The organism is Stenotrophomonas cyclobalanopsidis (assembly GCF_008710035.1).
Lineage (GTDB): Bacteria > Pseudomonadota > Gammaproteobacteria > Xanthomonadales > Xanthomonadaceae > Stenotrophomonas > Stenotrophomonas cyclobalanopsidis.
The window spans coordinates 13,330-70,219 of sequence record NZ_VYKI01000012.1 but is presented as its reverse complement, the minus strand read 5'-3'; the positions used below and the strand labels follow the sequence as shown (position 1 = coordinate 70,219).

The window sequence follows — 56,890 nt, the reverse complement described above, 5'->3', positions numbered from 1 at the left end:
TGCCCAGCAGGCTGCTGACACCGCCGCCACCGCTGCCGACGCTGCGACCGACGCTGCTGCCCAGACCGGCGCTGCTGCTACCGACGCTGCTGCTGAGCAGGCCAAGGACGCTGCCAAGGCTGCCGAAGGCACCGCCGAGCAGGCCAAGGACGCTGCTGAAGAAGCCAAGAAGTAATAACTTCTTTCTTCACGCTGTTCTGGAAAAGCCGCTGGTTCGCCAGCGGCTTTTTCTTTGCCTGGAGGGCGCCGCCGCACCACCACCGGGCCTTCACGACGGCATGAATAGGCTGGCGTCCCCATCCATTGCAGCACTGGAGACCGCCATGAAGACCCGTCCGCTGACCACCACCCTGCTGGCCGCCTCCCTGCTGCTGGCCCTGGCCGCCTGCAAGGGCCCGGAGGCCGAACAGGCCAAGCAGGACGCTGCACGGGCCGCCGACAGCGCTGGCGCCGCCGCCCGCGAAGCCGTGGACAAGGCCGCCGCCGCCACCCGCGAGGCTGCCGACAAGACTGCCGAAGCGTCCGAGCACGCCGCCGCCGACACCCAGCGGGCGCTGGACAATGCCGCCGACGCGACCGCCAATGCCGCCGACCAGGCCAAGGCCGCCGCCACCGATGCCGCCGCCCACGCCAGCGACGCCACCGCGACCGCGGCGCAGAAGGTCGCCGACAAGGCCCGCGACGTCGCCGCCGACGCCAAGGCCAATGCCGCCAAGGAAGAAGCCAAGCACTGACCCGCCGCTACCGGGCGTTACCGCCAGCCGAGCATCGGCTCGGCTCTACATGAAAAGCCGCGGCATGGCCGCGGCTTTTCTGCTTCTGGCCTTCCGTTGATTCCGTGGTGGACGCGCCCGGAAACCGTCCGGGGCCGCGCGGGTGGGTTGCGCAGGGGCGTAAGCGCCATGGATGGCGCGCTCGAGCCTACAAGGACGTATTCACGGCGTCCCCTGCGCAACCCACCCGCGAGGCCCGCCAACGATGCAGATGCCGCACGACCACCACGAGGGGCTTCGCCGTTGGCCGCCTACTGCGGCAGCGCCCGCGCCATCATCGCCCCCAGATCCACCCCCGCCGGCAGCGTCCCGAACACCAACCCATGCTCGCCCTGCAGCCGGCTGCGCACGAACACCCCGGCCATCGGGCTGCGCGCCCGCAACAGCAGCGACGCCTGCAGCAGCAGCACCGTACGCTCGCAGAACGAGCGCGCCTGCGATTCATCCGGCGCCGGTGCCGACGCCCAGCGCTGCAGTGCCGCCGCGTAACCGGCGTCGCGATCGGCCACTGCTTCCAGCTCCGCACGCAGCGCCTGCATCGCCTCGGGCTCGCGCCCCAGCGCGCGCAGCACGTCCAGGCACTGCACGTTGCCGCTGCCTTCCCAGATCGAATTCAACGGCGCCTGCCGGTATAGCCGCGGCAGCATCGACTCTTCCACGTAACCGGCACCGCCCAGGCATTCCTGCGCCTCGTTGACGAACGCGGCCGCGCGCTTGCACACCCAGTACTTGCCCAGCGCCGTACCCAGCCGCGCCAGCGCGGCCTCCTGCGGATCGCTGCCTGCGCAGTCGACCGCGCGCGCGATGCGCATGGCCAGCACCGTCGCCGCTTCCGATTCCAGCGCCAGGTCTGCCAGCACGTTGGCCATCAGCGCGTGTTCCACCAGCGGCTTGCCGAATGTGCGGCGGTGGCGCGCGTGGTGCAGGGCCTGCGCCAGGGCCATGCGCATTTCCGCGGCCGCACCGAGCATGCAGTCCAGGCGCGTCATCATCACCATGCCGATGATGGTGGCCACGCCCCTGCCCTCCTCGCCCACGCGCCACGCCTGCGCGCCGCAGAACTCCACTTCGCTGGACGCGTTGGACCAGTCACCCAGCTTGTCCTTCAGGCGCATGAGGTGGAAGGCATTGCGATCGCCATCGGCCAGCCGCCGCGGCATCAGCAGGCAGGTCAGCCCACCCGGTGCCTGCGCCAGCACCAGGAAACCATCGGACATCGGTGCCGAGAAGAACCACTTGTGTCCGACCAGGCGGTAGCGTTCGCCATCGATGGGCTCGGCCCGCGTGCTGTTGGCGCGCACGTCCGACCCGCCCTGCTTTTCGGTCATGCCCATGCCCAGGGTGAGGCCGGCCTTGTCGCCCACCGGCACGTCGCGCGCGTCGTACACGGGCGAGGCCGCCTTGCGCGCCCACTCGGCCAGGTGCGGCTGCGCCTGCAGCACCGCCACCGCGGCATGGGTCATGGTCAGCGGGCAGCTGGTGCCGGCTTCCGCCTGGTGGTGCAGGTAGCTCAACGCCGCCCGCGCGACGTGCACGCCGGGCTGTGGCTCATGCCACGACAGCCCGGACACGCCATGCTGTTTGGCCGCGTGCATCAACTGGTGGTACGCCGGGTGGAAGTCCACGGTATCGATGCGGTGGCCCTGCGCATCGTGCGTGCGCAGCCGTGGCCGGTCGCGGTTGGCATCGAAGCCCAACTGGTAAAGCTGGTTGCCGGCCAGACCCCCGTATATCGCCAGCCGCGGCGCGAATGCGGCCGCGCCTTCGCGCTGCACGGCCTCCATCAGGGCCACGTCGTCGGTCCACAGCTGGCGGCCCGCAAACGGCGGCGGCTGGTTCAGCACCACGTGGGTTTCAAAGGGCGCGGTGCTGCTGAAGCTCGGTCCGTTCATCGGTTCCATCCTGCCGGCGAGAAGGCTGCGCGCCGATTGTGCAGCATCGTCCGGCAACCCCGCGTTCAGGCCGGTTCTCGCCCCGTGCACGAGCACCGCGCGACAGTGCAGGCATGGCAGTCAATGACGATCTGGTGGTACTACGCCCCGAAGGGCTCTACTGCGCCGCGGGCGATTTCCACATCGACCCGTGGCGGCCGGTGCCGCGCGCGGTCATCACCCACGGCCATGGCGACCACGCCCGGCCCGGCATGGGCGAATACCACTGCAGCCCCGGCAGCGCGCCGATCCTGCGCTGGCGGCTGGGCGACGTACCGCTGCAGGTCCATGCCGAAGGCCAACCGTTCACCCTGGGCCAGGTGCAGGTGTCGCTGCATCCGGCAGGCCACGTACTGGGTTCCTCGCAGGTGCGCATCGATGATGGCCGCCAGGTCTGGGTCGCCTCGGGGGACTACAAGCGCCAGCCCGATCCCACCTGCGCGCCGTTCGAAGTGGTGCCCTGCGATACCTTCATCACCGAAGCGACCTTCGCCCTGCCGATCTACCGCTGGCCCGATACCGCCGCGGTGGCCGCCGAGATCGTGGCGTGGCGCAGGGAATGCGCGCAGCGCGGTGAAGCGGCGGTGCTGCTCTGTTATTCGCTGGGCAAGGCGCAACGCGTGCTCGGCGAACTGCTGCCGCTGGATGACACGCCTGCGTGGCTGCACGGTGCGGTGGCCAACGGCGTGGCGGTGTACCGCGAGGCGGGCATCCCGATGCTGGAAACGCTGACCGTGGCCGAACAGGGCCGCCAACCGGAGGCGGCCGGCAAGCTGATCATCGCCCCGCCGTCGGCCGCCGGCACGCCCTGGCTGCGTCGTTTCGGCCGCCACCAGCTCGGTTTCGCCTCGGGCTGGATGCAGCTGCGCGGCAACCGCCGCCGGCGCAACGTCGATCGCGGTTTCGTGGTGTCCGACCATGCCGACTGGCCTGCCCTGCTGCAGACTATCGAACAGACCGGCGCATCGCGGGTGATCGCCACCCATGGGAACACCGATGCGCTGATTCCGTTCCTGCGCGAACGCGGCGTGGCCGCCGAGGCCTTCCGCACCGATTTCGGGAGCGAGGAATGAAGGCTTTCGCCGCGCTCTACCAGCGGCTGGACCGCAGCACGGCCACGCTGGACAAGCGCGCGGCCCTGGTCGACTACTTCGCCCACGCGGGCGCGCACGACGCCGCCTGGGCGCTGTTCCTGCTCAGTGGCGGCAAGGTCGGCGGCGCACGCCGCAAGATCGCTGCCAGCGGCGAGCTGCGCGCGTGGGTGAGCGAGGAGTCGGGCCTGCCGGCGTGGCTGGTCGAGGACAGCTACGCGCAGGTCGGCGACCTGGCCGAAACATTGACCCTGCTGCTGGATGATCCGCCGCAGCGTGCACCGGATCGCCCGTTGGCCGACTGGATCGAACAGCATCTGCTGGCCGTCGCCAACCAGCCCGAGGACGTACGCCGCGCCGCCGTGGTGGCCGGCTGGCGGCAGCTGCCGGCGAGCGAGCGGCTGGTGTTCAACAAGCTGCTGACCGGAGCGCTGCGCGTCGGCGTCTCGCAGCGGCTGGTGCAGCAGGCACTGGCCGAATGGTCGGGCCTGGACATCGCCCGCATCGCCCAGCGCATGCTCGGCGAATGGGTGCCCACGCCGGGCCTGCTGGCACAACTGCTGTCACCGGAGGAGCTGCCGCTGGACCGCCAGCAGCCCTACCCGTTTTTCCTTGCCTCGCCGCTGGAAGGCGAGCCGCAGGAACGTCTGGGTGCGATCGACGACTGGCTGCTGGAATGGAAGTGGGATGGCATCCGCCTGCAGCTGCTGCGCCGCCAGGGCGAAGTGGCGCTGTGGTCGCGCGGCGAGGAGCGTCTGGACGGACGCTTCCCCGAGATCGAACAGGCGGCAGCCGCACTACCCGATGGCTGCGTGATCGATGGCGAGCTGCTGGCCTGGGATGAGGCCGAGAACGCGCCACGCGCGTTCACCGCGCTGCAGACGCGCATCCAGCGCCGCAAGCCCGGTGCAACGACGCTGCGCAACACGCCGGTGCGCGTGCTCGCCTACGACCTGCTGGAACGCGATGGCCAGGACCTGCGCGAACTGCCGCTGCAGCAGCGGCGCGCACAACTGGCCGAACTGGTCGGCGCGCTCGGCGATGCACGCATCCAGCTGTCGCCCGATGTGCACGCCGATGATTGGGCGCACGCTGCGGACCTGCGCGAAGCATCGCGCGAGCGTGGTGTCGAAGGGCTGATGCTCAAGCGCCGCGACTCGATCTACCAGGCCGGGCGCCGACGCGGCGACTGGTGGAAGTGGAAGGTCGACCCGCTGACCATCGACGCAGTGTTGTTGTATGCGCAGGCCGGCCACGGCAGGCGCAGCACGCTGTACACCGATTACACCTTCGGCGTCTGGGACGGCGACACCCTGGTACCGGTGGCCAAGGCCTATTCCGGGCTGGACGACAAGGAGATCCTGGCGCTGGACCGCTGGATCCGCGCCAATACCCGCGAACGCTTCGGGCCGGTGCGCAGCGTGCGCGGCGAACAGGTGTTCGAGCTCGGCTTCGAAGCGGTCAACCGCAGCGCGCGGCACAAGTCCGGCATCGCGGTGCGCTTCCCGCGCATCCTGCGCTGGCGCCAGGACAAGCCGGCCAGCGAAGCCGACCAGCTGGCGACCCTGCAGGCCCTGGCGCGATGAAGCGCAGCGATGCGCTGCAGCGGTTGCAGGCGTGGTTCGGCAGCCGTGGCTGGAAACCCCTACCGTTCCAGCGCGCGATGTGGCGCCATTACCTGGCGGGCAGCTCGGGCCTGCTGCACACCCCGACTGGCAGCGGCAAGACGCTGGCCATGTTCGGCGGACCGCTGCTGCAGGCGATGATCGACCCACTGCCGGCGCCGCCGCGGGCCAATGCGGTACGCCCGCTGCAGGTGCTGTGGGTAACGCCGCTGCGGGCGCTGGCCAGCGACACTGCACGCGCCCTGCAGGCGCCGATCGAAGGCCTGGGCCTGGGCTGGAAGGTCGGCCTGCGCAGTGGCGACGCCAGCAGCCGCGACCGTCGCCTCGCCCGCGAAGGCCGCATCGATGTGCTGGTGACCACGCCCGAGTCATTGGCCCTGCTGCTCAGCTACCCCGACACGCTGGAGCGCATGCGCCAGCTGCGCTGCGTGGTGGTGGATGAGTGGCACGAACTGATGGGCAACAAGCGCGGCGTGCTGCTGCAGCTCAACCTCGCGCTGCTGCGCGATGCGGCACCGGCGCTGCAGCTGTGGGGCCTGTCGGCCACGCTGGGCAACCTGACGCAGGCGCGCGACGTGCTGCTGCCCGGCAAGCCCGATGCGGTGCAGGTGGAAGGCGCACGACAGCGACCGGTGGCGATCAGCAGCCTGCTGCCCGCCAGCGGTGAGCGCTTCCCGTGGGCCGGGCATCTCGGCCTGGGCCAGTTGTCGCGCGTGCTCGATGCACTGATGTCCGCGCGCAGCAGCCTGCTGTTCACCAACACCCGCGCGCAGGCCGAACTGTGGCACCAGGCGCTGGCCGCGGTCTGGCCGGAAGATGCGCAGACGCTGGCCCTGCACCACGGCTCGCTCGACGCCGGCCTGCGCCAGCAGGTGGAAGACGGCCTGCGCGCGGGCACGCTGCGCTGCGTGGTGGCCACCTCCAGCCTCGACCTCGGCGTGGACTTTCCGGAAGTGGACCAGGTGCTGCAGCTGGGCAGCCCGAAGGGCGTGGCGCGCCTGCGCCAGCGCGCGGGACGCGCGCGGCATCGGCCCGGGGCCAGCGGCAGCGTGCTGTGCGTGCCCACCCACGCGCTGGAGCTGGCCGAGTACGCCGCCGTGCGGCGGGCCCTGCGCGAAGGCATCACCGAACCGCGCACGCCGCCCACGCTGTCACTGGACGTGCTGGCGCAGCACGCGGTCAACCGTGCGCTGGCCGGCGGCTTCAACGCCGATGCGCTGCTCGCGCAGGTACGGCGCACGCATGCGTTCGCCGCGCTGCAGGACACGCAGTGGCAGGACGTGCTCGCGTTCATCGTGCAGGGTGGCCGCGCTTTGGCGCAGTACCCCGAGTACCACAAGGTGGTGCTGGACGAGGATGGCCGCTACCGCATGCATGATCGCCGCCAGGCGCTGCGCCACCGGTTGTCGATCGGCACCATCAGCAGCGATGGCAGCGTGCGCGTGCAGTTCCTGCGCGGCGGTGGCCTCGGTGCGGTGGAGGAACAGTTCGCCAGCCGCCTGCGCCGCGGTGATCGTTTCCAGTTCGCCGGTCGCCTGCTGGAGCTGGTGCAGCTGCGCGACATGACCGCCTACGTGCGGCTGGCACGTGGCAGCGGCAGCGGCGTGGTGCCACGCTGGCAGGGCGGCCAGCTGCCGTTGTCGCTGGCCCTGGGGCGCGAGCTGGAAGCGGTGCTGTCCGGTGCCGACAACAGCGCCGAGGCGCGCTGGCTGGCGCCGCTGCTTGGCCTGCAGGATGCGCTGTCGGAACGACCCGCGCCTTCGCGGCTGCTGGTGGAAGATGTGCGCCGTCGCGAAGGCCAGTTCCTGTTCGTCTACCCCTTTGCGGGCCGCCACGTGCACGAGGCGCTGGCGGCATTGCTGTCGCTGCGCCTCACGCGCCTGCAGCGCAACAGCATCGGCTATGCGGTGAATGACCACGGCCTCGTGCTGGCTCCGGCAGAGCCCATCGAACGCGATGCAGCGGCATTTCAGGCGCTGTTCGATCCGGCCGACCTGCTTGACGACCTGCGCGCGGCGGTGAACCTCGGCGAGCTGGCACGCCGACAGTTCCGCGGCATCGCCCGCGTCGCCGGTTTGCTGGTGCCGAGCCTGCCCGGCGGCATGCCGCGCTCGCTGCGCCAGCTGCAGGCCTCGGCGGGCCTGCTGTACGACGTGCTGCGCGAACACGACCCCGGCCACCTGCTGCTGGCGCAGGCCGAACAGGAAGTCCTCACCGATGCACTCGATCTGCAAGGCCTGCAGCAGGCCTTGCAGCACATCGCCACGCAATCGGTATCACTGCAGCGGCCACCCACGCTGACACCGCTGGGTTTCCCGCTGTGGGCCGAGCGCCTGCGCGGGCAGTTCAGCAATGAAGACTGGCGCACCCGCGTGCAGCGCGCGGCACAGCAGCTGGAGCGTCGCCATGGCCACTGAATTGCCGGTGCAGCTGGGCGGCGAGCCGATGTGCCTGCTCGGCGCGCGTGCACTGTGGTGGCCGGCACGGCAGGCGCTGCTGATCGCCGACCTGCACCTGGGTAAGGCCGATGTATTCCGTCGCGCCGGCATCGCCCTGCCCCGCGGCGGCACCGACAGCGACCTGCAACGCCTGCAGGCGCTGGTGCAGCAGCATGCATGCCGCGAACTGTGGATCCTCGGCGACATCCTGCACGGGCCGGCGCATCGCGCGGCCTGGCATCGGCAATGGCTGGGCTGGCGCGAGCAGCATGCTGCGCTGGACGTGCATGTAGTGCGCGGCAACCATGACCAGCAGCTGCCGCATGCCGCGCTGCAGGTGCAGATCCACGATGACCTGCGGCTGGGGCCGTTCCTGCTCTGTCATGAGCCGCGACAGGCCGACGATGCCCATGTGATCGCTGGCCACGTGCATCCGCAGATCGCCCTGCCGGCATTGCGGCGCCGCTTCCCCGCGTTCTGGCTGCAGGAGGGACAGACGGTGTTGCCCGCGTTCTCGGCATTTACCGCCGGCGTTGTGCCACCGCGGCTAAGCGGCGAACAATGGATCGCCTGCGTGGACGGCGCACTGGTCGCCCTGCCCGTGCGCTGACGATGGGCAGACGAACCAGTGCCTGGCTCAGGACGGGCGCGCGAGCAGTTCGGGCATCAGCCGGAAATCAGCTTTGTTGTTATCGCTGTGGCGTGGCAGCGCCTGGATCGCGACCAGCATATCCCGCGCGCTGGTCCGGATGCGCGCATGGTGCGCCGGTGCCGAATGGCTGATCAGGCTGCCCACGTGGAACTCAAATACATCTTCCAGGACGTCGGGCTGGTCCTCGTGCAGCATCTGCAGCAGGCCCCTCAGCTTGCAGATTTCCGATTCCAGCTCATCGACCGCGAACAACATGGCATCCTCCTCGAATTCTGCGGCGCATCCGGGCCGCAACAGGCCGCGACGGCAGTGCCGCCCGGCCACGCGCGATGTCTGATCACGGAAAGGAAAACGGGCGACGCGCCGATGGCGTGCTCCCCTCTTCTCGCATATCCGGGGTGAGGTGTCCGTTAAGTGCCGTGAAGACGCGGTTCACGCACGCAGCGGAACCGGGCTGATCGACACCCCTGCCGGGGCGCGTGCAAGTGCGTCGATGAAAGCCGGATCCAGCGGCATCGCACCGAACCAGCCGTGCTGGGTGCCACTGAGCACGCGCAGCATGTGGCCGCGCCCGCCGGGCATGCGTCCCATCGGGCCGAGCAGCACGTCGCGCGCCTTGGCCCACGCATCGCGGTCGGACTGGAACAACGGCGTCAGCCAGCGGCTCCAGCGCTGGTAGACCGCCACGTGCGCACGGCGCTGCGCCTGGTAGGCCAGCAGCGCCGCCTCGCCGCCACCGTGCGTGCGCAGTGCATCGCGCAGCGCCAGCGCGTCAAGCAGGGCCATGTTGACGCCCTGCCCCAGCTGCGGGCTCATCGCATGCGCGGCATCGCCGGCCAGCACCAGGCGGCCCTGGTGCCAGCGCTTCATCACCGCGTCGCGGTAGACCGCGCGGGCCAGCTGGCCCGCCTCCTGCAGGTGGGCGAACCGTGCACTGGCCTGCGGCCACAACGCGTGCAGCTCTTCCAGCCACGGCGCCATGCCTTCGGCCTGCCAGCGCTCGAAATCGGCGCGCGGCAAGCTCCAGAAGAAACTCAGGCGCGGCGTACCGTCGCCCGGCCGGGTGCCGACCGGCAGCAGCCCGATCATCCTGCGCGCGGCCACGTAGCGCTGCCGCAGCTCGCTCATGTGCGGCCAGTCGTCGGCCGGCAGCAGGCACCACAACGCGCCCCACGGGTAGACCCGGTCCAGCGCGATGCCCTGCTCGATGCCCCCGCGCAGCGCGGACGCCGCACCATCGGCAGCCACCACCAGGTCGAACGGCCCGTGCTGGCGCCCCTCGCTGTCGCGCAGGCGCCCTTGTGCGGCATCGACCGACACGATGGTGGTGCCGGCATGCAGCTGGCCGGCGCCATCACGGGCCTGGTCCAGCAGCGAGAACAGCGCCCCGCGCTGCATGCCCAGCCCATGCAGGCGTGCATCCAGCCCGGCATAGCCCATGTCCATCACCGCGCGCTCGCACGGCGTATCGCCATACAGCCGGTGCACGGGTGCCGCATGCGCACGCACCTCGTCCAGCAGGCCCATCTGCCACAGCACCTGCAGGCCGCTGGGCTGCAGCAGGAATCCGGCACCCACCGGCCCCGGCGTCGGCACCCGTTCGAAGATCTCCACCTCGTGGCCATCGCGGGTGAGCAGGATGGCCAATGCCTGGCCGGCGGTGCCGTAGCCGATCACGGCGATGCGCAGTCGTTCCGTCATGCCTGCATTGTGCCCGACGCGGATTGCGAATGGAGGGGGCCGCCGCGAAGCTCATCCACGCATGGCGTGGCTCTGCTGCGATGCCCGCCAGCCGATGCCGTGCGCAAAAAAAAAACCCCGCCGTAGCGGGGTTTTCAACGCACTGTCGAGTGGATCACTCGGCCGGCGTGATGTTCGAAGCCTGGGCACCCTTCGGGCCCTGGGTCACGTCATAAGTGACACGCTGGCCTTCCTGCAGGCTGCGGAAGCCCTTGGAGTTGATGGCGGAGAAGTGCGCGAACACGTCGGCGCTGCCATCCTCCGGCGAGATGAAGCCAAATCCCTTGGCGTCGTTGAACCACTTGACGGTACCGTTCGGCATGTTAATGCGAGACCTTTGCAATGAATGGGTGGTGTACGCTGAACCCGCGTACCGGCTGAGTATGCAAAGCTTGCCCGAGGATGACAATCACCCCCGCGCCAATTCGCCGACCAGTTCCGGAAGTCCGTTGCTGGCGGCCTGCACGTTGGCCAGCACTTCGGCCATGGTGATCTCCTCGCCGTCACCGCAGCCTGCGGCCCAGTTCGCCACGATCGCCAGGCAGGCGTAATCCAGCCCCAGCTCCCGTGCCAGCGCGGCTTCCGGCATGCCGGTCATGCCCACCAGGTCGCAGCCGTCACGGCGCATGCGGGCGATTTCGGCGATGGTTTCCAGGCGCGGGCCCTGGGTGGCGCCATAGCAGCCGCCATCGTGCATCTTCACGCCGGTCACCTTTGCCGCGGCCAGGACTTTGCTGCGCAGCATCGGCGTGTAGGGGTGGCCGAAGTCCACGTGCACCACGTCGGTGCCCTCTTCCTCGCAGATCGTGCTGATCCGGCCCCAGGTGTAATCGATGATCTGGTCCGGGCAGGCCAGCACGCGCGGACCAAAGTCGTCACCGATGCCGCCCACCGTGTTCAGCGCCAGCACCCGCTGCGCACCGATCTGCTGCAGCGCAGCCAGGTTGGCGCGGTAGTTGATCTTGTGCGGCGGCAGCGAATGGCCCTCGCCATGGCGCGCCAGGAAGGCCACGCGGTTGCCGAGCAGCGTGCCCACGCGCACCGGGCCGGACGGACGGCCGAAACGGGTCTCGACCTCATGCGTCTGCACGTCGTCGAGCTTGGCCAGGTTGTAGACACCGGTGCCGCCAATGACGGCCAGGGCGATCTGTTGCATGCAATGCGCTCCAGGAGAGACAAACGCCGGCACCCGAAGATGCCGGCGCGGGACAGGACAGGACAAGGACAGGCCGCGAACGGCCCGCTGTTATTCCTTCATCGCATAGATGGCCGGCACGCAGCGCAGGGTTTCGTTGACGTCCATGCCGAAGCCGAAGACATAACGGTCAGGCAGTTCGATGCCGGCGTAGTCAGCGGTGACGTCCGGCAGGCCGCGGTCGTGCTTCTTCACGGTCATCGCCGCGATGCGCACGTCGGTGGCGCCCTGTTCCAGGCACCAGGTGCGCACGCCCTGCAGGGTGTAGCCCTCGTCGAGGATGTCGTCGACCAGCAGCACGCGGCGGCCGAACAGCGCGGTGGCCGGCTTGTGCTTCCACACCAGATCGCCGCCGGTGGTTTCACCGCGGTAACGGGTGGCGTGCAGGTAATCGAACTGCACATCCTGGCCGCGCGCGCCCAGCTCCAGCGCCAGCTGGCCGGCGAACGGCAGCGCACCGTGCATGATGGACAGGAACAGCGGGACCTCGCCCTCGTAGTCGCGTGCGATCGCGTCGGCGATGCTGGCGATGGCCTTGTCGATGGTGGGACGGTCGACCAGCAGGTCGGCCTGGGCCAGGGCCTGGGAAATGGTGAGGTTCGGCATCAGACGGTTCTTCCAAGGGTGTGGAGCAAACGGGATTGGGTGTCGCCATGGCGGGCATCGGCCAGCAGGCCATCCCAGCCAAGCGCGCCGCGGCCAAGGAGGCCCAGCAGCGCAGCAGTATTGAGGGAGCGCCCCTGCACGGCGTGCAGGGCTTCATCGACCAGTTCGGGGTGGCAGACCAGCACCACGTCGCAGCCGGCATCCAGGTGCGCGTGCACGCGGGCCGGTACGCCGCCGGCGCTGTGCGAGGCGGCCATGCCGATGTCATCGGAGAACACCACGCCACGGAAGCCGAGCTCGCCGCGCAGGATGTCCTGGATCCAGCGCGGCGAATAGCCGGCCGGTTCCGCCGCCACCTGCGGGTAGATCACGTGCGCCATCATCACCGCATCGGCACCGGCGGCGATGCCGGCACTGAACGGGACCAGGTCCTGCGCGCGCAGCTCATCCAGCCCGCGCGGGTCGATGGCGGTGTCGACGTGGGTGTCTTCCAGCACGGTGCCGTGGCCGGGGAAATGCTTGAGGGTGGCAGCCATGCCGGTGGCATGCATGCCACGCACGTAGGCCGCGGTGAACGCGGCCACCACCTGCGGGTCTTCGCTGAAGGCACGGTTGCCGATGGCGCGGTTGCCGCGGCCGAGGTCGACCACCGGGGCGAAGCTGAGGTCCAGGCCGCTGGCACGCACTTCGCTGGCCATCAGCCAGGCGTGCTGCTCGGCCATGGCCAGCGCCTGCTGCGGGTCGCTGGCGTACAGCACGCCGATGTCCTGCAGCGGCGGCAGATCGCTGTAGCCCTCGCGGAAACGCTGCACGCGGCCGCCTTCCTGGTCCACGCAGATCAGCTGCGGGCGCGGGGCGGCGGCGCGGATGGCCGCGCTCAGATCGGTCACCTGCTGGCGCGAGGCGAAGTTGCGCTTGAACAGCACCACCCCGGCCACGGCATCGTGCTGCAGCCAGTCGCGTTCCTGGGCGGTCAGTTCAGTGCCGGCAACGCCGATCAGCAGCATGGTCGATCTCCACTACGGGCGCCCGCATGGCGCAGTGCCGCATTGTCGCAGAACCGGCCGGCAGGCGCAGTGTTCGGGCGAAAGGATACGCGGGTCGGATCCGCGCGGGGGCTCCGACCCCAGCCCGCTCAGATGGCGCAGCCGTCCGGGCCGCAGGCCTCGTCACCGGCGGCGGCGGCGGGGGCGCCCTGCTCGGCAGCGATCTGGCGCAGGGCATTGGCGAAGGCTTCCGGCGGCTGCGCGCCGGAGATGGCCCAGCGGCCGTCGATGACGAAGGTCGGCACCGAGGAAATGCCCAGTGCGTGGGCCTGGGCCAGCTTGGCCTCGACCTCGGCCAGGCCACGGTCGGAGGCCAGCAGCTGCGCGATCTCGGCGCCGTCCAGGCCACCGGCCACGCCGGCCTTCACCAGCACGGCGGTGTCGGCCAGGTTCTGGCCTTGCTCGAAATGGGCGCGGAACAGGGCCTCGCCCACCGCGTCCTGCACGCCGTGTTCGCCGGCCAGCCACAGCACGCGGTGCGCCGGCAGCGTGGTCACCCGCACCTGGCCCTGGCTGAAGTCCATCGGCAGGCCTTCGGCACGCGCGGTGGTCTGGGTCTGGCCGAGAATCTGCTCGGTACGCTCGGCACCGCCGAACTTGGCCGCATAGGCCTGGCGCAGCGGCACCGGGGTGTCGCCGGCATCCGGGTCCAGCTGGAACGGCTGCCACTGGATGTCGAGTTCAGGCGCATCGGCGCCCAGCAACTGCACCCCCTGCTCGAATCGATGCTTGCCGATCCAGCACCAGGGGCAGACCACGTCGGAGTAGATATCGATCTTCATCCAGACCACATGGGGACCACTGCCAGCGAAAAAAGGGGTTTCACCACTGTGAATAGGGGTGACTGGCCAAGGCGACGTTGTAGTAGCGGGTGTCGTCGGTCACTTCGGCACCGGCCCAGTCCGGCAGGTCGATGGCCTGGTCGGCGCTGTCCAGCTCGACTTCGGCCACCACCAGGCCGGCGTTGTCGCCGAGGAATTCGTCCACTTCCCAGGTCAGGCCGGCGTGCTCGACCAGGTGCCGGCGCTTGTCGATCAGCCCGCCGACGCAGAGGGCGAGCAGGTTGCGCGCGTCCGCCACCGGAATCGGGTAATCGAACTCCTGGCGGGTGTGGCCGATGGTGCGCGACTTCAGGTTGAGTGCGGCGTGGTCGCCTTCGATGCGCACCCGCACCGAGGCATTCTGCGTGCCGCGATCAAGCGAGCCCATGTCGTTGATGTAGCCCTGCGCCATCGGGATCACCCGGTGCGCGGCGGCACGCCAGCCGTCGTGGGTGACGAGGAATTTGCGTTCGATTTCAATGCCCATGCGCACAGTATGGCGGTCGCACACGACAGTTCCTACCGCATCGTCGTCGTGCATGACTACACTGCCGGCCCCTTCAAGAACCGGATGCCTGATGCGTCGACGCACTTTGCCCCGTAACGCCATCGCCCTGCTGGCACTGCTGTCCTGCACAGCAGCCGCCGCAGATGCGCCCGCGCTTCCCTCGCTGCCGCAGGTGCAGGCACTGATGGACCGGATGTTCGACGAGGCGATTGCCGAGCGCCCCGCAAGCGACACCAGCCGCCTGCTCGCCGAGACGCTGCGGCCCCGGCTGGAAAGCCTGACCAGCTGCGCCCCGGCAGCGGACAGCGCTGCGGTGGACTGCATCGTCACCTCCAGCACGAGCATCCATCCGCGACCGCAACTGCTGCGCTTCGCGTGGGTGGGCGGCCAGTGGACCCTGCCCGACCAGCGTGACGTGCCGATGCCGGCACCGTCGGTGGAGCAGGCGCAGGCACTGCTGCGCGCACGTTTCGCCATGCTGGCCACGCAGCAGACCGATGCTGGCGAGCGCGCTGCCTATGAACAGGCCGCGCGCATCACCCAGGTCCATGCAGTGCGTAATTGCGACCTGGGCCGTGAGGCAGCCGTGTTCGAATGCACGGTGCGCGCCGGTGACGGCACCCACCGGGGCGAACAGACCGTGGCCTTCATCCGCATGGATGGGCGGTGGCAGGAGGCGCCGACGCGCTAGGCGCCGGCGACCGCCAAGGCACCGGACAGTTCCGGTGCCATGCGCGCTCAGCGCTTCTCGAACACCGCGATGCTTTCCACGTGCGCGGTGTGCGGGAACATGTCCATGGCACCGGCGCTGACCAGGGTGAAGCCCTGCTCGTTGACCAGGTAGCCGGCATCGCGGGCCAGCGAGCCCGGGTGGCAGCTGACATAGACGATGCGCTTGAACTGCTTCAGCGGCAGCTGCTGCAGCACTTCGATGGCGCCCGAACGCGGGGGGTCCAGCAGCAGCTTGTCGAAGCCCTGGCGCATCCACGGGGTGCTGCGCTGGTCCTGGGTCAGGTCGGCGCTGAAGAACTGCGCATTGGCCAAGCCGTTGCGCTCTGCGTTCTCGCGGGCACGCGCGACCAGGCCGGCATCGCCTTCCACGCCGACCACTTCGCGCACGCGACGGGCCAGCGGCAGGGTGAAGTTGCCCAGGCCGCAGAACAGGTCGAGCACGCGCTCGTCCTCACCCGGTTCCAGCAGGTCCAGGGCATGGGCGATCATCTTTTCATTGAGCTTGGCGTTGACCTGGATGAAGTCCAGCGGACGGAACGCCAACTCCACATCCCACGGCGCCAGCCGGAACGACAGCGGCACGCCCTGCCCGTCCAGCGGCTGCACGGTGTCCACGCCGCCGGACTGCAGGTAGATCACGAACCCATGCAGCTGGCCGAACGCGGCCCAGGCGGCACGGTCTGCATCGCTGAGCGGCTGCATGTGACGCACGGTCAGGACCACCGCCTGGTCGCCGGCGATGAATTCGATCTGCGGGATGTCGCGTTTTCCATCCAGCGACTCGATGAAGGTCGACAGCGCTTCGACCTTGGTGCCGATTTCCGGGATCACGGTCAGGCACTGGCGGAGGTCGGCCACGAAGCGCGGATCCTGCTCGCGGAAGCCGACCAGGGTCTTGTCCTTCTTCTCGACGCGGCGCACCGAGAAACGCCCCTTGCGGCGGTAGCCCCAGCTCTCGCCGACCAGCGGCGGCAGCACGGCGCCCGGCTTTACGTGGCCGATGCGCTCCAGGTTGTCCATCAGCACGCGCTGCTTGGCGACGATCTGCTGGTCTTCGTCCAGGTGCTGCAGCACGCAGCCGGCGCAGGTGCCGAAATGCGGGCACTTCGGCGTCACCCGCTGCGGCGAGGGCTGCAGCACTTCAACAGTGCGGGCCTCGTCGAAATGACGGTTGCGGGCGGTCGGTTCGGCCATCACCACTTCGCCCGGCAGGGCGCCACTGACGAAGGTGACCTTGCCGCCCTCGCCTTCACGGCGGGCGACGCCACGACCATCATGGCTGAGGTCGAGGATCTCGGTCTGGAACGGAGTACGGTCGATGCGGGAGCGGGATCGGGCCACGTGGCAACAGGCTGCGGGCAAAAATGGGTGCGTATTGTCGCAGATCCGGGCAAAGGGGGCTGATGGCCGCTTGCGCCCGCCGCCCTCGTGCTTGATGATGGACACAGCTGACATGGAGGCAGCCCTGATGCAGATGAACCCGCGGACCAGCCGGCCCCGCTTCCTGCTTGTCGAGGACGACATCATCAGCCGTGGTTTTTTCAAAGCGGCGTTGGAAACGTTACCAGCGGATGTGGACACCGCTGACTCACTTGCAAGTGCATTGGCCCGCGCCGAACCCGGCGCGCATGACCTGTGGCTGATCGACGTCAACCTGCCCGATGGCAATGGGGCGCAGCTGTTGCATCAACTGCGCCGCTCGCATCCGGACACGCCTGCCCTGGCCCACACCGCCGATGGCGACGTGAGCATCCACGAGCGCCTGCGCGAAGCGGGCTTCAGCGACACCCTCGTCAAGCCGCTGGGGCGCGACCAGCTGCTGAAGGCGGTGCGCCGCGCCCTGGTCAACAGTCCCGCAGGAGCGACCCCGCCGCCGGCAGCGATCGAGCTGGTGGTGGAGGACTGGGACGAGACGGCGGCGCTGGCGGCCCTGAACGGCCAGCGCAACCACCTGATCGCCCTGCGCGAGCTGTTCCTGGCCGAGCTGCCGGGGGTACGCGACGCGGTGGAACAGGCGGTGGACCAGCACGACGCGTCGAGTCTGCGCAACCAGCTGCATCGGCTGCAGGCCAGTTGCGGGTTCGTGGGGGCGGCGCGGTTGGCGCGTGCGGTGCGGCAGCTGCATCACGCGCCGGAGTCGGTGCCGGCGCAGGCCGGGTTCCGGGCGGCGGTGGCAGCGCTCCTGCACTGAGGGATGGGTCGGCAGGGCTTGCAGCCCTGCACCTGCCAAAGCTAGAGCCAGAGCAACGTCAAAAGCCTGCATTCCGTGGGATGGCGGGGCACTGTGGGTTTGCGGGGACGGCGCAAGTACGTCCATGTAGCCTTGGTCGCCGCATCCATGCGGCTCACACCCCGCAAACCCACAGTGCCCCGCCTTCGACAGTTCGCCGGTGGCTGTCGGTGGGTGCCGACCGTTGGTCGGCACATCTGTCAGATATCGAAATTCTTCTGGGGTCAGAGCCCGTTGCGAAGCAACGGGATCCGACCCCGTATCGACCAACGGTCGACACCCACCAGATCAGATTGCCGTTCCGACAGCTCGCGGAAACTGTCGAAGGCGGGGTGGGTCCGGTTGAGGGGGCGTGAGCCGCATGGATGCGGCGACCGAGCTTACAGGGACGTACTTGCAGCGTCCCCCTCAACCGGACCCACCCCGCCTCCCCTCAGGAAACCAGCTTCTGCTGTTGCTCTGGCTTGAAGCAGGTGCAGGGCTGCAAGCCCTGCCGGACACCCTCCCCCTTACCTCCGGGGAGTGAGCTGCTCGAGCAGTTCCCAGGATTTGAGGCCCTTGGCCCCCAGGTGATGGGACAGCACCCGCCGCATCGGCAGGCGCAGGCTGGCCAGGTCTGTCGCATCTGGCTCATCATCCGCCGCCAGTGCCAGCAGCGCCGAGCCCGTTGCCGCGGCCCGGCGTTCGCCGCCGCGCTCGCTCAGCAGGCGCTGCGGGCCCTCCTGCGGGTCCAGTTCGTAGCGTGCCGCCGGGTCCACCGGCTGGCCGTCGCTGGCTGTGTCCAGCTCGAAGCCCAGCCCCAGCGCCGCCAGCAACTCACGCTCGAAACGGCGCAGCGTCCACGCCAGACCGGCACCCACCGCCAGCCGCGCGCGCGCCTCGCCGTAGGCCAGGTACAACTCCGGCAGCGGGTCCTGGCGCGGGGCCAGGCGCAGGGTCAGTTCACTCAGGTAGAAACCGGCCAGCATCGCCTGACCGACCAGGCGCGGGGCCGCGTCCAGCGCCTCGGCGCCGCGCAGCTGGGCCAGTTCACCACGCTGCAGGGCACTGAAGCGTATCCACTGCAGTGGCTGCAGGGCCGCGCGCAGCACCTGGCCCTTTGCGGTGGACACACCACGCGCCAGCAGGCCGATGCGGCCGTGCTGCGCGCTCAGTACCTCGACCAGCAGGCTGGTCTCGCGGTAGGCCCGTGCATGCAGCACGAACCCGGTGTCGTCCTCGATCAGCATCGAAGCGACCGTCGCGGCTTATTCGTAGCCGAAGGCCTTCAGTGCGGCCTCGTCATCGGACCAGCCTTCACGCACGCGCACCCAGGTCTCCAGGAACACCTTGGCCCCGAACAGACGTTCCATCTGCATGCGGGACTTGGCACCGATGTCCTTCAGGCGGGCGCCGCCCTTGCCGATCACGATGGCCTTCTGGCCTTCGCGCTCGACCCAGATGACCGCACCGATGCGCAGCAGGTTGCCGTCCTCGGTGAAGCGCTCGATCTCCACGGTGGTGGCGTACGGCAGCTCTTCGCCGAGCTGGCGCATCAGCTGTTCACGCACCAGCTCGCCGGCCAGGAAGCGCTGGCTGCGGTCGGTGATCTCGTCCTCGCCGAACATCGGCGGGGCTTCCGGCAGCAGGGCCAGCACGTCGCGGACCAGGGCTTCCAGACCGTTGCGCTTCTGCGCGGAGATCGGGTGCACGGACGCGAAATCGCGGCCTTCGGTCACCTGCTGCAGGAACGGCAGCAGCGCGCCCTTGTCCTTCATGCGGTCGATCTTGTTGACCACCAGCACCACCGGGATGCCGGCATCGCGCAGCACGTTGAAGGCCAGGCTGTCTTCCTCGTCCCAGCGGCCGGCTTCGATCACCAGCAGGCCGGCGTCGACGCCTTCCAGCGAGCCGCGCGCGGCGCGGTTCATCACCCGGTTCATCGCCCGCTTCTGCACCTTGTGCAGGCCGGGGGTGTCGACCAGCACCAGCTGGCCGTCCGGGTAGGTGGCGATGCCCAGCAGGCGATGGCGCGTGGTCTGCGGGCGGTTGGAGACGATGCTGACCTTGGCGCCGACCAGGGCGTTGGTCAGGGTCGACTTGCCCACGTTCGGGCGGCCGATGACGGCCACGCTGCCACAATGATGGGGAGTTTGTTCGCTCACTTGGAATCCAGTTGTTCTAGGACGGCCGCAGCCGCTTGTTGTTCGGCAAGCCGGCGCGAGGGGCCTTCGCCCTCGGTACTGGCGGCAGGGTCCGCGACGTTGCAGCGTACCCGGAAGTGCTTGGCGTGGTCGTCACCGGATTCTGACACCAGTTCGTACTGCGGCAACGCCTTCTGTCGGGCCTGCAGCCATTCCTGCAGGCGGGTCTTGGGGTCCTTCTCCGGCCGGCCGGTGGCCGGCAGGGCCTCCATCGAGGCGGCGAACCAGGGCAGCACCACCGCCCGGCAGGCCTCGAAACCGGCATCCAGATAGATCGCGGCCACCACGGCCTCGAGGGCGTCGGCCAGGATCGAGTCGCGGCGGTGGCCGCCGGACTTCAGTTCGCCCGGGCCCAGGGTCAGCCGCTCACCCAGTTCCAGGGTGCGGGCAATCACCGCCAGCGCGCCTTCACGCACCAGCTCGGCGCGGGCGCGGGTCATCGCACCCTCGTCGGCCTTGGGCCAGCGCTGGTACAGCGCCTCGGCGACCATCATGTTGACGATGCTGTCGCCAAGGAATTCCAGGCGCTCGTTATGCGGCGCACCGGCACTGCGATGGGTCAGCGCCTGCTTGAGCAGGGCTGGATCGCTGAAAACGTGACCGATCAGGTCACCACGTTGGATGAATTTACTGGGCACCGCTACGAACGAGGTCCTGGGATGATTCGAACTTGCCAACCACGTCGAGGTTGCCCACCAGCGGGCGACGCACTTCGTAATTGACGTTGAGGGTCCAGCCGTTGTCACGACGGTTGAACTTGACGTTGGACGGCTTCACGTTGTCCGAGTAGTTGATGTACAGGCGCTTGAAGAACAGGTCCTGGATCTGCGCCGGCGCCATGGTGCCGACGCCAGGCTCGTTGGCCAGGCTCTTCATCGCCGAGCGCACGGCGTAGTACTCCTGGTACATCGGGAACAGCTTCATGCCGACGTACAGGAAGAAACCAACCACGATCAGGACCACCAGGAAGGAGGTCAGGGTCATGCCGCGCTGCGTGTTCATCGTCTTCATTGCGTTCTCCCCAGATACGCGTGGATGTGAAGTCAGTTGATGCCCGAGCCGATCCGCGACGGCTGGAAGCCATCCTTGCAGAACCAGCCCTGGCAGTTCAGCCAGATCAGGAACGCACGGCCGCGCAGGTTTTCTTCCGGCAGCAGGCCCCAGAAACGGCCGTCATCGCTGTTGTCGCGATTGTCGCCCATCACCAGGTATTTGCCAGCCGGCACGGTCCACTGGCCCTGGCCGCGAGGATAGTCGGTCTCCAGCACGGTGTGGGTGCGGCCCGGCAGGTGCTCGACCAGCAGGTTGGCGCCCTCGCCCTGGCCCTTGTCGCCGGCGTAGATGCCCTTGTTGTCGTACTTCAGCGGCTCGCCATTGAGGATGACGCCGTCGCCTTCGAAGACCACGGTGTCGCCCGGCACGCCGATGACGCGCTTGATGAAGTTCTCGCCCTTGGCCGGATCGTTGTCGCCGTGGCCCGGGAAGTGGAACACCACCACATCGCCGCGCGAGGGTTCGCCGAAAGGCACGAACTTGGTGTTGGTGATCGGCAGGCGCAGGCCGTAGGAGAACTTGTTGACCAGGATGAAATCGCCGATCAGCAGGTTCGGCATCATCGAGCTGGACGGGATCTTGTACGGCTCGGCAATGAAGCTGCGCACGATCAGCACCACCACCAGCACCGGGAAGAAGGCGCGTGAGTAGTCCACCAGCACCGGCTCGGTATCCAGCAGGCCGGCGCGCTGGGCGCGGCGCTTGGCCAGGTACAGCTTGTCGGCCAGCAGGATCAGGCCCGAGGCCAGGGTCAGTACGACCAGGAGGATCTCAAACAATTTCATTCAGGGTCCTTTGCAACGTCACCGGACGAACGGCCCCGAAGGGCCGCTGCGGGCTTACTTGTTGTCCATCTGCAGCACGGCCAGGAAGGCTTCCTGCGGGATTTCCACGCGGCCGACCTGCTTCATGCGCTTCTTGCCTTCCTTCTGCTTTTCCAGAAGCTTCTTCTTGCGCGAAACGTCGCCACCATAGCACTTGGCCAGCACGTTCTTGCGCATGGCCTTGACCGTGGTGCGGGCGATGATCTGCGAGCCGACGGCGGCCTGGATGGCCACGTCGAACTGCTGGCGCGGGATCAGGTCCTTCATCTTCTCGCACAGCTCGCGGCCGCGGCGGTCGGCATGGCTGCGGTGCACGATCAGCGACAGGGCGTCGACCTTGTCACCGTTGATCAGCACGTCCACGCGCACGAACGGGCCGGCGTCGAAGCGCACGAAGTGGTAGTCCAGCGAGGCATAGCCACGGCTGACCGACTTCAGCTTGTCGAAGAAGTCCAGCACCACTTCGGCCATCGGCAGCTCGTAGCTGATCTGCACCTGGCTGCCCAGGTAGTTGATGCCGAGCTGGCTGCCGCGCTTTTCCTCGCACAGCTTGATGATGTTGCCGATGTACTCCTCGGGGGTGAGCACGTTGGCGCGGATGATCGGCTCGCGGATCTCCTCGACATGGTTGACCGGCGGCAGCTTGGCCGGGTTGTCCATGTTGACGATGGTGCCGTCGGTCTTAAGGACTTCATAGATCACCGTCGGCGCGGTGCTGATCAGGTCCAGGTTGTATTCGCGTTCCAGGCGCTCCTGCACGATTTCCATGTGCAGCATGCCGAGGAAGCCGCAGCGGAAGCCGAAGCCCATCGCCTCGGAGCTTTCCGGCTCGAAGCGCAGCGCCGCGTCGTTGAGGCGCAGCTTGTCCAGCGCCTCGCGCAGGTCCGGGTAGTCCTCGGCGTCGACCGGGAACAGGCCGGCGAACACGCGCGGCTGCATTTCCTGGAAGCCCGGCAGCGGCTTCGGCGCCGGATCGGCGGCCAGGGTCAGCGTATCGCCGACCGGCGCACCATGGACATCCTTGATGCTGGCGGTGACCCAGCCCACTTCACCGGCACGCAGCGCCGGCAGCACCTTGCGCTTGGGCGTGAACACGCCGACGTTGTCGACCTGGTGGGTACGGCCGGTGGACATGACCTGCAGCTTGTCGCCGGCCTTGATCTGGCCCTGCATGACGCGCACCAGCGAGACCACGCCCAGGTAGTTGTCGAACCAGGAGTCGATGATCAGCGCCTGCAGCTTGTCGGTATCGCGCGGCACCGGGGCCGGAATGCGATGCACGATGGCTTCCAGCACGTCCTGCACGTTCAGGCCGGTCTTGGCGCTGACCGGCACGGCGTCGGCGGCGTCGATGCCGATGACGGCCTCGATCTCGGCCTTGGCGCGCTCGATGTCGGCGGTGGGCAGGTCGATCTTGTTGATCACCGGCACCACTTCCAGGCCCTGCTCGACGGCGGTGTAGCAGTTGGCCACCGACTGCGCTTCCACGCCCTGGGCGGCATCGACCACCAGCAGCGCGCCTTCGCAGGCGGCCAGCGAACGGCTGACTTCATAGGAGAAGTCGACGTGGCCGGGGGTGTCGATGAAGTTCAGGTGGTAGGTCTGGCCGTCCTTCGCGACATACGGCAGCGAGACCGACTGGGCCTTGATGGTGATGCCACGCTCGCGCTCGATCGGGTTCGAATCGAGCACCTGCGCTTCCATCTCGCGGGCCTGCAGGCCGCCGCAAAGCTGGATGATGCGGTCGGCCAGCGTGGACTTGCCGTGGTCGACGTGGGCAATGATGGAGAAGTTGCGGATGTTCCGCATCGAATCAGAAGACATAGGTGGCGGCGGCGCGCGGCGTCGTCAGGGTAACGGTCGATTATCGCATGCCCGGGGCCCCACCGCGAAAGCGGCCTGATCGCGCAGGGCCCGGAATGACCGAAGCCCCGCCGGGGCGGGGCTTCGGGGCATTGCAAACATCCTCATTCCCATGCACTGACTCAAGTGGCATCAATGCATCGCGGCCAACCCCGCAACCATCCAAACTGAACAAAGGAGTCGACCATGATGAACAAGGCCATTGCCGTGGCAGCGCTGAGTCTGTCGCTAGCATTGGCATCTGCAAAGGCCAGCAACCCTGCCCTGGACAGCGCCGAACTGATCAAGGTTTGCGATCTGTACCAATGTTGCTTTATCGACAGTAATGGTTATGGAAACTGCGTGGAGAGACACCTGGAAGTCTGAATGAACAATTAACGCATGGGTGCGGCGCCATTCCGCACCCATGCAATTTAAATCACATCACTTGGCAGTCAGGGCGACAAAGCGGCTTGCTCCATTCTGGGGGTTATAGACCAACAAGACGATCGCGTCCCCTGCCTTGGCGCTACTCACCAAACCCGTAAATTGAGAAGCGCTCCTGACCGGAGTTCTGCCTACCTGGGTGATGACCAAGCCCCTGACTAATCCCGCATCCCGAGCCACTTCTGCAGCTTGAGTGATGCGTACACCGCCGGACTTGAGGCCCAGTTGCTTCTGGGTTGGAGCGTCAATGTCTTCGACCGATAATCCCAGCCTATCTGCCACCCCAGGCTGCCGATCTGCATTACCATCACCCCGAGCATTGCCTCCTTCTGCCTGAGAAGACTCGGCACCGACCACCACCTTCAGGCTGCGCTGCTTTCCATCACGCAGGACATCCAGCACCACAGACGACCCGGGAGCCATGACGCCAATCATGGGCGGAACCTGCGAAGCATCCCGGATTTGAACATTGTTGACCGAGCGAATCACATCCATTGGCTGCAGACCAGCGTTGGCGCTGGGACTCCCGGGCACGACTTCATTGACCAGCGCGCCCTGGGTATCGGACATGCCCAAGCCCTTCGCCATGGTGGCGTCAATCGGACGAGGATCCAGCGCGACCCCGATCTGGCCACGGGTGACCTTGCCGCTCTTCTTGATCTGCTCGACCGCGCTCATCGCCAGGTCGATCGGGATCGCGAAGCTGATGCCCATGTAGCCGCCGGAGGCGGAGAATATCTGCGAGTTGATGCCGACCACTTCACCGCGGGTGTTCAGCAGCGGGCCACCGGAGTTGCCCTGGTTGATCGCCACGTCGGTCTGGATGAAGGGCACATAGCGCTGGTCCGGACCGCCGGTGCTGCGGCCGACGGCGCTGACCACGCCGGCGGTGACCGAATGGTCGAGGCCGAACGGCGAGCCGATCGCGACAACCCACTGGCCCGGCTTGAGGGTGTTGGAATCGCCCACGCGCACGGTCGGCAGGTTCCTGCCGTCGATCTTCAGCAGGGCCACGTCGTACTGCTGGTCGCTGCCGACCACCTTGGCGGTGAACTCGCGGCTGTCGCCCAGCTTCACCTTCACGTCGCTGGCGTCGGCCACCACGTGGTAGTTGGTCAGCACGTAGCCGTCGGGCGAGATGATGAAGCCCGAGCCCATGCCCCGGCCCTTGATGCTGGGGCCGCCGTCCTGGCCACCCTGGCCCTGCCCCGGCATCGGGAAATCAGGGCCGAAGAAGCGGCGGAAGAACTCCGGCATGTCGTCGTCGCCCATCGGGCCGCGCGAGGCCTGGCGGTTGTTGCGCACGATGGTGACGTCGACGTTGACCACGCCGGGGCCGACCTGTTCGACCAGGTTCGTGAAATCAGGCAGGCCGCTGACCAGCGGCTGTGCCGGGGCACGCGGCGCGGCGGCGACGGCCGGGGCCGCCTGCGGTGCGGCCGGCGCGGCGGGCTGGGCACAGGCCACCAGCGGCAGGGTCAGGGCGAGCAGGCCCATGGCCTGCGTGCGGAGTCGGTGAGTCATCGGACGGCAACCTCCGGATCGGATGGAGAGGGGGGAAGGAGGGCCCCGCCAGTGGCGGGGCATGGGCCCGCACGCGTCAGTCGCGCGGGCGCTGCGGCGCTGGCAGTTCTTCCTGCAGGCGCGGTTCGAACGGGTAGAACGCGGCGCCACCGGACGAGGTCGGGAAGCTGGCGTTGAGCGCGCCGCCCCCGGCCGGGGCCAGGCTGGACTTCGGCCACGGCCGGGCCTGCAGGCTGCCGACATCGCCGAAGGGCAGGTGGCGGGTGCTGCTGGCCGGCACGCTGGGGCTCAGCGCCGGCTGCGCGGCGGCCACCGCACGCTGCGGCGCGTCGTCCCGCTGGGCCACGCGCGCGGCCTGCTGGCTGCGGGTAGCGCTGGCGCGGCGAGCGTCCTGGCGGCGGCTGGCGGCCATCGCCACGGTGGGGGCAGCGACCACGGCCATCGCAGCGGAGTCGGCCGAGGCTTCGGTGACCGCGGCCTGGTCGGGCGCAGGAGCCAGTTCGGCCTCGCTGGCCACCACCTGCGGCGGCTGGGCTTCGGCAGGGCCGGCATCCCTCAGTTTCTCGCCGCCCATGAACAGGGCCACGGCAGCCACAGAGGCGGCCAGTGCGGCACCGCCACCCCATGCACGCCAACCGGTGCGGCGCACCTGGCGGCGCGGCTCGGCCTGCGGCGCCGGCTCGGCGGCGATGGCAGCAGCCACGGCGGCACTGAACCCCGGCGGGGCCAGCAGCGACGCCTGGCCACGCATGACGTCACCGATCAGCTGCCAGCGTTCCTGGCTGCCGGACAGTTCCGGGTCGTGCTCCATGCGGCGCAGCAGGAAGCGCGCCTCATCGGCACCAAGCTCGCCATCGACCAGGGCCGACAGCTGTTCGCGGTGGCGCTGGTCCAGGCGCTGCCCGGCGGGGGATTGGTGGTTCTGCGATTCGTTCAACGGACTGTGGGTCATACGCGGCTCTTCTCGCGGGTGGCGCTGCCGATGTCCAGCAGCGGCCGGAGTTCAGTGTCGATCGCCTCGCGCGCCCGGAAGATCCGGGACCGCACGGTGCCGATCGGGCACCCCATCTTCTGCGCGATTTCCTCGTAACTCAGGCCTTCCACCTCGCGCAGGGTGATCGCCGACCGGAGTTCTTCCGGCAGCGCGTTGACGGCCTTCATCACCGTCTGTTCCAGCTCCTGGCGCATCAACTCGCGTTCGGGCGTGTCGGTGTCGCGCAGGCGTGTCCCGGTATCGAACTGCTCGGCATCGCCGATGTCGATGTCATCGGTCGGCGGGCGGCGGTTGTGTGAAGCCAGGTAGTTTTTGGCAGTGTTCACGGCGATCCGATGCAACCAGGTGGAGAACTGGGCATCACCGCGGAAACTTCCGATCGCGCGGTAGGCGCGGATGAAAGTGTCCTGGGCGACGTCCTGACATTCGCTCCAGTCGGCGATGTAGCGACCGACCAGACCGACGACCCGGTGCTGGTACTTGCGTACCAGGACATCGAAGGCCGCGCTCTCGCCGCGCTGCACGCGCCGGACCAGTTCCAGATCCAGCTCCTGTGGTGTTTCAACATCGGCCATGAGGGGCCGCACTCCTGTCAGCCCAACCGACGTCGGGCAATGAGACTGCCAATCCCGGGAAAAGTTCAGCCGCCGATCACCTGGCGCCGCACCAGCTTTTAACCACCGTTCCGCTAACGTCCCGGTCCGGGGCCATGGATCCGGGGTCGCCACTCCCCAGCTATAGGGATTTGACGCGGGGGAAACAACCTCTGGATCATAGCCGCTTCTCCATACACAACCGGATGGAACGTTCATGCTCTCAGGCTTCGATGGTCTCCGCTTCAGCCACTGGCACCCCGAGATCCGCGATGACGGCGTGGTCGTGCTGTCCTTGGATCGCCAGGACAGCAGTGTCAACGCGATGTCGCAGGACGTGCTGCTGGAGCTGGGCGACCTGCTCGAGCGCATCGCCCTGGACCCGCCCAAGGGCGTGGTCATCCAGTCGCTGAAGAAAGCCGGCTTCATCGCCGGGGCGGACCTGAAGGAGTTCCAGGAGTTCGACCGCCGCGGCACCGTGAACGACGCGATCCGCCGCGGCCAGTCCACCTACCAGAAGCTGGCCGAGCTGCCCTGCCCCACCGTGGCGGCCATCCACGGCCACTGCCTGGGCGGCGGCACCGAGCTGGCCCTGGCCTGCCGCTACCGCGTGGCCTCCAATGACAGCAGCACCCGCATCGGCCTGCCGGAGACCCAGCTGGGCATTTTCCCGGGCTGGGGCGGCAGCGCGCGCCTGCCGCAGCTGGTGGGCGCGCCCGCGGCCATGGACATGATGCTGACCGGCCGCACCCTGTCAGCCTCGGCCGCCCGCGGCATCGGCCTGGTCGACAAGGTGGTGGCCCCGGCGGTGGTGCTCGATACCGCCGTGGCCCTGGCCTTGTCCGGCACCACCCGCCCGTTCAAGCAGCGCGCGACCGCCTGGGCGACCAACACCTGGCTGGCGCGCAAGCTGCTGGCCCCGCAGATGGTCAAGCAGGTCGCACGCAAGGCGAAGAAGGACCATTATCCGGCGCCGTACGCGCTGATCAGCACCTGGCAGCGTACCGCCGGCAAGCCGGTGCAGGCGCGCCTGGACGCCGAGCGCCGCGCGGTGGTGAAGCTGGCCAGCACGCCGACCGCGCGCAACCTGATCCGCATCTTTTTCCTGACCGAACGCCTGAAGGGCCTGGGCGGCGGCGATTCCGGCATCCGCCACGTGCACGTGGTCGGCGCCGGCGTGATGGGCGGCGACATTGCCGCCTGGGCTGCCTACAAGGGCTTCGAGGTGACGCTGCAGGACCGTGAGCAGCGCTTCATCGACCCGGCCATGGAACGCGCGCAGGCCCTGTTCGCCAAGAAGGTGCGCGAGGAGAGCAAGCGCCCGGCGGTGGCCGCGCGCCTGCGTGCGGACCTGGAAGGCAACGGCGTGGCCGAGGCCGACCTGGTCATCGAAGCCATCGTCGAGAACCCGGAGGCCAAGCGTGCGCTGTACCAGACGCTGGAACCGAAGATGAAGCTGGACGCGCTGCTGACCACCAACACCTCGTCGATTCCGCTGGTGGAACTGCGCGACCACATCCAGCGCCCGGCCCAGTTCGCCGGCCTGCACTACTTCAACCCGGTGGCACAGATGCCGCTGGTGGAAATCATCCACCACGACGGCATGGCGCCGGAGACCGAACGCCGCCTGGCCGCATTCTGCAAGGCGCTGGGCAAGTTCCCGGTGCCGGTGGCCGGCAGCCCGGGCTTCCTGGTCAACCGCGTGCTGTTCCCGTACATGCTGGAAGCGGCCACCGCGTATGCCGAAGGCATTCCGGGCCCGGTGATCGACAAGGCGGCGGTGAAGTTCGGCATGCCGATGGGCCCGATCGAACTGATCGACACGGTGGGCCTGGACGTGGCCGCCGGCGTGGGCAAGGAGCTGGCACCGTTCCTGGGCCTGCAGGTGCCCGAAGCGCTGGCAACGGTGGACCCTGCCAAGCGCGGCAAGAAGGATGGCCAGGGCATCTACACCTGGGAAAACGGCCGGGCGAAGAAGCCGGACGTGGCCGGCGGCTACCAGGCCCCGGCGGACCTGGAAGACCGCCTGATCCTGCCGCTGCTGAACGAAGCGGTGGCCTGCCTGCACGAAGGCGTGGTGGCCGATGCGGACCTGCTGGATGCGGGCGTGATCTTCGGTACGGGCTTTGCCCCGTTCCGTGGTGGTCCGATCCAGCACATCCGTGCGGTGGGCGCCGATGCGATCGTAGAGCGGCTGAAGGCGCTGCAGCAGCGCCACGGCGACCGTTTCGCCCCGCGACCGGGCTGGGACAACCCCGTCCTGCGCGAACCGGTGGTGTGAATGTGTCGGCCGGGCCTGCGGCCCGGCACCCGCCGCCCCGTAGAGTCGAGCTTGCTCGACTGCTCCTGAAGCCGGAGCAACAGCCGGCTCTGGCTTTTCTGTTTGTTGGGCGGGGCGGTGTGGGCGGGTAACCCCGCTGCGGTAGGTGTCGACCTTGGTCGACACGCTTGGTCCACGCCTGCGTGGATGCGAGCGAAGCGACCGGCGTTTGATGTTGATTTTCCTTTTTCTTTTCCGTGGCTGACGCGCCCGGAAACTGTCGGGGGCCGGGCGGGTGGGTTGCGCAGGGGCGTGAGCCGCATGGATGCGGCGACCGAGCTTACACGGACGTACTTGCAGCGTCCCCTGCGCAGCCCACCCGTCCGGCAAACCTCAGCGCCAGTCGACTAACAGTCGACTCTACCGATCGACCAGCCACGAGGGGCTGCGCCGTTGGCACGCCTGCGTGGATGCGAGCGAAGCCACCGGCGTTTGATGTTGATTTTCCTTTTTCTCTTCCGTGGCTGACGCGCCCGGCAAACCTCAGCGCCAGTCGACTAACAGTCGACTCTACCGATCGACCAGCCACGAGGGGCTGCGCCGTTGGCCGGAACCCAGTCGAGCAAGCTCGACGCTACGGAACAGCCTGTTACCCGCATGGGGCATGTGCCCGCCACGACCGCATGCCATGCTGGCGCCCTTGATCCCTGCCAGCGAGAACGCCCGCATGACCACCATCATCGCCCCGCGCGTCCACGACATCGGCGGCCTGGAAGTGCGCCGCGCGGTGCCCACCCTGCAGGCCCGCAGCATCGGCTCGTTCGTGTTCGTCGACCAGATGGGCCCGGCCATCATGCACCCCGGCACTGCCATCGACGTGCGCCCGCACCCGCATATCGGCCTGGCCACCGTCACCTACCTGTGGTCCGGCGCCATCGGCCACCGCGATACGCTGGGCTCGGACCAGGTCATCCGCCCCGGCGACGTGAACTGGATGACTGCCGGCCGCGGCATCGCCCATTCCGAGCGCACCCCGCCGCCGGACCGCAGCCACGACAACCCGATCCACGGCATGCAGACCTGGGTCGCGCTGCCGAAGTCGCACGAGGAGATCGAGCCGGCGTTCTACCACCATGCCGCCGCCACCCTGCCCGAGCAGCGCCGCAACGGCGCGTGGCTGCGTGTGATCGCCGGCCGCGCCTATGGCGAGGAATCGCCGGTGAAGGTGTTCGCCGATACGCTGAACGTGGCCATCGACCTCGACCCGGATGCGGAGATCGATATCGACAACGGCCATCGCGAACGCGCGTTGTACATCCTCGAGGGCCAGGCCCAGCTGGATGGCGTGGACATCCCGGCCCAGCACCTGGTCATTCCCGAAGCCGGCGCCGTTGGCCGCCTGCGCGCGAAGACGCCGGTGAAGGCGATGCTGTTCGGTGGCGAGCCGCTCGATGGCCCGCGTCACCTGTGGTGGAACTTCGTGTCCAGTTCCAAGGAGCGCATCGAACAGGCCAAGCACGATTGGGAGGCCGGCCGCTTCGGTACCATCCCCGGCGACGACAAGGAATTCATTCCGCTGCCGCAGTAGAACCGCAGTCGACCAACGGTCGACTCTACCCAACGTGATGGTTACGGTTGTAACCGGAATTTGTGCGGCCGCTCACATTCCGTTAAGGTCAGGATGACCGTCCGTACAGCTGCGGACGGCTTGGCATCCGGGGATGGGATGCCACCGCCACCGGCGCGCCGGTGGAGCCTTACGACACGCCACCTTGGGGGATGCATGAAGTTCGCGCCTGTTGTGTTGTCGAGCCTGTTGTTTGCCGCGGCCCAGGCCGCCGCACAGGCTCCGGTCGAGTGTCCGTCGCTGCCCGCCAGCAGCGGCCTGCAATGGCAGGAGCAGGCACAAGCTGATTTCGTGGTGTGCCGTGCGGCCACCGCCGATGGCCGCGAAGTGCTGAGCCTGATGCTCAGCCAGCGCGATCCGGGCATTCCGCTCAGTCGTTCGCTGCGCCAGGAAAAGGGCAGCTTCGGCGGTGAATCGATGTACTGGTACCAGCCCGATCTGGGCGGCCAGCAACCGCCGGGCTATGCCGAGCGGCGCATCAGCGTGATCAAGCTGGACAAGGGCCGCTATGCGCAGATCGCGCTGTACCCGGGCAGCACCCAGGAACTGGGCAGCCTGCAGCAGCTGGCGCAGGGCATGAGCCTGACCCCGTCGGCCGTGGCCGACGGACGCTGAGCGGGCACGGGGATGACTGCCTGGCAGCATTCCCGCACTTCAACATTGCTCGGTAGCGCCGGGCCATGCCCGGCGAACGGGCGCTTGCGCGCGGCGCTGGGAAAGCCGCCGGGCCTGGCCCGGCGCTACCCCTCAGAAGCGGCCTTCCTGGAAATCGACGAAGGCCTGCATCAGTTCCTGCCGGGTGTTCATCACGAACGGACCATGGCGCATGACCGGCTCGCGCAGCGGGCGACCCGCCACCAGGATCAACCGCGCGCCTTCGCGTCCGGCCGACAGGTGCAGCTGCTCGCCGCCGCCCAGCACCGCCAGCTCCTGGCGCGCCACGTCACGCGCGGCGTCCTGCTCACCCACCGTCACCCCGCCCTCGAACACGTAGGCGAAGGCGTTGTGCCCTTCCGGCAGCGTGTAGGTCCAGGCGCGGCCGGCGTCCAGGCTGATGTCCAGATACACCGGATCGGTTGCGGGCTGGGCGATCGGGCCGACCGTGCCATCGACGGTACCGGCGATCACCTTCACCTGCACACCCTCGGCCGGCTGCACCACCGGAATGCGCTCGGGCGCGAACTCCTGGTACTTCGGATCGGTCATCTTGTCGCGCGCCGGCAGGTTCACCCACAGCTGGAAACCGCGCATCTGCCCGCTTTCCTGTTCCGGCATCTCCGAATGGACCAGGCCGCGGCCAGCGGTCATCCACTGCACGCTGCCCGGGGTCAGCAGGCCTTCGTTGCCGTGGTTGTCGCGGTGGCGCATGCGCCCGTCCAGCATATAGGTGACGGTCTCGAAGCCCCGGTGCGGGTGCTCCGGGAAGCCGGCGATGTAGTCCTCGGCACGGTCGGTACCGAATTCGTCCAGCAGCAGGAACGGATCGAGGTCGGGCAGCGACGGGCCGCCGATGACACGGGTCAGCCGCACGCCGGCGCCGTCGGAGGTGGGCATGCCACGGATGGTGCGCTGCACGCGGACCGGTTCGGGAAGGCTCATGGCGACTCCTGTTGGATGGATGCCAGTGAAGATGGACGCCGCGGGCCGCAACGCCAATGGGCGGCGCCGCAACCGATTGTTCCATTGCTGGTGTTCGCCGTGCGTCATGTCCGCCCCGCGGCGGTGCCTGCGTTGTGTTCGACCAAAGTACTACCGCAGAAAGGTTCCGTAGCGATTGACCGTGCACAGGTCACGCGGGACCCTTTGAACATCTTTCCGGGAGAGAGCACCTCATGAAAGGGTTTTCCAAAATAGGCTGGGCGGCCCTCGCCCTGCTCGGCGCGTTCTGTCTGGGCACTGTGGCCCTGCGCCGCGGCGAACACATCAACGCATTGTGGATCGTGGTCGCTGCGGTATCGCTGTACCTGGTGGCCTACCGCTTCTACAGCCTGTTCATCGCCGACAAGGTGATGCAGCTCGATCCGACCCGGGCGACCCCCGCGGTGATCAACAACGATGGCCTGGACTACGTCCCGACCAACAAGCACGTGCTGTTCGGCCACCACTTCGCCGCCATCGCCGGCGCAGGCCCTCTGGTCGGCCCGGTGCTGGCCGCGCAGATGGGCTACCTGCCCGGCCTGCTGTGGCTGGTGGTGGGCGTGGTGCTCGCCGGCGCGGTGCAGGACTTCATGGTCCTGTTCCTGTCCAGCCGCCGCAACGGCCGTTCGCTGGGCGACCTGGTGCGAGAGGAAATGGGCCAGGTGCCCGGCACCATCGCCCTGTTCGGCGCCTTCCTGATCATGATCATCATCCTGGCGGTGCTGGCGATGGTGGTGGTCAAGGCGCTGGCCGAAAGTCCCTGGGGCATGTTCACGGTGATCGCGACGATGCCCATCGCGATCCTGATGGGCGTGTACATGCGCTACATCCGCCCCGGCAAGATCGGTGAGATCTCGGTGGTCGGGCTGATCCTGCTGCTGGCCGCGATCTGGTTCGGCGGCAAGGTGGCGGCGGACCCGACCTGGGGCCCGGCATTCACCTTCACCGGCACCCAGATCACCTGGATGCTGATCGGCTACGGTTTCGTCGCCTCGGTGCTGCCGGTGTGGCTGCTGCTGGCCCCGCGCGACTACCTGTCGACCTTCCTGAAGATCGGCACGATCATCGCCCTGGCCATCGGCATCCTGGTGGTCATGCCCGAACTGAAGATGCCGGCGCTGACCCAGTTCGCCGCCAGCGGCGACGGCCCGGTGTGGAAGGGCGGCATGTTCCCGTTCCTGTTCATCACCATCGCCTGCGGCGCGGTGTCCGGCTTCCATGCCCTGATCTCCTCGGGCACCACGCCCAAGCTGCTCGCCAATGAATCGCACATGCGCTACATCGGCTACGGCGGCATGCTGATGGAATCGTTCGTGGCAGTGATGGCGCTGGTGGCCGCCTCGATCATCGATCCGGGCATCTACTTCGCGATGAACAGCCCGGCGGCGGTGATCGGTGCCGATGCGGCCTCGGCGGCGCACTTCATCACCAACACCTGGGGCTTCACCATCAGTCCGGAACAGCTGACCGCCACGGCGGCGGCCATCGGTGAACCGACCATCCTGCACCGCGCCGGTGGCGCACCGACGCTGGCGGTGGGTATCGCGCAGATCCTGCACGAGGCGATCCCGAGCAGCAGCGACGCGATGATGGCCTTCTGGTACCACTTCGCGATCCTGTTCGAAGCGCTGTTCATCCTGACCGCGGTCGATGCCGGTACCCGTGCCGGTCGCTTCATGCTGCAGGACCTGCTGGGCAACTTCATCCCGGCGCTGAAGAAGACCGAGTCGTGGACGGCCAACATCATCGGCACCGCCGGCTGCGTGGCGCTGTGGGGCTACCTGCTCTACACCGGCGTGGTCGATCCCTTCGGCGGCATCCAGACACTGTGGCCGCTGTTCGGCATCTCCAACCAGATGCTGGCCGGTATCGCGCTGATGCTTGGCACGGTGGTGCTGTTCAAGATGAAGCGTGACCGCTACGCGTGGGTGACCGCGGTTCCGGCCGTGTGGCTGCTGATCTGCACCACCTATGCCGGCTTCATCAAGATCTTCGACAGCAACCCGGCGCAGGGCTTCCTGGCCCAGGCGCACAAGTATCAGGCGGCGATCGCCAGCGACACGATCACCGCGCCGGCCAAGTCGGTGGCGCAGATGCAGCAGATCGTGGTCAATGCCTACGTCAACACCAGCCTGACCGCGCTGTTCCTGCTGGTGGTGGGTGCGGTGCTGGTGTACTCGATCAAGACCATCCTGGCGGCCCGCCGCAATCCGCAGCGCAGTGACCGCGAGACCCCGTACGTGGCGCTGAAGCCGCACGAAATGGTGGATCTGTAATGAGCACGCAACTGGTTCCCGTCGGCCAGTACCAGACGCACCGCCGCATCTGGCGGCGCCTGGTGCAGACCGCACGGCTGTGCTGTGGGATTCCTGATTACGACAACTACGTCCGGCACATGCTGGAGAAGCATCCGGATCAGGAACCGATGGACTACAAGACGTTCTTCCGCGAGAGGCAGGAAGCGCGCTACGGCGGTCGCAACGGCGGTCGCTGCTGCTGAGGTGTTTGGATTCGATACCTTCAGTAGATCCACGCCATGCGTGGATTAGACCTTCCAGCTGTCGAATTTGAGTCCAGGGTCATATCCGTTTTCCAAAGGGAAGCGGATGTGACCCCGTTTTACTTATCGCTACCTGACAGATTTCATCCACGCATGGCGTGGATCTACTGGCCGCCAGCCAACTGTCGAAGACGGATGCGTCCGGTTCCGGGGACGTGAGCGCCATGGATGGCCGGCGAGCGGCCGGCACCACGGCGGATGCCAGGCGCCCCCGGCCGAATTACTCAGCCGTTGGCCATCCACTTCAGGATCAAGCCGGTGACATACGCCAGGCCGGTACCGGTGGCGTAGCCCACCGTGCCCAGCAGCACGCCCACCGGTGCCAGCGAAGGATGGAACGCCGCCGCCACCACCGGGGCCGATGCCGCCGCACCGATGTTGCCCTGCGAGCCGATGGCGAAGAAGAACAGCGGCGCACGCAGCAGCTTGGCCACCACCCACAGCACGAGCACGTGCGTTGCCATCCAGATCGCGCCCAGCAGGAACAGCCATGGCCGGTCCAGAAGCGACAGCAGATTCATCTGCATGCCGATGCAGGCGATCAGGAAATACAGGAACACCGTGCCCAGTCGCGAGGCGCCGGCGGCTTCCAGGCGGCGCGCGCGGGTGAAGCTCAGGCCCAGGCCCATCGCGGTGGACAGCAGGATGACCCACACGAACTGGCTGTCCAGGCTGAACTGGCTGGCCCAGCTGACGTTGGCCTTGAACCAGCCCGCCAGCGGCGCCGCGATCGCATGGGCCAGGCCGACGCCGCCCAGCGCCACTCCGACGATGATCATCAGGTCGGTCATGCTGGGAATACGGGCGTTCTGCGCGTCGTAGGCGCTGATGCGCGCCTTCATTTCATCGATGGCGCGGGTATCGGCGCCATTGCGGGTATCGATCTGCTGCGCACGGTTGGCCAGGAACAGCAGGATGGCCATCCACAGGCTGGCGCAGGCCACGTCGACCACCGCGAACTGGCCGAAGGTGGTGGCATCGACGCCGAACACTTCGCGCATGGCCACCATGTTGGCGCCCCCACCAATCCAGCTTCCAGCCAGTGCGGCCATGCCGGCCCAGGTATCACCGGCCACCGTTTCCGGATGGATCAGCTTCATGGTCTGGAAGGAGACGATGGCGCCGAGCACGATGCCGGCGGTACCGGCGCAGAACACCACGAGCAGCTTCGGGCCGAGCTTGGCGATGCCCTTCAGGTCGATCGACAGGGTCAGCAGGACCAGCGCGGCCGGCAGCAGCACGTCGCGGGCCACCGGGTTGTACAGCGCAGTGTTGTGGCCATCGATGACACCGGCGGTGTTGTAGATGGCGGGGATGAAGTAGCACAGCAGCAGGGCCGGCACCCAGGCGAAGATCTTCTTCAGCAGCGGGGTCGGGCCACTGGCCGCCCAGAAGATCAGGGCAAGGGTGGCGGCAATCAGGCCTAGGCCCACGATGTCGTTGCTGATCAGGGCAGTAGCGGGTTCGGTCGGCATGGGATCCTCTGTCGATCGAAAGAGCGGAAAAAAAACGCCGCAGGATGCGGCGCTGCCCCGAGGTTAACATCGCCTTCACGCCGGGTCATGCTGCGCTGCTTGCCGCGGCTCCACGACCTGCGCAGAATTGCCCATCGCCAACCGCGCATCGCCATCGGCACATCGCCATCGGAGCAGGTCATGCACAACTGGGTGCTTTCTCGGTCAGCCTGTCAGTGAAGGACCTGGCGGTCTCGCGCGGGTTCTACGAAGCGCTGGGCTTCGTGGTGACCGGCGGTGATGCCGCACGCAACTGGCTGGTGCTGCGCAATGGCGGCATCGTCATCGGCCTGTTCCAGGGCATGTTCGAAGGCAACCTGCTGACCTTCAATCCGGGCTGGGACCAGTTCCGGCAGGAGCTTGGCGAGTTCCAGGATGTGCGCGAACTGCAGGACGCGCTGGATGCACAGGGCATCGAGCTGACCGCGCGCACGGATCCGGACGGACAGGGCACGGGGTATCTGCAGCTGGCCGATCCCGACGGCAACGTGATCCTGATCGACCAGCATGTGGAGCGCCCGAAGGGACGGTGATTGATTTGGCTGGCGTCGATCGGAGCGCGCCGGCAATTGCTCTGGTAGGCGTCGACCTTGGTCGACGGCAAGCGTGCCAACCAAGGTTGGCATCTACCAGGGCTGCAGGGTGCCAACCAAGGTTGGCATCTACCAGGGCTGCAGGGTGCCAACCAAGGTTGGCATCTACCAGGGCTGCAGGGTGCCAACCAAGGTTGGCATCCACCAGGGCGGTCGGTCAGCTGGGACGCGACGCGCCGAAGTCAAGGGTGACCAGGGTGCCGCGCGGCTCGACGGGTTGCAGGTGCAGGGTCCAGCGCAGGTGCTCGCACAGGCGGGCGATCAGGTCCAGGCCGATGCCGCCGCGATCCGCACGTTCGCCACGGGCCATGCGCGCGTGGATGGCGGCGATCTCTTCCGGTGCCATGCCATGCCCCGGGTCCTGCAGGGTCAGCACCGCCTGCGGGCTCAGCCGCAGTTCGATGTGGCCCCGCCCGCTGTTCTCGATGGCATTGCGCAGCAGATTGCCGATCGCAGCCTGCACCACCGCCAGCGGCGCGACGATGTCCACCGGTGCGGCCTGGATGCCGATGCTCAGGTCCTTGTCACCCAGCAGGTGGCGATGGTCGTCGACGATCTCCGGCAGCAGCTGGTCCAGCGCGATGCGTTCGGCGCGCGCGGCCAGCCGGGCCGGATCGCGGGCCAGCACCAGCAGCAGCTCGATCAGCTGTTCCACGCCCTGCGCCGTACGCAGCACGCGCTGCATCTGCTGGCGCGCGCGCTCGGGCAGCCCCGGCTGTTCCAGCGCCAGCTCGGCCGCACCGGTCATTACCGCGATCGGCGTGCGCAGCTCATGGCTGGCCGTGCTGATGAACACCCGCTCGCGCTCGACGAACTGCTCGTTGCGGTCCAGGTAATCGTTCAGCGCGTCGGCAATCGTGTGCAGTTCCGAACTGCCACGCGGGTCGACGTCGATGCGCTGGCCCTGCTCGCCGGGCCGCAGTGCGCCGATATGCTGGGCCAGCAGGCTCAGCGGGCGCACCACGCGCTCCATGCCGAACGAGGCCATCAGCACGGTGACGAACACCATGATGATGCCGGCCAGCATCACCCAGCTAGTGGCGAACTGTTCGAGGTCGTGGAAGTCGGAGATGTCCAGGGCCAGGGCGACCCGCCCCATCGCGCCGGTGTCGCGCACCATCACCGCCGTCTCGCGCTCGCCGACCATCACCCCGTCATGCAGGCCCGGATGCAGGTCGCGCAGGGTTTCAGGCATGTTCGCTTCGTCGAAGCGGTACAGGCTGAGAGTGTCCGAATCCTGCCAGTGATACTGCGGCTCGTGCTCGGTGTGCTCGACGATGCTGTCCAGTTCGGAGTTGAGCAACGCGCGCCACGCCGCATGCTCGGCATGTTCGTGCACGTAGTTGCCCACGCTGAACACCGCCAGCGAGATCAGCGCCAGATAGCCCAGCAGCCAGCCCAGCACACGCCGGTACAGCGGCCCCGGCTTACGCGCTTTCTTCATTGCTTCCATTGCCTGCACTGCCACTGGCCGCCAACCGGTAGCCGACGCGCGGCAGGGTATGGATCAGCTTGTCATTGAAGGGGCCATCCACGCTGCGGCGCAGTTCGTAGACGTGCGAACGCAGCAGGTCGCCATCCGGCGGCTCGTCGCCCCACAGGGCGAACTCCAGCTGCTGGCGGGTGACCGCGCCGGGGCTGGCCCGCATCAGCACTTCCAGCAGCTTGCGGCAGGCCGGGTAGAGATGCAGCGCCCGGCCGCCACGCTGGGCTTCCAGGGTCGCCAGGTCCAGCACCAGGTCGGCCACCTGCAGCCGCCTGCGGGGGTTGCGCCCCTGCGCGCGGGTCAGCAGGGCCTCCAGCCGCACCTCCAGCTCGGGCAGGGCGAAGGGCTTGGTCAGGTAGTCGTCCGCACCGGCGCGGAAGCCGGCAATCTTGTCCGGCAGCTCGTCGCGGGCGGTCAGCATGATCACCGGCACTTCCGAGCCCTGGTCCGTACGCAGGCGGCGCAGCACTTCCGGCCCTTCCATGCGCGGCAGCATCCAGTCCAGGATGACCGCGTCGTAGGGGTGGCTGGCGGCCAGGTGCAGGCCGGTGATGCCGTCGGGGGCCACGTCGAGGACGTGCCCACGCGACTCGAAATAGTCGAACAGGTTGGCCACCAACTGGCGGCTGTCCTCGATCACTAACAGGCGCATGCGCAGAATGTCCACATAAGTTCGTACCATGGTAGCGCTGACCATGTCGGAATGCGGTCGCCCTGCGCACGTCTCCGACGCCTCTCCCACTTCCTGTTTCCGACAATGGCCGTTTCGCTCCCGGAGCCCGCTGTGCCCGTAGCCCTGCCCCGCCGCTGGTTTCTGCCCCTGCTTTGGGTGCTGATGATCGTCTCGTTGGGCGCCGGCATCGGCATGCGCCAGCCGCAGCCGCCGGACGAGCCGCGCTTCGTGCTGGCCGCGCGGGCCATGGTCGACAGCGGGGAATGGCTGCTGCCGCACCGCGGCAACGAGCTCTACGCGGAAAAGCCGCCGGTGTTCATGTGGCTGCAGGCCGTCGCCCACCAGGTGGTCGGCAGTTGGCAGTGGTCGTTCCTGCTGCCCTCGCTGCTGGCGGCCCTGCTCAGCCTGTGGCTGGTCTCGGACCTGGCGCGACGGCTGTGGTCGCCACGGCACTCCCTGTACGCGATGGCGGCGCTGTTCTGCACGCTGCAGTTCGGGCTGATGGCCAAGCGCGCACAGATCGACATGGTGCTGGTGGCGATGACCACTGTGGCCCTGTGGGGCCTGCTGCGCCACCTCGGTGAACGCCGCAACCTGCCGGCGCTGTGGCTGGCCGGCTTCGCCGCCGGGCTGGGCACGGTGACCAAGGGCGTGGGCTTCCTGCCACTGCTGATCGTGCTGCCCTGGTTCGGCTGGTGGCTGTACCAGCGCCGTCGCGGGCAGGCCGTGTCCGTCCCGCACCCGGCCACCCTGCTCTGGCTGCTGCCGGCCTTCCTGCTGGGTACGGCGGTGTGGCTGGCGCCGCTGGGCTGGGCGCTGCTGCACGAGCCCAGCGCATCACTGCAGTCGTATGCCCATGAGCTGCTGTTCAAGCAGACCGGTACCCGCTACACCAACGCCTGGCATCACCGCCAGCCGGCCGGGTACTACCTGCGGGTGATCCTGACGCTGTGGCTGCCCGGCAGCCTGCTTCTGCCGCTGCTCGCCAAGCCCTGGTGGCGCCGCCTGCGCCGCGGCGATCGCCGGCAATGGCTGCTGCTGGGCTGGGCGCTGCTGGTGCTGCTGTTCTTCACTGCCAGCCCTGGCAAGCGCGAGGTCTACGTGCTGCCGATGCTGCCGGCGATGGCGCTGGCCGTGGCCCCGCTGTTGCCGGGCCTGCTGCGCCGCCGGTGCGTGCGCGGCTACCTGTTCGGCTACAGCCTGCTGCTGATGCTCGCCACCGGCACGCTGGGCGTGATGATGATGACCGACAGCCACTGGGCGCAGGCACAGCTGGCACGGCGGGCAATGCCCGATTCGCTGCTGCCGGTGCTGGGCAACGGCCTGTTGGTCTTCGCCATTGCCGTGGCCACGCTGGCGGTGTGGCTGCGCGTGCGCCGTGCGGTCGTGCTGGTCCTGCTCACCCACGGCATGCTGTGGATGCTCTATGGGCTGGTGCTGATGCCGACGCTGGACCCCTACGCCTCCGCCTCGGCGCTGATGCAGCGGGTCGGCAAGCGGATCGGTCCGGATGCCGAGCTGGCCCTGGTGGCCTGGCGCGAACAGAACCTGCTGCAGGCCGACCGGCCGGTACGTGAGTTCGGCTTCAAACGCCCCTGGGCCGAGCAGTGGCACGATGCCGGGCCGTGGCTGGCCGAGGCCCCGGAAAACCGCTGGGTGCTGGTGCTGGACAAGGCCATGAGCCCCTGCGTGGATCCGGCCCAGGTGATCGACATCGGTATCGCCAACCGCAACCGCTGGCAGCTGCTGCCGGGCAGTGCCTGGGACGCCGGCTGCCATGCCGAACGTGCCGGCGCTTCAGAAGAAGAAGACTGAACGCTGGCTCGCGCCGGGGCTGCGTTAACCCGGGGCGAACGGGTGTACGACCCTTCTCCGACATGACGGCGACGAGCATGGCCGCGGATTCCTGCCACGGCCTTTTCCCGCATGCCCGCTCGTTCCCCTGTCCCCGCCTTTGCCTTCGCGCCTTCGTGGTTGGCATCGCGGTTCGTACTGACGCACCTGCTGCTGCCGTTGGCCGTCGGCGTTCCGCTGTTCGTGCTGTTGATGGGGTTTGGCGGTGACCAGTGGGTGGCCGACCACCTGTTCCGCCTGGAGGGCGGCCACTGGGCACTGCAGGATGCCTGGCTGACCCGCGCGGTCGTGCACAAGGGCGGCAAATGGCTGAGCACGGCGGCGGCCCTGGTGGCGACCCTGCTGTGCTTCCACCACTGGCGTCGTGGCCGCGACCGCACCCTGCGCTGGGCGCTGCTGTACGTGGTGGTTGCGATGGCACTGGGCACCGGCCTGGTCTCTCTGCTCAAGGCGCTGGTGCCGATGGAGTGCCCCTGGGACCTGCTGCGCTATGGCGGCCATGAGCCCTTCATCGGCCTGCTGGCCAGCCGCCCTGAGAGCATGCCTGCGCGTGCCTGTTTCCCGGCCGGCCATGCCAGCGCCGGCTACGCCTGGCTGTGCCTGTACTTCTTCGCCCTGCTCTGGCGCCCGGCGTGGCGCTGGGCGGGGCTGTGGATCGGCCTCGGCAGCGGCCTGGTGTTCGGCATCAGCCAGCAGCTGCGCGGCGCCCATTTTCTTTCGCATGACGTCGCCACGGCCCTACTATGTTGGCTGCTGTCGCTGGGCCTGTTCCTGATCACGCAGCGGCTGCTGGTCCGCCGCACGCTGCAACGTCCGACCCGCCAGGAGGCACGTGCATGAATGCATCGGTCCATCGTCCGCTGCGCCTGCCGGCACTTGCCAGCCTTCGCCGCTGGCGCCCGCAGCTGTCCACCGAAGCGCTGATCGCGCTGACCAGCCTGTTCTTCGCCGTCGCCGGCAACGGCCTTTTCTGGCACAGCGCCATGGCCAGCCATCCCGGCAGCCTGCGCTACGCGCTGTCGCTGTTCCTGCTGCTGCTCGGCGCGCACGGCGTGCTGTTGGGCATCCTCGTCTGGCGCTGGAATGCCAAGGTGGTGACCAGCGTGCTGCTGCTGGTGACCGCCTTCGCCGCGCACTACATGAGCCAGTTCCACATCTACCTGGATGCGGACATGCTGCGCAACGTGCTGGCCACCGACCCGAAGGAAAGCCGCGAGCTGATGACAGCCTCGCTGGTCTGGCCCGTGCTGCTGCTGGCGGTGCTGCCGATGGTGCTGCTGTGGCGGGTGGAACTGCGCCGCCGCAGCTGGGGCCGCAGCCTGCTGTGGCGCGTGGGCTTCCTGCTGGTGGCGGCGGTCACTGCCGTGGGTGGCGCGCTGATTTCGTACCAGGATGTCTCGGCGCTGATGCGCAACCAGCGCGAAGTGCGCTACCTGGCCACCCCGGCCAACGTGCTGCTGGGCCTGCCGCGTGCGCTGCGCAGCGACAACCCGGTGCAGCATGCTCCTAAGCTGCCGATCGGCACCGATGCCAAGGCCACCCCGCGCGCGGCGACCAGCAAGCCGCGGCTGCTGGTGATCGTGATGGGCGAGACCGTGCGTGCGCAGGACTGGGGCCTCAACGGTGGGCGCAACACCACCCCGGAACTGGCGCAGGCAGCGGTGATCAATTTCCCGGACATGCATTCATGCGGCACCAGCACCGAAGTCTCGCTGCCCTGCATGTACTCGCCCTGGGGCCGCCACGATTACGACGAGAAGAAAATCCGCGCGCACCAATCGCTGCTGCACGTCCTGAACCGCGCCGGCGTCACGCCGCTGTGGCGTGACAACCAGTCTGGCTGCAAGGGCGTCTGCGAAGGTCTTGATTTCCAGTCGCTGTCCGACGCGACCACGCCCGGCCTGTGTGCGGATGGCCGCTGCATGGATGAGATCCTGCTGCAGGACCTGGCCACGCAGGTGCGTGCCAAGCCGGGCGATCGGGTGGTGGTGCTGCACCAGCTGGGCAACCATGGCCCGGCTTACTTCGAGCGCTACCCAGCCGCCTTTGCGCGCTTCAAGCCGACCTGCGATACGCGTGACATCGGCCGCTGCTCGCGCGAGGAGATCGTCAACAGCTACGACAACGCGGTGCTCTACACCGACCACTTGCTGAGCAGGACGATCGGCACGCTGCAGGGCCTGCAGGACTACGACACGGCGATGATCTATCTCTCCGACCACGGCGAGTCGCTGGGTGAGAAGGGCCTGTTCCTGCACGGCGTACCGTACGCGATCGCTCCGGCCGAGCAGACCCGCGTGCCGATGACGATGTGGTTCTCGCCGGGTTTCGCCCGCAGCCGCGGGCTGGACCTGCAGTGCCTGCGCAAGCGTTCGGCGGCGCACACCGACCACGACAACCTTTTCCCGTCGGTGCTGGGGCTGATGCAGGTGAAGACGGCGCTGTACGAACGCGACCGCGACCTCTTCGCCGGCTGCGAGAGCTGAGGGGAGGTGTTCTGGCAGGGCTTGCAGCCCTGCACCTGCAGAATCAACGTCAACGTCAACGTCAAAAGCCGGTTTGCTGAGGGTTGGCGGGGTGGGTCCGGTTGAGGGGGACGCCGTAAGTCCTTCCATGGAGGCTTGGTCGCGCCATCCATGGCGCTCCCCCCCCTCAACCGGACCCACCCCGCCTTCGACAGTTTCCCGCGATCTGTCGGAACGGTGTTCTGCTCTGGTGGGTGCCGATTTCCGCTGCTGTTGGTGGGTGCCGACCGTTGGTCGGCACCTAACAACAGCCGCGTGAACCTGTCGAAGGTGGGGCGGTGACCCACGGACAGCCCACTTTTGACGTTGACGTTGCCTTCGCCTCTGCGGGTGCAGGGCGCAGCCCTGCCGCCCCCCACCAACTTTCCCCACTTGCGGTAGGCACGCGCGCCCACTAGCCTTCGGCCGTCGTTCACCACCCAAGGACCGCCCGTGACTCACCGCCATCTCCTGCTGGCCTCGGCTATCGCCGCCGCCACGCTGGCCCTGGTCGCCTGCAAGAAGGAAGCTTCGCCCGGCACCGAGGCCGCCACCGCCAGCGCGCCCGCCGTCGAGACCGCCGACCAGTTCGTCGCCCGCATCAACGCCGAATTCAAGGCCGCCTACCCGGAGATGACCTCGGCACAGTGGCTGTCCTCCACCTACATCAACAGCGATTCCGAACGCATCGCCGCCAAGGCCAACGAGCGCTCGCTGACCCAGCTCAACAGCTGGATCGAGCAGGCCGGCAAGTTCGAAGGCCAGCCGATGAGCGAGGACAGCAAGCGCGCCATTCACCTGCTCAAGCTGATGTCCTCGATGCCAGCGCCGCGTGATCCGGCCAAGCTGGCCCAGCTGACCCAGATTGCCACCCGCATGGAAGGCAGCTACGGCGCGGGCAAGTACTGCACCGATGCCAACGATCCCAACTCGTGCCGCCAGCTCGGCGAGCTGGAGCAGGTGCTGGCGCGCAGCCGCGACTACGACGCGCAGCTCGATGCGTGGCAGGGTTGGCACAGCACCACCAAGGGCATGCGCGGCGATTATCAGCAGTTCGTCAGCCTGGTCAATGAAGGCGCCAAGGGCATGGGCTTCACCGATGCCGGGCAGATGTGGCGCAGCGGCTACGACATGCCGCCGGAGCAGATCGGGCCGGAAACCGACCGCCTGTGGGAACAGGTCAAGCCGATGTACGAGCAGCTGCACTGCTACGCGCGCGGCAAGCTGGACAAGACCTACGGCAAGGACAAGGCCGAAGTGGGCAACGGCCTGATCGCCGCGCACCTGATGGGCAACATGTGGCAGCAGGACTGGTCCAACCTGTGGGACCAGCTGGAACCGTACCCGGGCGCCGGCAGCCTGGACATCACCGCGGCGCTGGAAAAGCAGTACCAGGCCAACCTGAGCGCGGCGCTGGCCAAGGCCGGCAAGGATGCCAACGTCGCCGCGCAGTACAAGGCGCAGCGCGAGGCCGAACTGCGCACCGCCAGGCAGATGACCGAACGCGCGCAGGACTTCTACGTGTCGCTGGGCATGCCCTCGCTACCGCAGTCGTACTGGGAACGCACCCAGTTCATCAAGCCCGATGACCGCGACGTGGTCTGCCACGCCAGTGCGTGGGACATGAACATGGAAGGCGACGTGCGCACCAAGATGTGCATCAAGCCGAACGAAGAGAACTTCACCACCATCTACCACGAGCTGGGCCACATCTATTACGACCTGGCCTACAACCCGCTGCCGCCCCTGTTCCAGGGCGGTGCCAACGATGGCTTCCACGAAGCGATCGGCGACACCATCGTGCTGGCGATGACGCCCAAGTACCTGAGCTCGATCGGCCTGGTGGACGCGCCGACCGAGAGCCGCGAGGCGGTCATCAACAACCAGATGCGCATGGCCCTGTCGGGCGTGTCGTTCCTGCCGTTCGGCCTGATGATCGACCGCTGGCGCTGGGGTGTGTTCGATGGTTCGATCACCCCGGACAACTACAACAAGGCGTGGTGGGACCTGAAGGCGAAGTACCAGGGCGTGGCGCCGGCCAGCACCCGCGGCGAGGAGTTCTTCGATCCGGGCGCGAAGTACCACGTGCCGGGCAACACCCCGTACACCCGCTACTTCCTGGCGCGCATCCTGCAGTTCCAGTTCTACAAGGGCCTGTGCGATGCGGCCGGCTTCAAGGGCCCGCTGCATGAGTGCACCTTCTACGGCAACAAGGAAGCCGGGCAGAAGTACTGGGCGATGCTGAGCAAGGGCGCCAGCCAGCCGTGGCAGGCCACGCTGAAGGAGCTGACCGGCAGTGACAAGCTCGATGCCGGCCCGATGATCGAGTACTTCAGCCCGGTCAACGACTGGCTGAAGCAGCAGAACCAGGGCCAGATGTGCGGCTGGCAGGCCAGCGCGGCACCGGCAGCGAAATGAAAGAAGGGGCGGGTCCGCGAGGATCCGCCCCTTTGATTTCGGTAGCGCCGGGCCAATGCCCGGCGGCTTTTCATTGCACCGCTGCGCTCGCCGGGCATGGCCCGGCGCTACCCACTGCAGGTCAGTTGTTCTTCTTCGCCGCCATCGCCGCGGCCAGTTCGGCTTTGTATTCCTCGAAGGTCTGGCCCTTCTCCTTGGCCTCGGCCTGCGCGGCATCGCGCAGCGCATCGGAATACACCAGGCGCACCGGCGTGCCCTTGCGCTCGTGCAGTTCACCGGCCTGCATGATCAGCGCCAGCACCTGCGCGGCACTCTCGCTGTGGCCGGCGATGCGGCCATCCATGCCCAGTACCCACTCGCCATCGCGGCGCACGACGCCGGCCAGCAGCGTGCGCTGCGCATCGCGCAGTTCGGCATGCGGCTCGACAGGCGAGGCCTGCGCGGCGGCCTTGTTGGCAGCCTTTTCTTCCTGGCGGCGGCGCTGGTCGCGGCGGGTCTTGGAGGTGGTGGACATGGGAAGGCGATACCGCGACGAGGGGGCGCAAGGATAACGCACCCCGGCCGCGACGCCGTTTCACGCAGCGTCGATCACCGGTCCGCGCTGCTCAATGGCCCGTGGCCACTGCCTGCACTGCGCGCTCGCGGCGGTGTTCCCAGTACCAGAATACGAAGCCGCCGGCGAAGAAGGCGGCCTGGCCCAGGGCCAGGTGCAGCGGGCTGCCGCTCAGCAGCGGCGACACCACGCCAGCCACCACGGTGCTGATCATCAGCTGGATGAACGCCTGCAGCGAGGACGCCAGGCCGCGCTGGTGCGGGTACATGTCGAGCACGGCCAGCGCCAGGATCGGGAAGATCAGCGCCATGCCCATGCCGCCGAGGAAGATCGGCAGCACCGCCCACGGCAGGGCGAACTGCGGCGCCAGGCTCACGTAGCCGACGTTGAGCAGCACGGACACTGTGCACAGGATGAAGCCGGTGGCGACCTGCCGGGTGGGCGTCGTGCGCCCGGCCATGCGCCCGGACAGGAACGAACCGGTGGTCATGCCGCCGATGGTGGGGATGAACAACCAGGCGAAGCCACCTTCGCCCAGGTGCAGGTGCTGCATGACGAATACCGGCGCCGAGGCGATGTACAGGAAGATGCCACCGAAACCGACGCTGCCGGCCAGGGCCAGGCGCAGAAAGCGCGGGTTGAAGCCGATGCGAACGTAGTCGCGCAGCAGCACGCGCGGCGACAACGGCACGCGCGCCTCCGCCGGGTGGGTCTCCGGCATGAAGCGGGCGGTGCACACCAGCAGCAGCAGCGAGAACACCACCAGGAACCAGAAGATCAGCGGCCAGCCGGCGCCACTGAGCAGGATCCAGCCACCGATGATCGGCGCGATGGCCGGGGCGATACCGAACAGCATCGATACCTGGCTCATCAGCCGCTGCGCATCGTGGCCGTGGTAGAGATCGCGGATGACCGCGCGGCCGACGATCATGCCCACGCCGGCCGACAGGCCCTGCAGCGCGCGGAACACCAGCAGCGTGCTCAGGTCGGTGGACAGCGCGCAGCCGACCGAGGCGCCGATGAACACCACAAGGCCGCCGAGGATCACCCGCTTGCGGCCCCAGGCATCGGACAGCGGCCCGTGGGCCAGGCTCATCAGCGCATAGAACAGCAGGTAGACGCTGATGGTCTGCTGCACGGCCACTTCGTCCACCGCCAGGCGCTGGGCCAGCTGCGGGAAGGCCGGGAAGATCGTGTCGATCGAGAACGGGCCGAACATGGCCAGGCCTGCGAGCAGCAGGGCCATGCGTCGGGTGGAAGGGGCAACAGCGGGGGTCATCGGCAAAGCGTCCGGCTGGGCCATGCGTGGCACGCACGGCGGGCGCCGATCCCCTGCAGCAGGGACGGCGCCAGATGAATACGAGAGTCCGGCCATCATAGGCCCGGATTGCGGCCGATGCCATCGACCCCTGCACAGAACGCATGGCCGGGCCATCGGCCATTCAGGCCCGCAGGGGTTCTGCCCCTCTGCGGGCCCGTGTTCAGCCGCGGCAAGCGGCTATGGCAACCCGTATAATGGGCGGGCAACATGGTGGGAGAAGCGGAACACCGCTGCCGAAGGCGCAACGCCCGTAATCGCTCAGGCCCGATACCACCCGTAACAGAACTCTGGAGAGACCGGTTCGATCCGGCGCCGAAGGGGCACGAAGCTGCGGCCAGCCGCACTTTTAAACTCTCAGGCAAAAGGACAGAGGGGCGCCCCGCAGACCGCCAACCGGCGGCTCGTGCCCGTGCGTGTGCCCTTTCCTGACGGATCCTTCGCCATGTCCCAGAACACCCCTTCCCTGCGTGAGCTCGAGCATCATTCCGCGTTCGTCGAGCGCCACATCGGCCCCAACGATGCCGAGATCGCGCAGATGCTCGACGTCGTTGGCCACGCCACGCTGGATGCGATGACCGATGCCATCGTGCCGGCCAGGATCAAGTCGCCCGCACCGCTGGCACTGCCGGAGTCGATGACCGAAGTGCAGGCGCTGGCGAAGATCCGCGCGATCGCCGACAAGAACACCGTGCTGCGCAGCTTCATCGGCCAGGGCTACTACGGTACCCACACGCCGAACGTGATCCTGCGCAACATCCTGGAAAACCCGGCCTGGTACACCGCTTACACCCCGTACCAGGCGGAAATCTCGCAGGGCCGCATGGAAGCGCTGATCAACTTCCAGACTCTGTGCGCCGATCTGACCGGCATGGAGATCGCCAACGCCTCGCTGCTGGACGAAGCCACCGCCGCCGCCGAGGCGATGACTTTGGCCAAGCGTTCGGCCAAGTCGAAGTCGGACACCTTCTTCGTGCACGACGCCGTGCACCCGCAGACGCTGGAACTGCTGCGCACCCGTGCCGAGCCGATGGGCATCGTGCTGCGCGTCGGCACCCCGGCCGAAGCACTGGAAGCGGAGGCCTTCGGCCTGCTGCTGCAGTACCCGGACACCTTCGGCCAGGTCGGCGACTACAAGGCGCTGGTCGATGCCGTGCACGCGCGCGGCGGCCTGGTGGCCGTGGCCACCGACCTGCTGGCCCTGACCCTGCTGGCCGCTCCCGGCGAATGGGGCGCGGACATCGTGGTCGGCAACAGCCAGCGTTTCGGCGTGCCGTTCGGTTTCGGCGGCCCGCACGCTGCATTCATGGCCTGCCGTGATGCCTACAAGCGCTCGATGCCGGGCCGCCTGATCGGCGTCTCCATCGATGCCGAAGGCAAGCCGGCCTACCGCCTCACCCTGCAGACCCGCGAGCAGCACATCCGCCGCGAGAAGGCGACCTCCAACATCTGCACCGCGCAGGTGCTGCTGGCGGTGATGGCCTCGATGTACGCCGTCTACCACGGCCCGGAAGGCCTGGCCCGCATCGCCCGCCGCACCCACCGCCTGGCTTCGATCCTGGCCGCGTCGCTGCGCAGCGCCGGCGTGCAGGTCGGTGGCGACTTCTTCGACACCCTGCACATCACCGGCGTACACGCCGATGAGATCCACGCCAAGGCGCGTGCCGCCGGTTACAACCTGCGTGCGATCGACAGCGACTCGGTCGGCATCAGCCTGGACGAGACCGCCACCCGCGCCGACATCGTCGCCCTGGCCGCCGTGTTCGGTGCGCAGGCCGACGTGGAAGCGCTCGATGCCAGCACCGCCGACGAACTGCCGGCGGCCCTGCTGCGCCAGTCCGCGTTCCTGACCCACCCGGTGTTCAACACCCACCACAGCGAGCACGAGCTGCTGCGCTACCTGCGTTCGCTGGCCGACAAGGACCTGGCGATGGACCGCACGATGATCCCGCTGGGCTCGTGCACCATGAAGCTCAACGCCACCGCCGAGATGATCCCGGTGACCTGGCCGGAGTTCTCGCAGATCCATCCGCTGGTGCCGGCCGACCAGGCGCTGGGCTACAAGGAACTGATCGAAACGCTGGAAGCGATGCTGGTCGAGTGCACCGGCTACGACGCGGTCAGCCTGCAGCCGAACTCCGGCGCGCAGGGCGAGTACGCCGGCCTGCTGGCGATCCGCGCCTACCACCGCTCGCGCGGCGAAGATCATCGCGACATCTGCCTGATTCCGGATTCGGCGCACGGCACCAACCCGGCCTCGGCGCAGATGTGCGGCATGAAGGTCGTGGTGACCAAGACCGATGCCAACGGCAACGTCGATGTCGAAGACATCCGCATCAACGCCGAGAAGTACAGCGACCGCCTGGCCGCGATCATGATCACCTACCCCTCCACGCACGGCGTGTTCGAGGAAGAAGTGGTCGAGATCTGCGAGATCATCCACCAGCACGGCGGCCAGGTGTACACCGACGGCGCCAACATGAACGCCCTGGTCGGCGTGGCCAAGCCGGGCAAGTGGGGTTCGGACGTTTCCCACCTGAACCTGCACAAGACCTTCTGCATCCCGCACGGCGGCGGCGGCCCGGGCGTTGGCCCGTGTGCGGTGAAGGAACACCTGGCGCCGTTCCTGCCGGGCAAGCTGGGTGACAACGGCCCGGTCGGCATGGTCAGCGCGGCCAGCTTCGGCAGCGCCTCGATCCTGCCGATCAGCTGGATGTACATCGCCATGATGGGCAGCGAAGGCCTGCGCAAGGCCACCCAGGTGGCCCAGCTCAACGCCAACTACATCGCCAAGCGCCTGGCCCCGCACTTCAAGACCCTGTACACCGGCCGCAACGGCCTGGTGGCGCACGAGTGCATCCTCGACGTGCGCCCGCTGGAGAAGACCAGCGGCATCGGCGCCGAAGACGTGGCCAAGCGCCTGATCGACTTCGGCTTCCATGCCCCGACCCTGAGCTTCCCGGTGGCAGGCACGCTGATGGTCGAGCCGACCGAGAGCGAATCGCTGCACGAGCTGGACCGCTTCATCGACGCGATGATCCAGATCCGCGAGGAAATCCGCGCGATCGAAGATGGCCGCCTGGACCGCGAGGACAACCCGCTGAAGAACGCCCCGCATACCGCGACGGCGGTGACCGCCAGCGAGTGGACCCACGCCTACCCGCGTGAGCTGGCAGCCTTCCCGCTGCCCAGCCTGAAGCTGCAGAAGTACTGGCCGCCGGTGGCCCGCGTCGACAACGTGTACGGCGACAAGAACGTGATGTGCGCCTGCATCCCGGTCGATGCCTACAAGGACGATGAAGTCGAGGCATGATCAACGAACGGCCCGCGCAAGCGGGCCGTTATCATTTGCGGTAGCGCCGGGCCATGCCCGGCGAACGCAGCGGCTGAACCGATCACGGGTCCGGCATCTGCCCCAGGCTCAGCTGCCACGACACGCCGTAGCGGTCCTGCACCCAGCCGTAGCGGTTGCTGAAATCGTAGTCACCCACCGGCATCAGCCAGTGCCCGCCCTCGCCGAGCACGCGTGCTGCACGCTCGAACTGCTCGCTGCCGGCGCATTCGACGAACAGCGAGATCGACGGACTGAAGGTGAAGTCGTGCACATCCAGGCTGTCGAAGCACAGGTAGTGCGTGCCCCCCAGCAGGAAGATGGCTTGGCGTACCTGGCCGGGCACGCCAGCGCCGGCGCCCTCGGGGTGGCGTTGCAGGCCCAGTAGACGGAAATCGGCGAAGGCCTCGGCGTACAGCGCCAAGGCGGCCTCGGCCTGGCCGGTGAACATCAGGAACGGGCGACTGCGCAGCATGCGGCACTCCTGTTCGACAGGCCGGTGACGGCCCACGCGATCAGGATGGCACGGCGGATGTATGCCTCCTGTAGAGCCGAGCCCATGCTCGGCTCAGGGGCGCTGCCCTTGTAGAGCCGAGCCGATGCTCGGCTGCCGGACGCTGCCCTTGTAGAGCCGAGCCCATGCTCGGCTGACGTCTGCGCAAACAGCAGCCGACCGTAGGGTCGGCTCTACAAAGCCAAAGCAACAGCAGCCGACCATAGGGTCGGCTCTACAAAGACACAGCAACGGCAGCCGACCGTAGGGTCGGCTCTACAGGATCAGGCTGCGCGCATGCGCCGGGCGATGGCGCTGCCGGCGGCGATGACGGCGGTCAGCACCACCATCGACAGGAACTGCAGACGCGTGTGCGCCTCGCTCAGCAGCAGCCCGAAGATCAGCGCCAGAATGCCCAGCGCGCACACCGTCAGCCACGGGAAACCGGCCATGCGGAACGGCAGGCGGGTGCCCAGGCGATCGGCACGACGGCGCAGCACCAGCTGCGAAACCAGCGAAAGCGTCCACACCAGCAGGCAGGTGGAGCCGACGATGTTCAGCAGCACCGGCAGCACCTTGCCTGGGAACAGCAGCTCCATGATGGTGGCGGCGAAACCGAACAGCACGCTGGCCAGCACGGCGATGACCGGCACCTGGCGCGGGTCGGTCCAGCCCAGCACGGCCGGTGCCTCACGGCGCTGCGCCAGCGAATAGATCATGCGCGAGGCACCGTAGAGGTTGGCATTGAGCGCCGACAGCAGCGCGATCACCGCGATCAGGGTGATGGCCGTGGCCGCGCCCGGGATGTTGGCGACCGCGAGCACCGCGGCAAACGGCGACTTCAGCGATTCGCTGGTCCACGGCACCACCGCGATGATCACGCTGAGCGAGCCGATGTAGAACACCAGGATGCGCCAGGCCACGGTGCGGATGGCACGGGCGATGCTGCGCTCGGGATCCTCGGTCTCGGCCGCGGCCACCGCCACGATCTCGGTGCCGCCGAAGGCAAACACCACCACCAGCAGGGCCGCGCCGATGCCGGCCAGGCCCTTGGGCGCGAAGCCGCCGTGCTGGGTGAAGTTGCTCAGCCCCGGCGAGGCCACCTGCGGCAGCCAGCCCATCAGCAGGGCGATGCCGATGGCGATGAAGACCAGGATGGCGGCCACCTTGAGGATGGCGAACCAGAATTCGAACTCGCCGAAATTCTTCACCCCGAGCAGGTTGATCGCGGTGAAGAACAGCATGAAGGCCAGCGCCGCCATCGGCACCGGTATCACCGGCCAGACCGTGGCCAGCAGGCCGGCCGCACCGACCGCCTCGGCGGCGATGACGATGACCAGCTGCACCCACCACAGCCAGCCCACGGTGGCACCGGCGGTGGCGCCCATGGCATCGGCCGCGTACACCGAGAACGCGCCGCTGGTCGGCTTGGCCGCCGCCATTTCGCCCAGGGCGTTCATCACGATGATCACCAGCGCGCCGGCGACAAGATAGGACACCAGCACGGCCGGACCGGCCGCCTGCACGCCCACGCCGGAACCGAGGAACAGGCCGGCGCCGATCGCGCTGCCCAGGCCCATCATGATCAGCTGGCGCGGCTTCAGCGAATGGCCGAGGCGGGAAGACGAGGCAGGCGTAACAGGGCTGGCGGGCATCGGCGGGACTGGCGGCGGCTACAGGGGCGTCACCTTACATTGTCCCCCACCCACGGGGATAGGCACAGTGCAGCAGACCGCTCAGGGCAGCATGGCTTCGCCGACAGTGGCATCGACATTCTCTCCAATACGCGCCCGGTAGGCGCGCGGCGAGAAACCGGTTTCAGCCTTGAATTTGCGGGTAAACGCGCTCTGGTCGCTGAAACCGCAGGCCTGGCCGATGCAGGCGATGCTGTCGTCGCCGTGCAGCAGGTGCATGGCCATCTGGATGCGCAGCCGGGTCAGCACCTGCTGCGGGGTCATCTGGAACACCTTGCGGAAGCTGCGCTCCAGCTTGGACAGCGAGAAGCCGGTAATGTCCAGCAGGGTCTGCATGCGCACGTTTTCAGCGTAGTGCGCGTTGAGGTGGGCCAGGGCCAGGCGCAGCTGCTCGTATTGGCTGCCCAGGCTGTCCTTCTGGCCCAGGTCGCGGGAGATGCCGATCAGGCCCTGGATGCTGCCATCCACCAGCAGCGGCCGCTTGCAGGTCAGGCACCAGCCCGGTTCGCGGTTGGCGAACAGGTGCAGCTCCATCAGGTTCTCGATCACCTCGCCGGACAGCACGCGCGCATCCTGGTCCACATAGTCCGCGCTCAGACCGGTCGGGTAGATCTCGGCCGCAGTACGGCCGATGACATCCTTGCGCGCACGCAGCCCCAGCCGTCGCAGCATGGTCTGGTTGACGTGGGTGTAGCGGCCCTGGCGGTCCTTCATGAAGAACAGCACGTCCGGGATGGCGTCGAACAGGGCTTCGATGTCGGTGGGTTCGACTCGCATGCGGCAAGCATACCCGAGCGCGGTTTTGCCCGTACGTTCACCCCGACCCAACCGGGCGTTAACAGGCTACAAAGGATTGTCACTGCTTTCCCCCTGCAACCTCGGAGATATCCCGATGGCCGCCAGCAAGCCGACCGGCAAGCGCGCACCTTCCCCCAGCATTGACCAGCACCGCGGCGAGGGTGACGAACTGCACCAGCTTGCCGGCGGCAGCCACCCGGCGCTGACCACCAACCAGGGCATCCCGGTAGCCGACAACCAGAACTCGCTGCGTGAGGGCCCGCGCGGCCCCACCCTGCTGGAGGATTTCATCCTCCGCGAAAAGATCACCCACTTCGACCATGAGCGCATTCCCGAGCGCATCGTGCACGCACGCGGCAGCGCCGCCCATGGCTATTTCGAACTGACCAGTTCGCTGGCGAAGTACACCCGCGCCCGCGTGCTGACCGAGGTCGGCACGAAGACGCCGGTGTTCACCCGCTTTTCCACCGTGGCCGGCGGCGCCGGCTCGGTCGACACCCCGCGCGACGTGCGTGGCTTCGCGGTCAAGTTCTACACCCCCGAAGGCAACTGGGATCTGGTGGGCAACAACATCCCGGTGTTCTTCATCCAGGATGCGATGAAGTTTCCCGACCTCGTGCATGCGGTGAAGATGGAGCCGGACCGCGCGTTTCCGCAGGCGGCCAGCGCGCATGACACGTTCTGGGATTTCATTTCGCTGATGCCCGAATCGATGCACATGATCATGTGGGCGATGAGCGACCGTGGCATTCCACGTTCGCTGCGCATGATCGAGGGCTTCGGCGTGCACAGCTTCCGCCTGTTGAACGAGGCGGGCGAGTCCACCTTCGTCAAGTTCCACTGGCGGCCGAAGCTGGGCATCCAGTCCACCGTGTGGGACGAAGCGCTGAAACTGCAGTCGGCCGACAACGATTTCCATCGTCGCGACCTGTTCGAGGCAATCCAGCGCGGCGACTTCCCCGAATGGGAACTGGCGGTGCAGCTGTTCACTGAAGAAGAGGCCGATGCGTTCCCGTTCGATCATCTGGACCCGACCAAGATCATTCCCGAGTCGCTGGTGCCGCTGAAGGTGATCGGGCGCATGGTGCTGGATCGCTGGCCGGACAATTTCTTCGCCGAAACCGAGCAGGTGGCGTTCTGCCCCGCCAACGTGCCGCCCGGCATCGACTTCAGCAACGACCCGCTGCTGCAGGGCCGACTGTTCTCGTACCTGGACACGCAGCTGATCCGCCTGGGCGGGCCGAACTTCCACCAGATTCCGGTGAATGCGCCGAAGTGCCCGTTCGCCAACCACCAGCGCGACGGCCACATGCAGATGCAGGTGCCGAAGGGGCGCGTGGCCTACGATCCGAGCTCGCTGGAGGACGACAGCCCGCGCGAAACCCCGGCCGGCTTCCGCAGCCATGCAACTGCCGACGACGGACGCAAGGGACGCACGCGTGCGGCGAGCTTCGCCGACCACTACAGCCAGGCGCGTGCGTTCTTCCGCAGCCTCGAAAAGCCGGAGCAGGCGCACCTCGCCTCGGCGCTGGTGTTCGAGCTTTCGAAAGTAGAAACAATGAAGGTACGCGTGCGTACCGTCAGCCACCTGCGCAACATCGACGAGTCGCTGGCCAGGCGAGTGGCCGATGGCCTGGCCTTGGGCGACCTGCCCGATGCCGCACCGACCGAAACGCCGGCACAGGACATGCCCGCCGTTCCCGAGGTGCGCATCATCGGCCGCACGAAGGACACGCTGCAGGGACGCTGCATTGGCATTCTTTTCGATGAAGGCTCGGACGCGGGGGTCATCGCCAGCCTGCGCAAGGCCGCGCAGAAGGCTGGCGCCGAGGTGAAGCTGGTAGCGCCGAAAGTGGGGGGTGCCACGCTCAGCGACGGCAAGCGGCAGGCCGCCGATGGCCAGTTGGCCGGCACACCTTCGGCCGTGTTCGACGCCGTGGCCGTGGTACTCAGTGCAGAAGGCGGCAAGACGCTGGCCAAGGAAGCCGCCGCCGTCGAGTTCGTCAGCCACGCGTGGGCACACCTGAAAGCCATCGCCAGCGATGCCGGCGGCCAGGCGCTGCTGAAGGCGGCGCGCGTCGGCAACGATGCCGGCACCGTCGAAGCGGAAGACGCCAAGGCCTTCCTCGCTGCCGCAGCCACCCGCCAATGGGCGCGCGAGCCGAAGCTGCGCCTGCTGGCCTGACCGTCCCTCACAGGAGAAGCGACATGCCCCGGGGTGAGAAGTCCGCCTACACCGACAAGCAGAGGCGCCAGGCCGAGCACATCGAGGAAAGCGAACGCGAGCGCGGCGCCAGTGAAAGCACCGCCGAACGCATCGCCTGGGCCACCGTCAACAAGCAGGATGGCGGTGGCAAGCGCAGCGGCAGCGCGCGCAAGGCGGCGAAGAAGGCGCCGGCGAAAAAAGCCGCTGCGAAGAAGACTGCTACAAAGAAGGCAGCAGCGAAAAAGGCTGCCCGAACGCGCGCCAGAGGTTGATCATCACCCAGGCAGCCCCGCCCGCACCTGCAGCGCCAGGTGCGGGGATCTGAGCGTCACTGCCTGCATTGGCAGGACACGCCGGGCGGTCCGCGCACGCCGCTGCTGCGGCCACAAGAACAACAGGAACGCGCTGCTGGAGCCCGGCAGGCGCGCCGTGAAAAAGGGGTGCGCGGTAGAGTCGAGGGGGGGGGGGGGGGGGGGGGGGGGGAGCGGGGGGGGGGGGGGGGGGCGATCGCCCGCCCGGCGG

Annotated in this window: 49 protein-coding genes, 1 pseudogene and 1 riboswitch (1 of these 51 cut by a window edge); of the genes and pseudogenes, 22 read left to right on the top strand and 28 right to left on the bottom strand. The window is 67.8% G+C overall.

Annotation, left to right across the window (positions count from 1 at the left end; genetic code table 11):
• Both FJU31_RS11100 and FJU31_RS11095 read left to right on the top strand, forming a co-directional pair.
• Window positions 1-175: the 3' portion of a hypothetical protein gene (locus tag FJU31_RS11100; protein ID WP_116864087.1), read on the top strand. The gene continues 167 nt to the left of window position 1, outside the view; only the last 175 of its 342 coding nucleotides appear in the window; the start codon falls outside the window, past its left edge; its stop codon occupies window positions 173-175.
• Window positions 176-323: 148 nt separating this feature from the next.
• A complete protein-coding gene (locus tag FJU31_RS11095; RefSeq protein WP_150454797.1) occupies window positions 324-734 on the top strand; it encodes a hypothetical protein in 411 nt (136 codons plus the stop codon).
• A 290-nt stretch (window positions 735-1,024) separates the two neighbouring features.
• On the opposite strand, the gene FJU31_RS11090 is transcribed toward FJU31_RS11095, so the two are convergent.
• The gene (locus FJU31_RS11090) at window positions 1,025-2,665 is read right to left on the bottom strand and encodes an acyl-CoA dehydrogenase family protein (RefSeq protein ID WP_150454796.1); all 1,641 of its coding nucleotides are present in this window, start codon (window positions 2,663-2,665) and stop codon (window positions 1,025-1,027) included.
• 113 nt (window positions 2,666-2,778) lie between these two features.
• Between FJU31_RS11090 and FJU31_RS11085 the strand changes: the two genes are divergently transcribed.
• From FJU31_RS11085 to pdeM, 4 genes are read left to right on the top strand one after another with little or no spacing between them, the layout of a single operon-like run.
• Window positions 2,779-3,777: a ligase-associated DNA damage response exonuclease gene (locus FJU31_RS11085; protein ID WP_150454795.1), complete on the top strand. Its 999-nt coding sequence runs from the start codon at window positions 2,779-2,781 to the stop codon at window positions 3,775-3,777.
• On the top strand, window positions 3,774-5,381 hold the full coding sequence (locus FJU31_RS11080; RefSeq protein WP_150454794.1) for an ATP-dependent DNA ligase: 1,608 nt from the start codon (window positions 3,774-3,776) through the stop codon (window positions 5,379-5,381). The genes FJU31_RS11085 and FJU31_RS11080 overlap by 4 nt, the downstream gene beginning before the upstream one ends.
• Window positions 5,378-7,837: a ligase-associated DNA damage response DEXH box helicase gene (locus FJU31_RS11075; protein ID WP_150454793.1), complete on the top strand. Its 2,460-nt coding sequence runs from the start codon at window positions 5,378-5,380 to the stop codon at window positions 7,835-7,837. The genes FJU31_RS11080 and FJU31_RS11075 overlap by 4 nt, the downstream gene beginning before the upstream one ends.
• Entirely contained in the window at window positions 7,827-8,468 is a 642-nt protein-coding gene (pdeM, locus tag FJU31_RS11070; protein ID WP_150454792.1) for a ligase-associated DNA damage response endonuclease PdeM, read from the top strand. The genes FJU31_RS11075 and pdeM overlap by 11 nt, the downstream gene beginning before the upstream one ends.
• A 27-nt stretch (window positions 8,469-8,495) precedes the next feature.
• Here the strand turns inward: pdeM and FJU31_RS11065 are convergent, their stop codons facing one another.
• The 8 genes from FJU31_RS11065 to FJU31_RS11030 form a co-directional block, all read right to left on the bottom strand.
• Window positions 8,496-8,765, bottom strand: a complete 270-nt coding sequence (locus FJU31_RS11065; protein WP_150454791.1) for a hypothetical protein — start codon at window positions 8,763-8,765, stop codon at window positions 8,496-8,498.
• A gap of 177 nt (window positions 8,766-8,942) precedes the next feature.
• Entirely contained in the window at window positions 8,943-10,211 is a 1,269-nt protein-coding gene (locus FJU31_RS11060) for an FAD-dependent oxidoreductase (protein WP_150454790.1), read from the bottom strand.
• Window positions 10,212-10,365: 154 nt separating this feature from the next.
• Window positions 10,366-10,572 carry a cold-shock protein gene (locus FJU31_RS11055; protein WP_005410590.1) on the bottom strand — a complete coding sequence of 69 codons (207 nt, stop codon included), beginning with the start codon at window positions 10,570-10,572 and terminating at the stop codon, window positions 10,366-10,368.
• A gap of 87 nt (window positions 10,573-10,659) precedes the next feature.
• Window positions 10,660-11,406 (bottom strand): S-methyl-5'-thioinosine phosphorylase, encoded by a 747-nt coding sequence (locus FJU31_RS11050; protein ID WP_150454789.1) that lies wholly within the window; start codon window positions 11,404-11,406, stop codon window positions 10,660-10,662.
• Window positions 11,407-11,496: 90 nt separating this feature from the next.
• Complete coding sequence (locus tag FJU31_RS11045; RefSeq protein WP_079222740.1) at window positions 11,497-12,051, bottom strand: hypoxanthine-guanine phosphoribosyltransferase; 555 nt, start codon at window positions 12,049-12,051, stop codon at window positions 11,497-11,499.
• Complete coding sequence (gene nagZ, locus FJU31_RS11040; protein ID WP_150454788.1) at window positions 12,051-13,058, bottom strand: beta-N-acetylhexosaminidase; 1,008 nt, start codon at window positions 13,056-13,058, stop codon at window positions 12,051-12,053. Before nagZ ends, FJU31_RS11045 begins: the two co-directional genes overlap by 1 nt.
• 128 nt (window positions 13,059-13,186) lie before the next feature.
• Window positions 13,187-13,879 carry a DsbA family oxidoreductase gene (locus FJU31_RS11035; RefSeq protein ID WP_150454787.1) on the bottom strand — a complete coding sequence of 231 codons (693 nt, stop codon included), beginning with the start codon at window positions 13,877-13,879 and terminating at the stop codon, window positions 13,187-13,189.
• 40 nt (window positions 13,880-13,919) lie between these two features.
• Window positions 13,920-14,405, bottom strand: coding sequence for a CYTH domain-containing protein (locus FJU31_RS11030; protein ID WP_150454849.1), 486 nt, complete (start codon window positions 14,403-14,405; stop codon window positions 13,920-13,922).
• 91 nt (window positions 14,406-14,496) lie between these two features.
• Here FJU31_RS11030 and FJU31_RS11025 point away from each other — a divergent pair, with 91 nt between their 5' ends.
• On the top strand, window positions 14,497-15,117 hold the full coding sequence (locus FJU31_RS11025) for a hypothetical protein (protein ID WP_150454786.1): 621 nt from the start codon (window positions 14,497-14,499) through the stop codon (window positions 15,115-15,117).
• A gap of 47 nt (window positions 15,118-15,164) precedes the next feature.
• Here the strand turns inward: FJU31_RS11025 and rlmD are convergent, their stop codons facing one another.
• On the bottom strand, window positions 15,165-16,499 hold the full coding sequence (gene rlmD, locus FJU31_RS11020) for a 23S rRNA (uracil(1939)-C(5))-methyltransferase RlmD (protein ID WP_150454785.1): 1,335 nt from the start codon (window positions 16,497-16,499) through the stop codon (window positions 15,165-15,167).
• Window positions 16,500-16,626: 127 nt separating this feature from the next.
• On the opposite strand from rlmD, the gene FJU31_RS11015 reads away from it, so the two are divergent.
• Window positions 16,627-17,349, top strand: a complete 723-nt coding sequence (locus tag FJU31_RS11015) for a response regulator (RefSeq protein WP_150454848.1) — start codon at window positions 16,627-16,629, stop codon at window positions 17,347-17,349.
• Window positions 17,350-17,897: 548 nt separating this feature from the next.
• Here the strand turns inward: FJU31_RS11015 and recO are convergent.
• From recO to lepA, 6 genes are read right to left on the bottom strand one after another with little or no spacing between them, the layout of a single operon-like run.
• Complete coding sequence (recO, locus tag FJU31_RS11010) at window positions 17,898-18,617, bottom strand: DNA repair protein RecO (RefSeq protein ID WP_108769589.1); 720 nt, start codon at window positions 18,615-18,617, stop codon at window positions 17,898-17,900.
• An 18-nt stretch (window positions 18,618-18,635) separates the two neighbouring features.
• Entirely contained in the window at window positions 18,636-19,532 is an 897-nt protein-coding gene (gene era, locus FJU31_RS11005) for a GTPase Era (RefSeq protein ID WP_150454784.1), read from the bottom strand.
• A complete protein-coding gene (gene rnc / locus FJU31_RS11000) occupies window positions 19,529-20,209 on the bottom strand; it encodes a ribonuclease III (RefSeq protein ID WP_150454783.1) in 681 nt (226 codons plus the stop codon). The genes era and rnc overlap by 4 nt, the downstream gene beginning before the upstream one ends.
• On the bottom strand, window positions 20,199-20,582 hold the full coding sequence (locus FJU31_RS10995) for a DUF4845 domain-containing protein (RefSeq protein WP_150454782.1): 384 nt from the start codon (window positions 20,580-20,582) through the stop codon (window positions 20,199-20,201). The genes rnc and FJU31_RS10995 overlap by 11 nt, the downstream gene beginning before the upstream one ends.
• A gap of 32 nt (window positions 20,583-20,614) precedes the next feature.
• The gene (gene lepB / locus FJU31_RS10990) at window positions 20,615-21,409 is read right to left on the bottom strand and encodes a signal peptidase I (RefSeq protein ID WP_150454781.1); all 795 of its coding nucleotides are present in this window, start codon (window positions 21,407-21,409) and stop codon (window positions 20,615-20,617) included.
• Window positions 21,410-21,463: 54 nt separating this feature from the next.
• A complete protein-coding gene (gene lepA, locus FJU31_RS10985; protein WP_188115490.1) occupies window positions 21,464-23,257 on the bottom strand; it encodes a translation elongation factor 4 in 1,794 nt (597 codons plus the stop codon).
• Window positions 23,258-23,500: 243 nt separating this feature from the next.
• On the opposite strand from lepA, the gene FJU31_RS19295 reads away from it, so the two are divergent.
• Window positions 23,501-23,677, top strand: coding sequence for a hypothetical protein (locus FJU31_RS19295; protein WP_188115488.1), 177 nt, complete (start codon window positions 23,501-23,503; stop codon window positions 23,675-23,677).
• Between the two features lie 57 nt (window positions 23,678-23,734).
• Here FJU31_RS19295 and FJU31_RS10980 read toward each other — a convergent pair whose 3' ends face one another.
• The 3 genes from FJU31_RS10980 to rpoE all read right to left on the bottom strand — a co-directional run bounded on the left by FJU31_RS10980 (window position 23,735) and on the right by rpoE (window position 26,830).
• A complete protein-coding gene (locus FJU31_RS10980; protein ID WP_150454779.1) occupies window positions 23,735-25,261 on the bottom strand; it encodes a Do family serine endopeptidase in 1,527 nt (508 codons plus the stop codon).
• A 76-nt stretch (window positions 25,262-25,337) separates the two neighbouring features.
• Window positions 25,338-26,213, bottom strand: coding sequence for a sigma-E factor negative regulatory protein (locus FJU31_RS10975; protein WP_150454778.1), 876 nt, complete (start codon window positions 26,211-26,213; stop codon window positions 25,338-25,340).
• Window positions 26,210-26,830: an RNA polymerase sigma factor RpoE gene (rpoE, locus tag FJU31_RS10970; RefSeq protein WP_079222753.1), complete on the bottom strand. Its 621-nt coding sequence runs from the start codon at window positions 26,828-26,830 to the stop codon at window positions 26,210-26,212. Before rpoE ends, FJU31_RS10975 begins: the two co-directional genes overlap by 4 nt.
• A gap of 235 nt (window positions 26,831-27,065) precedes the next feature.
• Here rpoE and FJU31_RS10965 point away from each other — a divergent pair, with 235 nt between their 5' ends.
• From FJU31_RS10965 to FJU31_RS10955, 3 genes are all read left to right on the top strand, one after another.
• Complete coding sequence (locus tag FJU31_RS10965; RefSeq protein WP_150454777.1) at window positions 27,066-29,129, top strand: 3-hydroxyacyl-CoA dehydrogenase NAD-binding domain-containing protein; 2,064 nt, start codon at window positions 27,066-27,068, stop codon at window positions 29,127-29,129.
• Window positions 29,130-29,835: 706 nt separating this feature from the next.
• A complete protein-coding gene (locus FJU31_RS10960; RefSeq protein WP_150454776.1) occupies window positions 29,836-30,696 on the top strand; it encodes a pirin family protein in 861 nt (286 codons plus the stop codon).
• Between the two features lie 195 nt (window positions 30,697-30,891).
• Window positions 30,892-31,350, top strand: a complete 459-nt coding sequence (locus FJU31_RS10955; RefSeq protein WP_116865350.1) for a hypothetical protein — start codon at window positions 30,892-30,894, stop codon at window positions 31,348-31,350.
• Window positions 31,351-31,482: 132 nt separating this feature from the next.
• On the opposite strand, the gene FJU31_RS10950 is transcribed toward FJU31_RS10955, so the two are convergent.
• Entirely contained in the window at window positions 31,483-32,334 is an 852-nt protein-coding gene (locus FJU31_RS10950) for a pirin family protein (protein WP_150454775.1), read from the bottom strand.
• 233 nt (window positions 32,335-32,567) lie between these two features.
• Between FJU31_RS10950 and FJU31_RS10940 the strand changes: the two genes are divergently transcribed.
• Together FJU31_RS10940 and FJU31_RS10935 are read left to right on the top strand one after the other, a co-directional pair.
• A complete protein-coding gene (locus FJU31_RS10940; protein ID WP_150454773.1) occupies window positions 32,568-34,649 on the top strand; it encodes a carbon starvation CstA family protein in 2,082 nt (693 codons plus the stop codon).
• Window positions 34,649-34,873 (top strand): YbdD/YjiX family protein, encoded by a 225-nt coding sequence (locus FJU31_RS10935; protein ID WP_108765908.1) that lies wholly within the window; start codon window positions 34,649-34,651, stop codon window positions 34,871-34,873. The genes FJU31_RS10940 and FJU31_RS10935 overlap by 1 nt, the downstream gene beginning before the upstream one ends.
• A 284-nt stretch (window positions 34,874-35,157) precedes the next feature.
• On the opposite strand, the gene FJU31_RS10930 is transcribed toward FJU31_RS10935, so the two are convergent.
• Window positions 35,158-36,408 carry a DUF819 family protein gene (locus FJU31_RS10930; protein ID WP_150454772.1) on the bottom strand — a complete coding sequence of 417 codons (1,251 nt, stop codon included), beginning with the start codon at window positions 36,406-36,408 and terminating at the stop codon, window positions 35,158-35,160.
• 215 nt (window positions 36,409-36,623) lie between these two features.
• On the opposite strand from FJU31_RS10930, the gene FJU31_RS10925 reads away from it, so the two are divergent.
• On the top strand, window positions 36,624-36,980 hold the full coding sequence (locus FJU31_RS10925; protein ID WP_246161302.1) for a VOC family protein: 357 nt from the start codon (window positions 36,624-36,626) through the stop codon (window positions 36,978-36,980).
• A gap of 217 nt (window positions 36,981-37,197) precedes the next feature.
• Here the strand turns inward: FJU31_RS10925 and FJU31_RS10920 are convergent, their stop codons facing one another.
• Both FJU31_RS10920 and FJU31_RS10915 read right to left on the bottom strand, forming a co-directional pair.
• Window positions 37,198-38,493 (bottom strand): sensor histidine kinase, encoded by a 1,296-nt coding sequence (locus FJU31_RS10920; RefSeq protein ID WP_425473694.1) that lies wholly within the window; start codon window positions 38,491-38,493, stop codon window positions 37,198-37,200.
• Window positions 38,468-39,178 carry a response regulator transcription factor gene (locus tag FJU31_RS10915; protein WP_150454770.1) on the bottom strand — a complete coding sequence of 237 codons (711 nt, stop codon included), beginning with the start codon at window positions 39,176-39,178 and terminating at the stop codon, window positions 38,468-38,470. Before FJU31_RS10915 ends, FJU31_RS10920 begins: the two co-directional genes overlap by 26 nt.
• Window positions 39,179-39,310: 132 nt before the next feature.
• Between FJU31_RS10915 and FJU31_RS10910 the strand changes: the two genes are divergently transcribed.
• From FJU31_RS10910 to FJU31_RS10895, 4 genes are all read left to right on the top strand, one after another.
• Window positions 39,311-41,014, top strand: a complete 1,704-nt coding sequence (locus tag FJU31_RS10910) for an ArnT family glycosyltransferase (RefSeq protein WP_150454769.1) — start codon at window positions 39,311-39,313, stop codon at window positions 41,012-41,014.
• A 111-nt stretch (window positions 41,015-41,125) separates the two neighbouring features.
• Window positions 41,126-41,893, top strand: coding sequence for a phosphatase PAP2 family protein (locus tag FJU31_RS10905; protein ID WP_150454768.1), 768 nt, complete (start codon window positions 41,126-41,128; stop codon window positions 41,891-41,893).
• Window positions 41,890-43,539 (top strand): phosphoethanolamine transferase, encoded by a 1,650-nt coding sequence (locus FJU31_RS10900; RefSeq protein ID WP_150454767.1) that lies wholly within the window; start codon window positions 41,890-41,892, stop codon window positions 43,537-43,539. Before FJU31_RS10905 ends, FJU31_RS10900 begins: the two co-directional genes overlap by 4 nt.
• A gap of 471 nt (window positions 43,540-44,010) precedes the next feature.
• The gene (locus FJU31_RS10895; protein ID WP_150454766.1) at window positions 44,011-45,975 is read left to right on the top strand and encodes a M2 family metallopeptidase; all 1,965 of its coding nucleotides are present in this window, start codon (window positions 44,011-44,013) and stop codon (window positions 45,973-45,975) included.
• A gap of 121 nt (window positions 45,976-46,096) precedes the next feature.
• Here the strand turns inward: FJU31_RS10895 and FJU31_RS10890 are convergent, their stop codons facing one another.
• Both FJU31_RS10890 and FJU31_RS10885 read right to left on the bottom strand, forming a co-directional pair.
• Window positions 46,097-46,489 (bottom strand): hypothetical protein, encoded by a 393-nt coding sequence (locus FJU31_RS10890; RefSeq protein ID WP_079222768.1) that lies wholly within the window; start codon window positions 46,487-46,489, stop codon window positions 46,097-46,099.
• A gap of 91 nt (window positions 46,490-46,580) precedes the next feature.
• The gene (locus FJU31_RS10885; RefSeq protein ID WP_150454765.1) at window positions 46,581-47,807 is read right to left on the bottom strand and encodes a multidrug effflux MFS transporter; all 1,227 of its coding nucleotides are present in this window, start codon (window positions 47,805-47,807) and stop codon (window positions 46,581-46,583) included.
• 319 nt (window positions 47,808-48,126) lie between these two features.
• Window positions 48,127-48,229, top strand: a riboswitch (glycine riboswitch).
• Window positions 48,230-48,291: 62 nt separating this feature from the next.
• Here FJU31_RS10885 and gcvP point away from each other — a divergent pair.
• Window positions 48,292-51,159, top strand: a complete 2,868-nt coding sequence (gcvP, locus tag FJU31_RS10880) for an aminomethyl-transferring glycine dehydrogenase (RefSeq protein ID WP_150454764.1) — start codon at window positions 48,292-48,294, stop codon at window positions 51,157-51,159.
• A gap of 82 nt (window positions 51,160-51,241) precedes the next feature.
• On the opposite strand, the gene FJU31_RS10875 is transcribed toward gcvP, so the two are convergent.
• From FJU31_RS10875 to FJU31_RS10865, 3 genes are all read right to left on the bottom strand, one after another.
• Entirely contained in the window at window positions 51,242-51,652 is a 411-nt protein-coding gene (locus tag FJU31_RS10875; protein ID WP_150454763.1) for a VOC family protein, read from the bottom strand.
• A 302-nt stretch (window positions 51,653-51,954) separates the two neighbouring features.
• The gene (locus FJU31_RS10870; RefSeq protein WP_150454762.1) at window positions 51,955-53,325 is read right to left on the bottom strand and encodes an amino acid permease; all 1,371 of its coding nucleotides are present in this window, start codon (window positions 53,323-53,325) and stop codon (window positions 51,955-51,957) included.
• An 81-nt stretch (window positions 53,326-53,406) separates the two neighbouring features.
• Complete coding sequence (locus FJU31_RS10865) at window positions 53,407-54,141, bottom strand: AraC family transcriptional regulator (protein ID WP_108769614.1); 735 nt, start codon at window positions 54,139-54,141, stop codon at window positions 53,407-53,409.
• A 115-nt stretch (window positions 54,142-54,256) separates the two neighbouring features.
• Here FJU31_RS10865 and FJU31_RS10860 point away from each other — a divergent pair, with 115 nt between their 5' ends.
• Window positions 54,257-56,347: a catalase gene (locus tag FJU31_RS10860; RefSeq protein WP_150454761.1), complete on the top strand. Its 2,091-nt coding sequence runs from the start codon at window positions 54,257-54,259 to the stop codon at window positions 56,345-56,347.
• Window positions 56,348-56,370: 23 nt separating this feature from the next.
• Window positions 56,371-56,634: pseudogene (locus FJU31_RS10855) on the top strand (hypothetical protein); the annotation flags it as partial.
• Between the last annotated feature and the right edge of the window lie 256 nt (window positions 56,635-56,890).

Bases quoted from the DNA above. Each gene is read 5' to 3' on its own strand.
- FJU31_RS11090 (WP_150454796.1), bottom strand. From the start codon at position 2,665: ATGAACGGACCGAGCTTCAGCAGCACCGCGCCCTTTGAAACCCACGTG.
- FJU31_RS10955 (WP_116865350.1), top strand. From the start codon at position 30,892: ATGAAGTTCGCGCCTGTTGTGTTGTCGAGCCTGTTGTTTGCCGCGGCC.
- FJU31_RS10940 (WP_150454773.1), top strand. From the start codon at position 32,568: ATGAAAGGGTTTTCCAAAATAGGCTGGGCGGCCCTCGCCCTGCTCGGC.
- FJU31_RS10860 (WP_150454761.1), top strand. From the start codon at position 54,257: ATGGCCGCCAGCAAGCCGACCGGCAAGCGCGCACCTTCCCCCAGCATT.
- FJU31_RS10875 (WP_150454763.1), bottom strand. From the start codon at position 51,652: ATGCTGCGCAGTCGCCCGTTCCTGATGTTCACCGGCCAGGCCGAGGCC.
- FJU31_RS10920 (WP_425473694.1), bottom strand. From the start codon at position 38,493: ATGGAAGCAATGAAGAAAGCGCGTAAGCCGGGGCCGCTGTACCGGCGT.
- FJU31_RS10935 (WP_108765908.1), top strand. From the start codon at position 34,649: ATGAGCACGCAACTGGTTCCCGTCGGCCAGTACCAGACGCACCGCCGC.
- FJU31_RS19295 (WP_188115488.1), top strand. From the start codon at position 23,501: ATGAACAAGGCCATTGCCGTGGCAGCGCTGAGTCTGTCGCTAGCATTG.
- rpoE (WP_079222753.1), bottom strand. From the start codon at position 26,830: ATGGCCGATGTTGAAACACCACAGGAGCTGGATCTGGAACTGGTCCGG.
- FJU31_RS10930 (WP_150454772.1), bottom strand. From the start codon at position 36,408: ATGCCGACCGAACCCGCTACTGCCCTGATCAGCAACGACATCGTGGGC.
- recO (WP_108769589.1), bottom strand. From the start codon at position 18,617: ATGCTGATCGAGGACGACACCGGGTTCGTGCTGCATGCACGGGCCTAC.
- FJU31_RS11045 (WP_079222740.1), bottom strand. From the start codon at position 12,051: ATGCCGAACCTCACCATTTCCCAGGCCCTGGCCCAGGCCGACCTGCTG.
- FJU31_RS10975 (WP_150454778.1), bottom strand. From the start codon at position 26,213: ATGACCCACAGTCCGTTGAACGAATCGCAGAACCACCAATCCCCCGCC.
- FJU31_RS10870 (WP_150454762.1), bottom strand. From the start codon at position 53,325: ATGCCCGCCAGCCCTGTTACGCCTGCCTCGTCTTCCCGCCTCGGCCAT.
- FJU31_RS11025 (WP_150454786.1), top strand. From the start codon at position 14,497: ATGCGTCGACGCACTTTGCCCCGTAACGCCATCGCCCTGCTGGCACTG.
- FJU31_RS11015 (WP_150454848.1), top strand. From the start codon at position 16,627: ATGCAGATGAACCCGCGGACCAGCCGGCCCCGCTTCCTGCTTGTCGAG.
- FJU31_RS10905 (WP_150454768.1), top strand. From the start codon at position 41,126: ATGCCCGCTCGTTCCCCTGTCCCCGCCTTTGCCTTCGCGCCTTCGTGG.
- FJU31_RS11080 (WP_150454794.1), top strand. From the start codon at position 3,774: ATGAAGGCTTTCGCCGCGCTCTACCAGCGGCTGGACCGCAGCACGGCC.
- FJU31_RS10965 (WP_150454777.1), top strand. From the start codon at position 27,066: ATGCTCTCAGGCTTCGATGGTCTCCGCTTCAGCCACTGGCACCCCGAG.
- FJU31_RS10980 (WP_150454779.1), bottom strand. From the start codon at position 25,261: ATGACTCACCGACTCCGCACGCAGGCCATGGGCCTGCTCGCCCTGACC.
- FJU31_RS11075 (WP_150454793.1), top strand. From the start codon at position 5,378: ATGAAGCGCAGCGATGCGCTGCAGCGGTTGCAGGCGTGGTTCGGCAGC.
- lepA (WP_188115490.1), bottom strand. From the start codon at position 23,257: ATGCGGAACATCCGCAACTTCTCCATCATTGCCCACGTCGACCACGGC.
- FJU31_RS11065 (WP_150454791.1), bottom strand. From the start codon at position 8,765: ATGTTGTTCGCGGTCGATGAGCTGGAATCGGAAATCTGCAAGCTGAGG.
- FJU31_RS10960 (WP_150454776.1), top strand. From the start codon at position 29,836: ATGACCACCATCATCGCCCCGCGCGTCCACGACATCGGCGGCCTGGAA.
- FJU31_RS10915 (WP_150454770.1), bottom strand. From the start codon at position 39,178: ATGCGCCTGTTAGTGATCGAGGACAGCCGCCAGTTGGTGGCCAACCTG.
- FJU31_RS11035 (WP_150454787.1), bottom strand. From the start codon at position 13,879: ATGAAGATCGATATCTACTCCGACGTGGTCTGCCCCTGGTGCTGGATC.
- FJU31_RS11030 (WP_150454849.1), bottom strand. From the start codon at position 14,405: ATGGGCATTGAAATCGAACGCAAATTCCTCGTCACCCACGACGGCTGG.
- lepB (WP_150454781.1), bottom strand. From the start codon at position 21,409: ATGAAATTGTTTGAGATCCTCCTGGTCGTACTGACCCTGGCCTCGGGC.
- FJU31_RS11095 (WP_150454797.1), top strand. From the start codon at position 324: ATGAAGACCCGTCCGCTGACCACCACCCTGCTGGCCGCCTCCCTGCTG.
- pdeM (WP_150454792.1), top strand. From the start codon at position 7,827: ATGGCCACTGAATTGCCGGTGCAGCTGGGCGGCGAGCCGATGTGCCTG.
- FJU31_RS10995 (WP_150454782.1), bottom strand. From the start codon at position 20,582: ATGAAGACGATGAACACGCAGCGCGGCATGACCCTGACCTCCTTCCTG.
- FJU31_RS10900 (WP_150454767.1), top strand. From the start codon at position 41,890: ATGAATGCATCGGTCCATCGTCCGCTGCGCCTGCCGGCACTTGCCAGC.
- nagZ (WP_150454788.1), bottom strand. From the start codon at position 13,058: ATGCTGCTGATCGGCGTTGCCGGCACTGAACTGACCGCCCAGGAACGC.
- FJU31_RS10890 (WP_079222768.1), bottom strand. From the start codon at position 46,489: ATGTCCACCACCTCCAAGACCCGCCGCGACCAGCGCCGCCGCCAGGAA.
- FJU31_RS10885 (WP_150454765.1), bottom strand. From the start codon at position 47,807: ATGACCCCCGCTGTTGCCCCTTCCACCCGACGCATGGCCCTGCTGCTC.
- FJU31_RS10950 (WP_150454775.1), bottom strand. From the start codon at position 32,334: ATGAGCCTTCCCGAACCGGTCCGCGTGCAGCGCACCATCCGTGGCATG.
- FJU31_RS11050 (WP_150454789.1), bottom strand. From the start codon at position 11,406: ATGCAACAGATCGCCCTGGCCGTCATTGGCGGCACCGGTGTCTACAAC.
- FJU31_RS11060 (WP_150454790.1), bottom strand. From the start codon at position 10,211: ATGACGGAACGACTGCGCATCGCCGTGATCGGCTACGGCACCGCCGGC.
- FJU31_RS11055 (WP_005410590.1), bottom strand. From the start codon at position 10,572: ATGCCGAACGGTACCGTCAAGTGGTTCAACGACGCCAAGGGATTTGGC.
- FJU31_RS11085 (WP_150454795.1), top strand. From the start codon at position 2,779: ATGGCAGTCAATGACGATCTGGTGGTACTACGCCCCGAAGGGCTCTAC.
- FJU31_RS10865 (WP_108769614.1), bottom strand. From the start codon at position 54,141: ATGCGAGTCGAACCCACCGACATCGAAGCCCTGTTCGACGCCATCCCG.
- gcvP (WP_150454764.1), top strand. From the start codon at position 48,292: ATGTCCCAGAACACCCCTTCCCTGCGTGAGCTCGAGCATCATTCCGCG.